We start from the raw sequence: 53,681 nt of genomic DNA, 5'->3' as shown, positions 1-53,681 counted from the left end.
ACGGTGGGAACGGTCCGATGCTGACCTTCCACCCCACCGAATGGAGGGCGTTCACCGCCCGAGCGAGGGCAGGCGGGTTCGACCTGGCCTGACCGAATGACCCCGACCTGAGGGAAGGGTGCCGACCAGGCGCGTGGTCGGCACCGCTTCGTTTTCCGGGACGGCCCGACGTTCGGAGGCCGGTGGCCTCGCGGCCGGGAGATCAGAACGGGCCGTGGTGCCAGGGGCCCCAGATCGCGAAGGTCATCCCGGCCTTCGACTGGATGTTGACGAAGAGGGTCCTGCCGTCCGGGGCGAACGTGGAGCCGGCGAACTCGGCGCCCGGGTCCGCCGCGACGGGCTCCAGGCGTCCGAAGTCGAAGAGGTTTCCGCGTAGCGTGAGGCCGCGCAGGAGGTTGTCGCCGTCGCCGTCCTCGCAGAGGACGAGGGTGCCGCGCCTGCTGTGGGTGATGTTGTCGGGCAGGTCGAGCCAGGTGGCGCCGGGCGACTCCACGACGAGGCGGAGCCTGCCGCTGCGCGTGTCGTACGCCCAGATCTGGCCACGGCCGTCACCGAAGCCGTCCGGCGGCGGCTGCGTGACCGGCGCGCCGCCCTGGGTGGAGACGAAGTAGACGACGCCGTGGTCATAGACGGCGCCCTCCAGCCGGGAGAAGAGCGCGCCGCCGCCGGCGCGGCCCTGCTTGCCGACCGCCTGGATCGCCTCGTCGTTGCCCGGCTTGCCGGTGAACGTCGGGTCCGGGTCGTCGATGTCGACCCACGTCGTCTCGTACACCGCGTTCCTTGGCTGGCCCAGCGACAGGTCGGCGCCGGGGCGGCCCTTCACCGCGAGCATCTGGAGGCGTCCGCCGTCGAGGAGCCGGCCGGTGCGGAGGGGGTTCTTCGGCGGCAGGTAGCGGTAGAAGCCCGACGGGAAGTTGAAGTTGTCCTCGGTCAGGTAGATGGCGCCCGTTCGCGGGTCGCAGACGGCCGCCTCGTGCGCGAAGCGGCCCGCGTTGCGGATCGGGCGCGGCGCCACCCGGCCGCCGGTCGGGACCTCGAAGAGGTAGCCGTGCTTCTCCTTGAGCTTGCTGTTGTCGCCGCCGGAGAAGTCGTTGCCCACGTCGGGGCCGTTGACGGTCTCCTCGCAGGTGACCCAGCTGCCCCAGGGCATCGGGCCACCGGAGCAGTTCATCTGGGTGCCGCTCAGGCTGACGCGGGAGTCCAGCAGCTCGCCGTACGGCGTGACGTGCAGCGTGCAGGTGCCGCCGCCGGCGGCGGGGTCGTAGGCCTTGGCGGGGTCGCCGAACGCGCCGACCGGCCCGTTCACCTCGTGGTTGCGGACCAGGATCACCGAGCCGCGGCGGCCCCGGAAGGCCGCCATGCCGTCGTGCTTGCCGGGGGTCACGGTGCCGTCGGCGAGCTTGGAGCCCGCCGGGTTGAACGAGCGGTAACGAAACCCTCGCGGCAGGTGCAGCCGGACTTCGCCGTCACGCACGTCTGGTACCGGGCGGAGCGGTCCATAACCACGACCGCGCGGGGCGGCGCCGCCGTCACCGGTCTGGGCGGCGTGCGCGAGAACGCCTTGGAACGGTCCCGCCGTCAGCGCGGCTCCGGCGGCCACGGTCGCTCCACCGGCCAGGAAATGACGCCGTTCCATCCCGGACTTCCCTTCGTCAGTCAACATTCTCCGGGAATTTACCGATCATTCACCAGCTGAAACAGCCCGCGAACGGCCGCGTCATCCGATTGTGATCACGCCGTGAGGTGCGAGGACACTCTGATCAGACGCCTGCGGCGCCGCCGTCAGGCGACCCGGATGCCTTCCGGAAGGCGCCGCGCGGGGGTGCGCAGCCTCCGCGCGCTCACCCACAGCGCGCCGCCCGCCAACATCAGGTTGAAGCCCAGCCGGTACGGCCAGACCGGCCCCACGGTTTCGTCGTCGCGGTTGATTCCGGCGCGCGCCTCCCGTACCGACCGGCCGATGTCGCCGAGCGGATCGGCGCTCTCGGACCCGTAATCGATCCTGCCGTTGCCGCGTTCGGGCAACCAGCAACGCCCGGACGCGGCGCGGCTTCTCGTCCTTCGGCAGCCGTAGGCGTCGGCGAAGAACGCCAGGTACTCGTCGACCGTGAGCTGGTCGTACACTTCGAACGTGTCGGGCATCCAGCCGAGCGCCGACCGCGCTCGTCCGGGATGCGTGCCGAGGTCGTGGCCCGCCACGCTGATGCGGCCCGCGTCCGGGGCCAGCAGCGTCGCCAGGATGAGCACCAGCGTGGTCTTGCCCGCTCCATTGGCCCCAACGAGCGCGGTCACCTGCCCGTACGGAACGGTCAGATCGAGCCCGCGCAGGGCCGGCACGGCCCCGAAGGCGCGGAACACGCCGCGCGCCTCGATCCCGTGCTCTCCTCCAGCCGAATCTCTCGGCTCGACCCATGCCGCGGCGGTCAGGTGCTGCCGCGGCACGGGGCGGTTTCGGCCGTTATTCGACCGTGACGGACTTGGCCAGGTTGCGGGGCTGGTCGACGTCGTGGCCCTTGGCGGTGGCGAGCTCGCAGGCGAAGACCTGGAGCGGGACGGTCGTCACCAGGGGCTGGAGCAGGGTCGGCACGGCGGGCACGCTGATCAGGGTGTCGGCGTACTGGTCCACCGAGTGATCGCCCTCCTCGGCGATCACGATGGTCCGGGCACCGCGGGCACGGATCTCCTGGATATTGGAGACGATCTTGTCGTGCAGCACGTCCCGGGCGCGCGGCGGCACCACCACGATCACCGGCAGGCCCTCCTCGATCAGCGCGATCGGGCCGTGCTTGAGCTCGCCCGCGGCGAACCCCTCGGCGTGCATGTAGGCCAGTTCCTTGAGCTTCAGCGCGCCCTCCAGCGCGACCGGGAAGCCCACGTGGCGGCCCAGGAACAGCACGCTCCGCTCGCCGGCCAGCGACCGGGCCAGCGCGCGCACCGGCTCCATGGTCTCCAGGACCTTCTCCACCTTCTCCGGCATCCGCTCCAGAAGCTGGATCATGGCGAAGACCTCGTCGCCCCACTTGGTGCCGCGCACCTGCGCGAGATACAGCGCGATCAGGTAGACGGCCACGAGCTGGGTCAGGAACGCCTTGGTGGAGGCGACCGCGATCTCGGGACCGGCGTGCGTGTAGAGGACACCGTCGCACTCGCGCGGCAGCGTCGAGCCGTTCACGTTGCAGATGCCCAGCAGCTTGGCGCGCTGCTCGCGGGCGTGCCGGACGGCCATGAGCGCGTCCATCGTCTCGCCGGACTGCGAGATCGCGATGACCAGCGTGGTCCGGCTGAGGATCGGGTCCCGGTAGCGGAACTCGCTGGCGAGCTCCACCTCGCAGGGCAGCCCGGCCCAGTGCTCGATGGCGTACTTGGCGATCAGGCCGGCGTGGTACGAGGTACCGCAGGCCACGATGATGATCTTGTCGACCTCGCGCAGCTCCTGGTCGGTGATGCGCATCTCGTCGAGGGAGAGCCGGCCGTCGGCGCCGATGCGGCCGAGCAGGGTGTCGGCGACCGCGCGGGGCTGCTCGGCGATCTCCTTGAGCATGAAGTAGTCGTAGCCGCCCTTCTCGGCGGCCGACACGTCCCAGTCGACGTGGTACTCGTTCACCTCGGCGGGCTTGCCGTCGAAGTCGGTGACCGTCACGCCGTCCCGCCGCAGCTCCACGACCTGGTCCTGGCCCAGCTCCATGGCGTCGCGGGTGTGGGCGATGAACGCGGCGACGTCGCTGGCGAGGAAGTTCTCGCCGTCGCCGAGGCCGACGACCAGCGGCGAGTTGCGGCGCGCGCCCACCACCACGTCCGGGTCGGCGGCGTGCACCGCGACCAGCGTGAAGGCGCCCTCCAGGCGGCGGCACACCCGGCGCATCGCCTCGGCGAGGGCGATGCCGTCCTTCAGCTCCTCCTCCAGGAGGTGCGCGACGGTCTCGGTGTCGGTGTCGGAGACGAGCGTGTGGCCGCGTTCCTCCAGCTCACCGCGGAGCTTGGCGAAGTTCTCGATGATCCCGTTGTGGATCACCGCGACCGAGCCCGAGCAGTCGGCGTGCGGATGCGCGTTGCGGTCGTTGGGCGGCCCGTGGGTGGCCCACCGGGTGTGCCCCATCCCGAGCGTGCCCTCCGCTGGAGGCTCCTCCTCCAGCAGGTTGCGCAGGTTGACGAGCTTGCCCGCGCGTTTGGCCGTCGACAGCCTCCCCTCGGAGACCAGAGCGACCCCCGCCGAGTCATAGCCGCGGTACTCCAGCCGCGCCAGTCCCTCGATCACGACCTCGACGGCCTGCTTCGAGCCCACGTACCCCACGATTCCGCACATGGCGGCAAGCCTATTCGGTGTCTGCCCCGCACGCGCGCGCTGGCCACCAGCGGCAACGTCGCGCCGCGCCGCCGGCACGGCTACGCCCACCTGCCCGCACGAGATACGGAGCGGCCCCTATAGCGTGGACGGTCAGCAGAAACCAAACGTCCACCTGATCCCAAGAGACCCGGTGGTTACTGTTCAGTCATGACGAGCGGATGGGACAGCGTGCCGAGCCCCTATGTGGAACTCTCGCGAGAGGCTTGGCGGGGGCTGCGTGAGAACACGCCGCTGCCCCTCACGCCCGGCGAGCTGGACGCCCTGCGGGGGCTGAAGGACCCGATCGACATCACCGAGGTCGAGGAGGTCTACCTGCCGCTCTCGCGGCTTCTCAACCTCTTCTTCCTGTCCGACGGCGGCCTGCGCGACACCGTCAGCGGGTTCCTCGGCGAGCCGGTCCAGCCGACCCCGTTCATCATCGGCGTGGCGGGCAGCGTCGCGGTGGGCAAGTCGACGACCTCACGGCTGTTGCGGACGCTGCTGGCGCGCTGGCCCGAGCACCCGAGCGTGGAGCTCGTCACGACCGACAGCTTCCTGCATCCGAACGCCGTGCTGGCCGAACGCGGGATCATGGACCGCAAGGGCTTCCCCGAGTCCTACGACCGGCGCGCCCTGGTCCGTTTCGTCTCCTCGATCAAGGCGGGCGCCGAGGAGGTGTCGATCCCGATCTACTCCCATCTGGAGTACGACATCGTGCCCGGCGCCCGGCAGACCGTGCGCCGTCCGGACATCCTCATCGTCGAGGGCCTCAACGTGCTGCAGGCCCCGCCCGCCGGATCGCTCGGCGTGTCCGACTTCTTCGACTTCTCGATCTACGTCGACGCGCGGGTCGAGGACATCCGGCAGTGGTACGTGGAGCGCCTGTTCGCCCTGCGCCGCACCGCGTTCACCGATCCCCGCTCCTACTTCCACAAGTACGCGCAGCTGGACGAGGACGAGGCCGCCGCGTTCGCCCAGCGTGTCTGGCGCGACATCAACGAGATCAACCTGGTCTCCAACATCCTGCCGACCAGGGCCCGCGCCACCCTCGTACTCCACAAGGGCCGCGACCACGCCGTGGAACGCATCCGCCTACGCCGCATCTGACGGCCGTAGCACACCAGAGGACCCGTTTCCCCAATAGAAAAGCTGCGCTTCCCGCCATCCCGCAGCCCCCACCCACCACCCTTTCTATGGACAAGCTCCGCTTGCCGCCATCCCGCAGCCCCCACCCACCACCCTTTCTATGGACAAGCTCCGCTTCCCGCTATCTGGGCGTTATCTGCCGCGTTCACAATCAGAGGCAGATTTCGCGCACGCGGGGAGGTGGTCCGGTGCGATCAGCCAACCGTGTGACGATGAGACGCCGCTATGCCGATCTCGTAAGGCTGGCGTACCTGGCACTCGACGACGGCACCGCCCCGCCCGAAACCGTGCTCGCGGCCGCCCGCCGCACCGTACGGCAGGCCGCGCGGGCGGGCGGGGGCTCCGCCTACCCCAACCTGCGCCACCGCCTAGCCCTCGAACTCCTGAAACAGCCGTCCCATCATCGGCGGCCGTGGCTCCGGCGGCTGTTCTTCGAGCCCGCGTCCTCCACGCCCACTCCCCTCCGCAAGACCCTCCAGCGTTCGTCACCCCACGAGCGGCTGGTGTACCTGCTCTCCCGCCTCGAAGGCCTGACCTCTCCCGAAGTGGCCGCCGAGCTGGGCGAACACCTCATGCTGAACGCCTGGGACATCGACCGCACCCGCGCCGACGTCGATGAGCGGACCGACCTCGACCCGGCCGCCCAGCAGGCCGAACTCCAGGCCTTCGACCCCACCCTCGTACGCCTGCGGCCCCCGCCGTCCCTGCCCATGACGGCCCGGATCGCGCTCGTCCTCGCGGCCGTCGTGCTCATCGCCGCCGCGTCCACCTCGTACGAGCGCTGGCGGAACGCCGGCCGTCCGGGCGATCCCCTCATGGTCGGCGATGATCGTTGGAACCGGCACCAGGTGCCCAGCCTGTACGACTGGCCCACCCAGGGAGAGCTGCGCGACGACCGTGCCCTGCTGCGCCGTGCCGCCTCGGCCTGGCGCGACGACCGCCGCGATCCGCCGCTCGGGCGGGTCTCGGTCATGTACGCGGGCACCGTGGACGAGGTGACCATCGTCGTGATGCACGACATGCCGGGCACCCGGGACTCCCCGATGGTGGCCCAGTACTTCGAACGCCAGCTGTCCCGGGGCGTCGAGTCGATCCGCCGGCTGGGCAACGACTCCGGGCAGCTGATCATGCTGGGCACCACCTGGCGCTATCTCGTCCCGCCCTGGCTCAGTGATCTCTCGGTGGCGCTCCCCAAGGCGTCCGCTCCCACCTGGCATCCGCTCGCCGTGCGGAACGGCGTGAGCGATCCGCTGCACTGGCGATGGTTCGATCCCGACTGCCAGTCGTTCGTCGTCTTCCGCATGCGCCACAAGGGCTCTGGCTCGATCACGCAGTTCGCCAGCCACAACCCCGAGTTCGCCACTCCGCTGATCTGGTTTCGCGATGCCGATTCGCGCCGTGACGACACCGGGTTCACCGGCGACAGGGCCCAGTGGACCGCGATCCACGCGCTGTCCTGCGGCGCCGGGATCGCTCTGGCCGACACCGGGGACCTGCGGATCGGCCGCCTGTGGTCGGGTTCCCTGCCCGACAAGGGCGGCCACGCCTCCCTGATCTCGATCGACGCCTCCGTCCCGTGGGGCACGCCGGGCATGACCGCGCTGCTCTCCGACGACGGCCGCCTGATCGCCGGGCGGGGCACCACCAACGGCGACTACTCCGCCTCGACCGACACCATCGCGGGCGCCGTCTGGTGGCGCTCCCGGGAACGCTGGCATCTGCTGGCCACCGGCGCCTCCGGCGTCGCGAGTCTCAAGATGGTCGGCGAGCTGGGCAACCGCGAGGCCCGCCGCAAGGGTCAGAGCACCGTGCTCCTCGTGCCGGGCCCGCCGGCCCGCGGCGGGTATCCGCAGCCCGCTCGTCTCCCGGTGGTCCAGATCGTCGTGTACGAACCGGACGGCGACCACACGGTCATCAGCCCGAGCTGAACGTCCTGAACGGACGGCCGTCGCGGTGAAGCCGCACGCGGCGGGGTCTGAGGGCTATTCGGCGCTGGCCACCGAGAGGGAACGGAGGCGGACGGTCGCCAGGGCCGTGGCCGTGACGGTGATCAGGGCCAGCATGATCACGGCGACCGGGAGGTCGACGGTGGACTTGATCTGTGAGGCCTCGGTGAGCTTGTCGGCGACCGACAGGGACCACTGCTGGATGGAGGCCGACTTGGCGCCCGGGGCGAAGTTGCCGAGCAGGATCTCCCAGATGAGCACGTAGATCAGGCCGATCGTGACGGCGTTGCGGCTGATCACGCCCAGGGCGACGAAGACGGCGGCGTAGGCGATGCTGCCGAGCAGTACGCCGACGGTCAGCGCCGGGGTGACCTGGGCGGTGGTACCGCTCATGATCAAACCGGCCAGCAGGGTGGGGATCACGGCGAAGAGCACGATCAGCACGATCGCCACCATGAGCTTGGTGAAGACGATCACCTGACGCGGGATCGGCTTGGTGAGCACGTACATGATCTGGCCGTCGTCGATCTCCGGCCCGATCACGCCGGTGCCCGCGATCAGCGCCAGCAGCGGCAGCAGCGTGGACAGGCCGAACCGGTGCAGCACGTTCGCCGAGACGTCAAGGTCGGCATAGCCGGTCGCCTTCAGCCCGATCGCCAGCGCCAGCATGATGACCGGCAGCACGAACAGCAGCAGCGCCCGCTTGCGGCCCAGCATGGCCCGGAACGTGATCATCGCGATTGTGGAGTTCATCGGGCCACCAGGTAGGAGAAGACGCTTTCGAGGGACTCGTCGGAGGGCGAGACCTCCCAGAGGCGCACCTTGGCGTCGCGCGCCACCTGCGGGAGCAGCCAGGTGAAACGCTGGAAGTCGGTCGCCTCGACCTGCAGGCCCTTCTCGGTGAGCTGGACGCTGCTCGCCGAGCCGTCCGCGATGATCGCGGCGGCCAGCTTCCGGTCGTCGGTGGAGCGCACGAGGAAGATGTGCGGGCGGTCGGTCATGAGCCGCCGGATGGCCCGGAAGTCACCGGAGGCCGCGTGCCGCCCCGCCACGACGACCTCGATGTGGCTGGCCAGGCGCTCGACCTCTTCGAGGATGTGCGAGCTGAACAGGATCGTGCGGCCCTCGGCGGCCATCGCGCGGATGAGCTCCATCAGCTGGATGCGCTGCCGCGGGTCCATGCCGTTGAACGGCTCGTCGAGGAGCAGCACGGGCGGGTCGTGCACCAGCGCGGAGGCCATCTTGATGCGCTGCTTCATGCCCTTGGAGTAGTTGCCGATCGTGCGGTCCTGCGCGTACTCCATCTCGACCTGCGAGATCGCGCGCCGGGCCGCCGCTTCGGGATCGGCCAGCTTGTGCAGCTTGGCCATCGCGAGGATGAACTGCTTGCCGGTCAGGAAGTCGTAGGCCGTCTCACGTTCGGGCACCAGGCCGATGCTCCGGTAGATCTCCGGGTTGCGCCAGAGCGGAGCGCCGTCCAGCGCGACCGTCCCCGAGGACGGGGGCAGGAAGCCGCCCATCATGTGGATGAGGGTCGACTTGCCGGCGCCGTTGGGGCCGAGCAGCCCGGTGACACCGGGGCCGATGTCCATCGAGATCCCGTTGACCGCGACCACGTTCCCGTACCAGCGGGACACGTTCTCCAACCGCAGGACGCTCACGAGAGACCCGCCTTCCGGAACCGGCGGTACAGGACCGCGATCGAACCGCCCACCAGCGTCAGGCAGACCGCCAGCGCGACCAGGCCGCCCACCACTCCCGACGGAGCGGCGGGCGCGGTCAGCTGCGCGCCGAGCAGCCGCGTCTGAACGATGTCGACCAGGTTGAACGGTGTGAACAACCCCGCCCAGCCCGAGACGGTGAAGTTGTTGGCCTCCGTCTCCGCGATCCCCTGGACGATGACCACGATCGTGCTGCTGAGCATGTAGACCGCGATGACCGCCGCGACCCCGAGCCCGCGCCGGGTGGTGAACGCCGCGATGACCAGCCCGATCGCGGCCAGCACCAGTGCGAAGAGCAGGCATCCGGCCAGCCCGCCGAAGTAGTGCAGGGTGTGGTCGACGAGGCTGTCCGGCTTCTGGGCCTGCTCGGCCAGCATCTCGCCGTCCTCGCCCTCCGCCATCTCGATCACTGGCTGCATCTTGTCGGGCCTGGTGACGAGCGCGCCCACGTACAGGATCGTGACCGGCACCGACAGCATGACGAACAGGGCGGTCACGAACGCGCCGAACTTGGCCAGCACGAAGTCGAGATGACCGACCGGCCGGGAGAAGTAGAGCGGGACGGAATGGAAGCGCAGCTCGCGAGAGGCGATCACCGGCGCCTGCGTGGCCAGGAAGATGGCCACCACCACCTGCATGGTGTAGGCGTAGGCGGAGTAGCGGATGAGGGCGTCCGCTTCCTTGGTGAAGCCCAGGATCGCGACGCTGGCCGCCGCGGGCAGCAGCATGACCGCGCTGAGGAGGAACGGCATCACCTTGGCGCGGGCGGGCCTGCCAAGGCCGAACGCGGCACGCAGGTTGTGCACGTACAGCGAACGCAGCACGTACGCGCGGCCCAGACGGCGGCCCTCGTAGTGCCGGTAGCCGATGTCATGAATGGTGCTCGTCGTCATCGCCGCGCCCCCTGAGATCCCGTCGCCGACGCGTCCTGCGCCCCCGGCGCCCCTGGCGGGCCGTAGGCGGCGTGTTGTGGCTGGCCTGCGTGCGGCGGCATCTGAACGGTCTGGGGCGTGGCGAAGACCTCTTCGATGTGGTGGCGGCGCTGCTCCAGCCGGATGAGGCGGAGCCCCAGTTCGGCGGCACCGTCGCGGATCAGGTCGTACGTCGTCTCCCCGGCGATGTCGACGACCAGGAAGCGGCCCTCGGGCCTGACGGCCACGCCCTGGTCGTACAGGCGCTGTCCCAGCAGGTCACGCCCCTCGTCGACCTCGACGGTGAGCATGCCGCTGGCTGCGGTGTAGGCCTCGACGGCCTGCGAGCGCAGCAGCTTCCCGCCATCGATGATCACGACGTGGTCGCAGACCCGTTCGAGCTCGCCCAGCAGGTGCGAGGTCACCAGCACGCTGATGCCGAACTCGGCGCCGATCCGCCGGATGAGCTCCAGCATCTCGTCGCGGCCCGCCGGATCGAGGCCGTTGGTCGGCTCGTCCAGGAAGACCAGCTTGGGATCGTGCACGAGCGCCTGGGCCAGCTTGACCCGCTGCTTCATGCCCGTCGAGTAGCCCCCGATGGGACGGTAGCGCTCCTCGTACAGCCCGACGTGCCGCAACGTGTCGGCGGCGCGTTCGCGTGCGGCGGTGGCCGGGAGCCCGCACATCCGCGCCATGTGGACGACGAACTCGGTCGCCGAGACGTCCGGCGGCAGGCAGTCGTACTCCGGCATGAACCCGACCTGCTCGCGGATCTGCACGCCGTCGCGGGCGATGTCGAGCCCGAGGACCGAGGCGTGGCCCGCGGTCGGCGGCTGCAGGCCGAGCAGGATCCGGATGAGGGTCGACTTGCCGGCGCCGTTGGCACCGACCAGCCCGACGACCCCGGATTCCACGGCCACCGTGAGGTCGTCCAGGGCGGTCACCCGGGGGAACCTCATCGTCAGCCCTTGGGTGGCGATGATCGGCATGTTCCGAACCTAGTGGTTCGTGCGCCGCGGCACCTCAGCCTCAGGGTGTAGTACCTGCGGTGGTCCTCCCCCTCCTGCGGAGGACCAGCCGCCACACCGCGCGCTGCACCAGCAGCGTCAGCACCCCCGCGATGATCATGCCGAGGAGGTTGACCCCGAGTTGCAGCAGCGAACCGCGGATCTCGTTCCAGTGCCGCAGCGCCATGGCCACGGCGAGGTTGCCCGCCGCCGGCACGGTGGTGACGGAGATGAAGACCCCGACCAGGGCGGACGACTTGGCCGCGGTGAGCGACAGCACCCCGGCGGTTCCCGCCAGCAGGGCCACGATGAACGACCAGCGGTCCGGGCTGTAGATGAACGCTGTCAGCGGTCGCGGCCTGTCCAGCATGCCCGGGTGGATGACGTCGATCGCGGCGCTGACCTCGGCGCAGACGTAGGTGACGAGGATGGCGATCACGAAGCCGACCACGAGGTTGCGCGACGCCCTCCAGACCATCTCCGGCCCCCGGAAGACCAGCCCGTAACAGATCGCGGCCACCGCGGCGAACTCCGGCCCGAGCACCATCGCGCCGATCACCAGCACCGGCGAGTCGATCAGCGCGGCGATCCCGGCGAGCTGCGTGGCCAGCGCCAGGAACACGACGAAGGACCACGTCAGCTGGGACTCGTCCTGGACGTCCTGCCGCAACTGCTCCCACACCACCGCGTCGTCGCCGTACCCGGGCGCCAGCTTCTCGGCCCGGTCCGCCGAATGGGAGAGCATCAGATCGATCTGCTCGATCGTGATCGCGCCTTCCCGCTCGATGCCGAGCCTCTTCAGCGTTTCGATGACCTCGTTGGCGGCCTCGCGGGCGACGTCACCGGTGACCAGATCGCCCTCCGGCGACCGCGCGACCCCGGGGATCACCACCACGTTCGTCACGCCGGGGCTCGCGGCCAGCATGGCGCAGACCTCGTCGGTACGGTCCACCGGGACGATCGCTCTCAGGTGCAGCACGGGGAACATCGTGCCGTACCGACACGCGAAGAGGGAGGTGGCACGTCCTTGTCGGCACAAACCCGTATCCTCGGCTCCGTTTGTTTCCTACCAAGCGGGCAAATGCCACATAGGCGACGGGCGGTGGCGACATGACACGACGGTGGCTCACGGGCATCGGCGTTCTGTCGGCGTCCCTCCTCACGGGGTGCACAGGAGAGCTGAGCGTCTCCGATCCCGGCCCCACGTCCCAAGCCTCTCGCCCGCCCGAACGCAGCGTCACCCAGGCCCGCAAGGACCTCGACGGGCTCCGCGTCGCCGCTGAGTCCGGCGGGAGCGGCTACGAACGCGAACGATTCGGCGTCCGGTGGAGGGACCTCGACCGCAACGGCTGCGACCAGCGCAACGACGTGCTCGCTCGCGACCTGCGCGACGTGCGCAAACGCGGCCGCTGCATCGTGCTGGCCGGAACGCTGAACGATCCGTACAGCGGGAAACGGATCGCCTTCTCCAAGTCGGACGCCGCCGAGGTCCAGATCGACCACCTCTACCCGCTCGCGCTCGCCTGGCGGATGGGCGCGTCACGCTGGACCGAGGACCAGCGGGAGCGGTTCGCCAACGACCACGACAACCTGCTCGCGGTCTGGGGCGTGCCCAACCGCCAGAAGAGCGACTCCGGCCCCGGCGAATGGAAACCGCAGAAGTCCTTCCAGTGCGCGTACGGCGTCCGTTACGTCGCGGTCGCCAAGGAGTACGGCCTACCGGTCTCCCGCTCCGACCACCAGGCACTTGAAGGCTTCTTGGGCCGGTGCTGACCCGCGTGGGCGAATAGGCTGCGGACCATGAGCAGCAGTGACGAGAACGACAAGGCAGCGGCCGACGGTCAGGAGACCGAGCTCCAGCGGGTACGGACCGAACGCGGCGTCGGCGCCCGCGCGACCGGCGCCGAGGTCACGGGCGCCTCGGCCACCGGTCTCACGCTCCGGCTCGGCAACGCCTTCGGGTCGCTGGCCCTGGGCTCGATGGCCCTCGGAGCCCTAGCGATCGGAGCCGTAGCCATCGGCAAGCTGGTCGTGAAGAGGGCCGTCGTCGACCACCTCGAAGCAGGCACCGTAGAGATCAAGCACCTCAAGGTAGGCCGCCTAGAAATCCTCGACGACTAACGGAGACCACAGGCCCCGACACTGCCCGTCCGAGCCGTACCGCCTGCGAATCCTCGATCACCTCACCTAGCGACGCACTTCACCCCAGACACGCCGGCCCGCACGCGAGCGCGACCGGAACGGAAGCAAGCCCGAATCCGCAGACACCTGAGCCCGCGACGCACTTCACCCCCAGACGCCTCAGCCCGCACGCGAGCGCGCGACCGGGACAGAAAGCGAGCCGAAGGCGCAGACACCTGAGCCCGCGACGCACTTCACCCCCAGACACCTCGGCCCGCACGCGAGCGCGCGACCGGGTCGGGAAGCGAGCCGAAGGCGAAGCTTCCCGAGAGATCGCGAAGCGATGTCGCGCTCGCCCCCTCAGCGGTTCGGGGTCCGAGCCGCCAGGCGAGGACCCCGAGGCCGCTGAGGTCAACAAACACTTCGGACGGTTTCGGCGAGGCGTTCGGCGACGGACTGGGCCTGGTCTTCGGCGGCGGCCTCGACCATCACGCGGACCATGGACTCGGTGCCGCTCGGCCGGATCAGCACCCGGCCGGTTTCGCCGAGTTCGGCCTCGGCGGCCGCGACGGCCGCGGCCAGTTCCGGGGCGGTCTTGGCGCGGGCCTTGTCCACGTCCTTCACGTTGATCAGCACCTGCGGCAGCCGGGTCATGATCTTGGCGAGCTCGTCCAGCGCGCGGCCGCGGCGGGCCATCGTGGCCAGCAGGTGCAGGCCGGTCAGCACACCGTCGCCGGTGGTGGCGTGATCGAGCATGATCACGTGCCCGGACTGCTCGCCACCGAAGTTGAAGCCGCGGTCCTTCATCGCTTCGAGCACGTACCGGTCGCCGACCGCGGTCTCGACCACGTCGATGCCCGCCTCGCGCATCGCGATCTTGAAGCCGAGGTTGGACATCACGGTGGCGACCACGGTGTCGTTCGCCAGCCGTCCCGACTCGCGCAGCTCGGTCGCCAGGATCGCCATGATCTGATCGCCGTCGACCACGTCGCCGGTGGCCGTGACAGCCAGGCAGCGATCGGCGTCACCGTCGTTCGCGATGCCCGCGTCGGCGCCGTGCGCGCGGACGGCCTCCTGCAGCGCCGCCAGATGGGTGGAGCCGCAGTCGCTGTTGATGTTGAGCCCGTCCGGCGCCGTGCCGATCGTGATCACTTCGGCGCCGGCCCGCCGCAGCGCCTCGGGCGCGACGTCGGAGGAGGCGCCGTTGGCGCAGTCGACCACCACGCGCAGCCCGTCCAGCGACACCGGCAACGACGACAGCAGGTGCGCCACGTACTGCTCCACGGCGCCATGCGCGTCGCGCACCCGGCCGACGCCCGCGCCCGTCGGCGGGTCCCAGTCCTGGCCCAGGGCGGCTTCGACACGGTCCTCGATCTCGTCGGCCAGCTTGAAGCCGCTGCGGTCGAAGAACTTGATCCCGTTGTCCGGGGCCGGGTTGTGCGAGGCGGAGAGCATCACGCCGAGGTCGGCGTCCAGCGCGTTGGTGAGGTACGCCACGGCGGGGGTCGGCAGCACGCCCAGCGTCAGCACGTCCACGCCCGCACTCGCCAGCCCCGCCACCACCGCCGCCTCCAGGAACTCGCCGGAGGCACGCGGGTCGCGGCCGACCACCGCCACCGGCCGGTGGCCCTTGAACGCCCCCTGTTCCCCCAGGACGCGCGCCGCCGCGATGGACAGATCCATCGCGAGCCGGGCGGTCAGGTCACGGTTGGCGAGCCCGCGTACACCATCGGTTCCGAAGAGACGACCCACAGTTCAACTCCCAGAAAGGAAAAAGACCCCGCGGACGAGGCGAGGATTGCTCGGCTCCTGCCCGCGCGGTCAAATCTAGTAGGGAAAGTCCAGGAAAAGGGTCCCCGCGCGCCGCCGCCTGGCAAGGCGGAATGGGAAGACCCGCGGGGGACCCCAGAAAACACGAACGAGCCGCCGCGCCCGGTTCGATCGGCCATAGGGGATCGACGGGTGCGACGGCTCGTTTCGGCTGAAGTCAGATCAGCGCTTGCTGTACTGCGGCGCCTTGCGGGCCTTCTTGAGACCGGCCTTCTTCCGCTCCGGAACGCGCGCGTCACGGGTGAGGAAGCCGGCCTTCTTCAGCGCCGGGCGGTGCTCGATGTTGGCGAACTGCAGCGCCCGGGAGATGCCGAGGCGCAGCGCACCGGCCTGGCCGGTGGTGCCACCGCCGCCGACGCGGACGATGACGTCGAACTGGCCCTCCAGACCCAGCAGCACGAACGGCTCGTTCACGGTCTGCTGCTGGACCTTGTTGGGGAAGTACTGCTCAAGGGTGCGGCCGTTGATGGTCCACTTGCCGGTGCCCGGGACGATCCGGACGCGGGCGATGGCCTGCTTGCGGCGGCCGGTGCCGGCGGCCGGGCCGGTCGCGACCGGCTGAGCCAGGAACGAGGCGTCGGACGCCTCGGGGCTCTCGGTGGTGTACTCGGACGGCGCGTCCTCGTACGAGTCGATCTCGACGCCCTCGGCGGGCGTCTCGGTGCCGGTGGACTCGTCCACGGTTCTCCTCTTGGGTGTTCTAGCCAGGACGGCTGGCCCGGTCGGTCCTCGGGTGCCCCGGCGGCCGCGCGATGGTGATACGACCGACCCGCTCTCCGGCGCGATGCCGGATCTGCGGTGTGACTACTGCTTGATCTGGGTGATCTCGAACGGAACCGGCTTCTGTGCCTGGTGCGGGTGCTCCGGGCCAGCGTAGACCTTCACCTTGCCGAACATCTGCCGGCCGAGGGTGGTCTTGGGCAGCATGCCCTTGATCGCCTTCTCCACCGCCCGCCGCGGGTTCTTGGCCATCAGGTCGGCGTAGGCCACCGACCGCAGGCCGCCCGGGTAACCGGAGTGGCGGTAGGCGCGCTTCTGCTCCAGCTTGTTGCCGGACAGTGCCACCTTGTCGGCGTTGACGATGATCACAAAGTCACCGGTGTCGAGATGGGGCGCGTAGATCGGCTTGTGCTTACCCCGAAGCAGCTGCGCGACCTGACTGGCGAGCCGACCCAGCACGACATCGGTCGCGTCGATGACGTACCACTGACGCTGGACGTCAGTGGGCTTAGGGGTGTACGTGCGCACGGTCGTAGGCCTTCGTTTCTTGTCGACTTCTCAGCGGAATCCTGCTCGCGCCGATCAGAGAGTGGTCCGACCTGGCGCTCCGGGAGGCCGGGGCCCGCATCGCGCTTGACACGCAGGGCACACCGACACATACAACGAACTGGCAGGATACCCAGCCCCGCGGGCATGGGTCAAAGCGGATCGTTGTGACAGTCTCCCAGCCACTCTCCAGTATGCCCCATGAACCCAGATGCCCGGGACCGGTCCGCCCCACTCAGGGAAAGGGAACGTCCGTTAGGGGCGATCTTCTGATTTACGGGCCTTATAAGGATAAGGTGCGGCCGACCGGATCCGCCGCCGGTGAGTCGCCGGCCAGCCTCCCGGGAGCCCCGCTGCCATCCCCCCGCCGCCCATCAGGCCCCGCCGACCGTCCCGGCCGCGGAGGCCGCCGCCGCGCCTCTCGCGGCCGGACCCGCGGCAAGACCGTGTTCACCGTCACACTCACCGCGGCGGGTGCCGTCCTCGCGATCAGCACGGGTGTGGCCCTTGACCGCCTCGTTCTGCCCGAGCTGCGTTCGGAATCGGCGGCCGCGTCCGGCCCGGCCGGAACCGCGGCCCGGCCCGCCGCCTCCGGCACAGGCGGCGCCGCCAAGCCCACCGAGAAGGGCACGGGAACGCCCCGGACGAACGGCGGCGCGCCCGCCCCGAGCCCCAACGAGAGCACACCGCCCCTCAAGCCCCTGCGAGGCCCCACCCAGGCGCCCAAGGAGAGCACGACCCCATCGCCGTCCCGTCCTCCGCAGGGCGACAACCCTCCGCCCTCCTCCGGCGGGCCGGAGGCCGCGGTCGTGACCCTCACCAACAAGGAGCGGGCCAAGGCCGGCTGCGGCGCGCTGCGTACCGACCGGCGTCTGGTGACCGCCGCCCGGCGGCACTCGGCGGACATGGCCGCCCGCAACTATTTCGACCACACCTCCCGCAACGGCGACAGCCCCTGGAAGCGCATGGAGGACGCCGGTTATCCCAGCCCCGGCGCGGAGAACATCGCCAAGGGCTACGCGACCGCCGCCGCGGTCGTTGAGGGCTGGATGAAGAGTCCCGGCCACCGCGCCAACATCCTCAACTGCAAGCTCCGGGCGATCGGCGTCGGCATGGCCGCCGGCTCCGGCGGCCCCCTGTGGACACAGGATTTCGGCTGGCAGTGACCCCTCCCGGCCGACCTTGCCCAAACCGCCGACGCCCGGTTCGCCCCCATGTCATGGTGGGTGTTCCGAACGTCCAGAGCTCCGGAGAAGGAACGGTAAGGTCCAAGCCATGGGTTATCCGGGCGATCAAGGCAAACCCGACGGCTGGCCTCCCGCGCAGCCGTCGCAAGCCCCGTACGGCTCTGGACCTGAACGACCGTACGGCCAAGACATGGACGAGTCCCCCTTCGCTCCGCGCGGCGACGCGTACGGCCCCTGGGAAGAAGATCCAAGACCCGCCGAGGCCAGCGGTCCCGTACCACCCGAGCGCAGGTACAACCTCCCGTTGATCATCGGCGGCGCGATCGTGGCCGGACTGGTCCTGGTCGGCGGCGGCTTCGGGGTCTCGGCGATGCTCAAGGACGACGAACCGACGAAGCCCGCGGCCGCGGACAAGAGCGCGCCGCCCGCCACGGCGCCCCGCCAGCAGCCCTCCAAGCCCCCGCTGACGCCGGTCAAGCTCAAAAGCCGCGTCACCGACCCCCGGCCGCTGACCCTGAACGAGGCGTTCGGCAAACGCTCCTTCACCTCCACCACCGGCAAGGTCGCGCGCACCGCCTGGAAGGCGCAACGCGGCTGCGCTGGCATCGTGAACGGCGTCGCGCTCGGCAAGGCCCTCAAGAAGGGCGGCTGCTCCCAGGCCCTGCGCGCCACGTTCGCCCGTGGCGACGGCAAGCTCATCGGCACCGTCGGCGTGCTGAACCTCAAGACCGAGGCCGCCGCCAGGGCGGCCGAACGCGCCGCCGCCGCCAAGGACGCCTACCTGCAGCCGCTGGCCGGCACCGGCGTCACCAAGAAGATCGGCAAGGGCGAGGCCCTCGGCACCGCCGAGGTACGCGGCCACTACCTGGTCATGACCTGGGTGCAGCGCCCGGACGGCAAGAAGATCGCCGCCAAGTACCACAGGCTCGTCTCGACCTTCGGCCAGGAACTCATCAGGGGAAGCAACCTGAAGTTCGCCCTGACATACCGGGAAACCGAAGGCAAACCCTTCCGAAACTGATCGGCGCTAATACCCTCTTTGCCTATGTCTGGACCTGAAGAGCCCGCAGAGGAGCCGGCGACACCTGCCGTTCCCGACTCCCCCGCACCCCCGAGCTTCGGCCAGGCCGAGCCTCCGATCGGATTCTCCCCGTTCGGCCTGGAAAAGCCGTGGTGGGCCGCCGAATCCGAGGACACCGACTCGATCAACGTCGCCCGCGTCGAAGAGCCGGAAACCGAACCCCCCGCCCCCTTCGACACGCTGGTAGCCGGAGTAGGCGTCCCAAGCGTCGACACTCGCCGCGCAGTCCCAGCCGAGCCCATCCTCCCCCGCCCCAGCCAGACATTCCCCGACACAGACCCCGACGGCATCCCCATCCTCGGCCAAAACACAACCGAAGCCCCCAACGCCGAACAAGCGCCCAGCACAGACCACACACCCGAAACGCCTAGCGCAAGCCAACCGGCCAGCGCAGACCAGGCGGCCAGCACACTCGGAACGGCCAGTGCAGGGCAGACGGCCAGCACGAGCCAGGCAGGCAGCGCAGGGCAAACGGCCAGCGCAGGCCCAGCGGGTGGCGCGAGCCAAACAGACCGCGCAGAGCAGGCGAGTGACGCGGGCAGCACAACCCAAGCGGTTGGCGTCAACCAACCGGACCGCACAACCGGAAAGGCCAGCGCGAGGCAAGCGGGCGGTGCGAGCCAAGCGCGTGGCGCGGGTCAAGCGGGCAGCACGGCCCAAGCTGCCAGCGCAAACCAGCCGGACAGCACACCCGGAACGGCCAGCGCGGGGCAGACGGCCAGCACGAGCCAGACGGGTAGTGCAGGGCAGACAGGCAGCGCGGGCCAAGCGGGTGGCGCGAGCCAGGCGGGCCGCGCAGGGCAACCGGGCGGCGCGGGCCAAACAGGCAGCGCAAACCAGGCGGATGGCGCAAACCAAACGAGCAGCGCGAGCCAAACGGACAGCGCAGAGCGACCGGCCAGCGTGAGCCAGGCGGCCAGCGCAGGGCAGGCCGGCCACGCAGGGCAGGCGGGCAGGGCGGACCAAGCGGTCGGCGCGAGCCAAACGGATGGCGCAGGGCCGACAGGCAGCGCGGGCCAAGCGGGTGGCGCGAGCCAGGCGGGCCGCGCAGGGCAACCGGGCGGCGCGAGCCAAACAGGCAGCGCAGAGCAGGCGGGTGGCGCAAACCAAACGGCCAGCGCAGACCAGACGGCCAGCGCGACCCAAGCGGGTGGCGCGAACCAAACGAGCAGCGCAGACCAGACGGCCAGCGCGGGCCAAGCGGGTGGCGCGAACCAAACGAGCAGCGCAGGCCAGCCGGATAACGCAGGGCAGACGGGCGGCGCGAACCCAACAGGCAGCGCAAAGCAAGCGGATGGTGCGGGCCAAGCGGGCGGCGCGAACCCAACAGGCCGCGCAGAGCAGGCGGGTGGCGCGGGTCAGGCTGCCAGCGCTAGTCAGGCGGACAGCACAGCCGGAACGGCCAGCACGGGGTTCGCGGGTGGGGATGGGTTTGTGGGGGGGCCGGTTCTGGTTCCGGATGCGATCTTGCGGCCGCCTGGGGGGACTCAGGGTGTGGAGGGGCCGACGATCATTACGCCGGTCTCTCATGCTGAGGGTGGTCTCTCGGTCGAGCAGACCTCTCCGCTTTCGGGCGGGGGCGGTGGTCGGAAGCCGTTGTTGATCGTGGGGGCCATCGCTGGGGCTCTGGTCGTCACGGCTGCGGCGTTCGCTTTTGTCGGCGACGGCGGGGGTGAGAGCGCGGCGGTGCCTAGTGCGAGTCCGGTGCCCGTCAAGCCGACCGTGCCGCCTGTGGATATTTCCAGTGAGAAGACGGATCGTCGGCCGTTGGCGTTGGCTGAGGCCTATCCCTCGGGGGCTCTTGATCTGGGTGGGCGCTCGTACGTGCGGGACAAGTCGTCGGTGAACCACCGGTGTTCGCTCGCTGCGCGTGGGGCCATGGCGCGGGCACTGATGAGGCAGGGATGTCGCAGTGTGGTGCGCGTCACTTATCTTGCCAGGGGTAAAGCGCTTGCCGTTACCACCGGGATCGCGGCGATGCCGACCAAGGACGCGGCGCTCAGGGTCAGCAAGGCCGGGTCACCGAGCCGGTACGAGTGGTTCCGCGGCATGGCCGGGCGGCGGTCGCAGAGCATCGACCAGGCGGGCGGCTACGCGTTGAGCACGGTGCGGGGGCGCTACATCATCTACGCGTACGCGCAGTACGCCGACGGCAAGCGGCCCGATCGGGCGCTCAAGACGGCCGCGCAGCAGTTCGTCGACTACAGCGTCCGGCCGATCGACGCCCGCGCCACCTAGGAGGCGCAGCTCGACGGGTCGGCGGTGGCGTTGAGGGTGCGGACCCGGCGGGTCTCCTGGGCGCGCTGGGCCAGGCCCTCGTCGTCCGGGTAGCTGATCTCTTCGAGGGACAGCCCGTGCGCGGGCGCCACGTTCACCGCCGAGTCGCGGACGCGGGCGGCCAGCACCTCGGACGGCCACTCGATCTCGCGGCGGCCGTCGCCCACCATCAGCAGCGCCCCGACCAGCGCGCGGACCATCGAGTGGCAGAACGCGTCGGCCTGTACGGTCGCCGCCGCGATGTGCCTGCTCTCGCGTTCCCACTCGTACTTCAGCAGGCGCCGGATGGTGGTCGCGCCCTCCCGCTTGCGGCAGTACGCGGCGAAGTCGTGCTCGCCCAGGAGCAACGCGGTCGCCTCGTTCATCCGGTCCAGGTTGAGCGGACGCGGATGCCAGAGCACGTCGTGGCGGCGCAGCGGCTCGACGCCCACCGGATCGTCGCAGACGCGGTAGACGTACCGGCGTGACAGGGCGGAGAAGCGCGCGTCGAAGCCGTCGGGCGCGACCGTCACCCGACGGACCCGCACGTCCTGGGGCAACAGTCCGGCGAGCCGGCGCGGCAGGGTGCCGTTGATCATGGAGTACGCGGCGACGGGCACGACCAGGTGTGCCACCTGCCCGCTCGCGTGCACGCCCGCGTCCGTACGGCCCGCGACGGTGAGGACCGGCGGCGGGTCGAGGCGCAGCAGCCGGGCCAGCGCGTCCTCGATCACGCCCTGGACGGTGCGCTGCCCGGGCTGGCGGGCCCAGCCCGCGAAATCCGACCCGTCGTAGCTGATGTCGAGCCGGAGTCGTACCAATGCGGTCATGTCAGCCTGGGATTCCTTCTCCAACGCCGCTGCCTCTGTGCCTGCGGAGCGCTCGGACGAGCACCCGGGACATGTTGCTCCACGAACCGTCGCCCCCATGGCCTGACCATGGGATCAGTCTGGCAAAGATCAGGCCCGCCGTCTCGTACCGGACGGCGGGCCTGTCGATGTCGCGCCTTGCCTACCCCCTGCGGAGGCGGGGAGAAGGGCTGCGGACTACTCGGACTTCTCGGCCTCGGGGGCCTCGTCGACCGTGTCCTCGGCGGGAGCCTCGGCCTTGGTGGTGTCCACCTTCGGCTCGGCCGGCGTGGCGGAGGCCGTGGAGGCGGTCAGCTGCTCCTGCACCAGCTCGATGACGGCCATGGGGGCGTTGTCGCCCTTGCGCGGTCCGAGCTTGGTGATGCGGGTGTAGCCACCGGGACGGTTCTCGAACTTCGGCGCGATCTCGGTGAAGAGCTCGTGCAGAACGTTCTTGTCGCGGATCGTCCGGGCCACCAGGCGACGGTTGTGCAGGTCGCCCTTCTTGGCCTTGGTGATCAGCTTCTCCGCCAGCGGACGGACCCGCCGGGCCTTGGCCTCGGTCGTGGTGATGCGACCGTGCTCGAACAGCGCCGTGGCCAGGTTGGCCAGGATCAGCTTCTGGTGCGCGGCGCTGCCGCCGAGGCGGGCACCCTTGGTGGGCTGAGGCATGTCGTTTCCTTCCTGCACCGGCCGTACGAGGTACCGGTGTCAGCTCATGTCCGCACCGGCGGTCACCGGTGTCGGCTCTTTCCGCGCCGGCCGTACGAGGTACCGGCGGCGGCCATGCCCGTCGCGGCCGGAGCGCAGGCCCCGGCCACAACGGACCTTGGCGTGTGTCAGTACTGCTCGGTCTCGGCGTAGCTCTGGTCGTCGTCGCCGTAGTTGTCGGCCGCCGCGCTCGGGTCGAACCCGGGCGGGGAGTCCTTCAGCGACAGCCCCATGTCGTTGAGCTTCTGCTTGACCTCTTCGATCGACTTGGCGCCGAAATTCCTTATATCCAAGAGGTCCTGCTCGCTGCGGGCGACCAGCTCGCCCACAGAGTGGATGCCCTCGCGCTTGAGGCAGTTGTACGACCGCACCGTGAGGTTGAGCTCCTCGATCGGCAGGGCCAGGTCCGCGGCGAGCGCGGCGTCCGTGGGGGACGGGCCCATGTCGATGCCCTCGGCCTCGACGTTGAGCTCCCGGGCCAGGCCGAACAGCTCGACCAGGGTCTTGCCGGCGGAGGCCACCGCGTCACGCGGGAGCATCGCCTGCTTGGTCTCGACGTCCAGGATCAGACGGTCGAAGTCGGTGCGCTGCTCGACTCGGGTCGCCTCGACCTTGTAGGTGACCTTGAGCACGGGCGAGTAGATGGAGTCGATCGGAATCCGGCCGATCTCCTGGCCCGGCTGCTTGTTCTGGGCCGCCGAGACGTAGCCGCGGCCGCGCTCGACCGTCAGCTCCATCTCCAGCTTGGCCTTGTTGTTGAGCGTGGCGATGTGGAGGTCGGGGTTGTGGACCTCGACGCCCGCCGGCGGCGCGATGTCGGCCGCGGTCACCTCGCCCGGGCCCTGCTTGCGCAGGTACATCACCACGGGCTCGTCGTGCTCGGAGGAGACGACCAGTTCCTTGAGGTTGAGGATGATGTCCGTGACATCCTCCTTGACCCCGGGAACGGTCGAGAACTCGTGCAGTACGCCCTCGATCCGGATGCTGGTGACGGCCGCACCGGGGATCGAGGAGAGCAGGGTACGACGCAGCGAGTTGCCGATCGTGTAGCCGAAGCCCGGCTCCAGCGGCTCGATGGTGAACCGCGACCGGTACTCGTCGACCTGCTCTTCGGTGAGAGTCGGACGCTGAGCGATGAGCATGGTTGAACCTTCTTTCCGCGGTGCCCGCTATATGACGACCGCAGTGACTATCTTCCGCCCCGTCGCCGTGATCACACCCGGTTTCCCAAGGTGATCACGGCGACGGAAAAGAGCTCCTACTTGGAGTAGAGCTCGACGATCAGCTGCTCCTGGACCGGCGCGTCGATCTGCTGCCGGACCGGGAGGGAGTGCACGAGGATGCGCATGGCGCCCTCGGTGATGATCCCGAGCCACGGCGGGACCGGCACCTCGCCGGCCTCCGCACGGGCGACCACGAACGGGGTCATCTCGAGCGACTTCTGCCGGACCTCGACGATGTCCGCCTCGCTGACCAGGAAGGACGGGATGTCGACCTTCTTGCCGTTGACCTTGAAGTGGCCGTGGCGGATCAGCTGGCGGGCCGCGTCGCGGGACTTGGCGAAGCCGGCGCGGTAGACGACGTTGTCGAGACGGCGCTCGAGCAGGGTGAGGAGGTTCTCACCCGTCTTGCCGCCCTGGCGGTTGGCCTCGACGTAGTAGTTGCTGAACTGGCGCTCGAGCACGCCGTAGATGCGCTTGGCCTTCTGCTTCTCGCGCAGCTGGAGCAGGTACTCGGTCTCCTTGGGACGACCGCGGCCGTGCTCACCCGGCGGGTAGGGCCGGATCTCGATCGGGCACTTGGGGCCCATGCACTTGCTGCCCTTGAGGAACAGCTTCATCTTTTCCCGACGGCACAGCTTGCAGTCGGCACCCGTGTAACGAGCCATTGTTCTGTTTCTCCCCTGCCTCAGACCCGGCGACGCTTCGGCGGGCGGCAGCCGTTGTGCGGAACCGGCGTGACGTCCTGGATCGAGCCCACCTCGAGGCCGGTCGCCTGCAGCGACCGGATGGCGGTCTCGCGGCCCGAGCCCGGGCCCTTCACGAAGACGTCGACCTTCCGCATGCCGTGCTCCATGGCGCGGCGGGCGGCGGCCTCGGCGGCCTGCTGGGCGGCGAACGGGGTGGACTTGCGCGAGCCCTTGAAGCCCACGTGGCCGGAGGAGGCCCAGGAGATCACGTTCCCGTTGGGGTCGGTGATCGAGACGATCGTGTTGTTGAACGTGCTCTTGATGTGGGCGTGCCCGTGAGCGACGTTCTTCTTTTCCTTGCGGCGCACCTTTTTGGCGCCGACACGGCTCTTAGGAGGCATGTGCTCTCTCTACTCTGAGGTCATCGATCCGATCGGACCGAGGTCCGGGCGGACTACTTCTTGCCGGCCTTCTTCTTGCCGGCCACGGTCTTCTTCTTGCCCTTGCGGGTACGTGCGTTGGTCTGCGTGCGCTGACCGTGCACGGGGAGACCGCGGCGGTGCCGGATCCCCTGGTAGCTACCGATCTCGATCTTGCGGCGGATGTCCGCCTGGATCTCACGGCGAAGGTCACCCTCGACCTTGTAGTTCGTTTCGATCCAGTCACGGAGCCTGACCAGCTCGTCGTCGCCGAGCTGGTGCACCCGCAGGTCCGGGTTGACGCCGGTGTTCTTCAGGGTCTCCTGGGCGCGGGTACGACCGACACCGAAGACGTAGGTGAGAGCGATCTCGATGCGCTTGTCACGCGGGAGATCGACGCCGAGGAGGCGTGCCATCGTGGGCAGTTCCCTTCATTCGCGGAGGTATTGGCGCGTCGCGATCCGCTCACACCCTGCCCGGGTGGCGGCCTCGGCCTCCGTCCGAGGGTCTGGCCTTCACACGACCGTGCCGTACGACCTGATCTTGATGAGGCTTTCGCCTCCGAACGAGATCAGATGCGTACGGCGCCGAAGTACGAAGCTTGCGATGCGCTGGATTCATTTGTGCGTCAGGCCGTCAGGCCATGGCCGTCGGCCCTGGTCGTCAGCCCTGGCGCTGCTTGTGCCGCGGGTCGGAGCAGATGACCATGACGCGGCCGTGCCGGCGGATGACGCGGCACTTCTGGCAGATCTTCTTGACGCTCGGCTTGACCTTCACTGGGTCTCCTAGGGATCAGGGTCACCCCCGCGCCGCCACGCACGGGGAAGGCAACCCCAGTGGGATTACTTGTAGCGGTAGACGATCCGACCACGCGTGAGGTCGTAGGGGCTCAGCTCCACGACGACGCGGTCGTCCGGCAGGATCCGGATGTAGTGCATCCGCATCTTGCCGCTGATGTGGGCGAGCACCTTGTGCCCGTTGTCGAGCTCCACCCGGAACATGGCGTTCGGGAGGGACTCGATGACGGTGCCCTCGATCTCGATGGCGCCTTCCTTCTTGGGCATGTCCTCCGCGCTTCACTGATCGGCTCATTGGACTCGGTCCGCGCACACCGGAGGGGATTCCCAAAGGTGAACCGGCCGCACCCATGCGGCACCGGAAGGTGCGAACTGGGGTTCGGGCGGCCGACAACGGACCGACATAGGAGTCTACGTCACCCGGCCACCGAATGTGAAATTAGCGCACGATCCGGCACCGGAGACCACTCCCGACCCAAGCATACAGCGCTCACGCGTTGTACCTTTCCAGGAGAGATACATCAGGGAGGAGGACCAGCATGCCGAGCTATGACTTCGCGCTGGTCCTCAGCCGCCCGCTGTACGAGGAGGAGCTCGATCCTCTGTTCGACCGCACCCACGGCCAGGTGACCGTCTCGATCATCAGCGAGCCGCATCACGCCGACCGTCCGGGCAACGCGACCTGCACCTGGCAGGGTCCCACGCTCGCCACCGCGATCATGGATGTGATCGCGCATGTGGAGGCGAGCGCCCCCGGCCTCCAGGTCGAACGGGTCGAGGCCGACCCCCTCCTCACCATCCGCGACATCGCCGAGCGCGTCGGCCGTACGGCCGACTCGGTGCGGCTGGCCATCACCGGGGCGCGCGGCGCGGGCGGGTTCCCCGCCTCGGAGCTGTCCAGCGCCGGGCACCGCCTCTGGCGCTGGTCCAAGGTCGCCGCCTGGTACGACCTGGACGATCCGCAGCTCCGCGAGGCCTGGCCCACGGCGCGCGCGATCAACGGCTGGCTGGCCCTGCGCGACGTGGTGCCCGACGTCGCCCCGGCCCCTGAGGCGATCACGAACGCCCTCTCGGCCGTCGTCGCCTGACCCACCCGTCGCGGGACCGTCCGAGGCTCATGTCCTGAGCAGGTCTGAGACCCGGTAGGCGGCGGCGAACGAGCCGTGGACGACGAGATGGTCCGGGTGAGCACATCGGGCGTCGTCGATCCGGCCCGCGCAGGCGATCAGGCAGAGCTCCGGGACGGCGCCGCCGTCGGCGCACCCGGCCGGGACGTCGTGCTCGAAGGCCCGCCCGGTCACGGTGACCCGGAACACCGCCACGGTCTCGTTCGCCCGGACGACCCCGACGATGTCGCCCCGGGTGAGTTCGCCGAGGCGGGCGAAGACCGCCGATCCCGTCTCCGCGCGGGCCAGCCCGGCGATCACCGCCGCTCCCGGCTCTCCGGGGCTCGCGCCGCGTTCGCGCCAGCGGGCCAGGTTCGGCTCGTCGAGCGCCGGGGCCTCGATCCGGCCACTCGGCCCCGTTCCGGCGGCGGCCAGCGGCGCGTTCATCCCGATCTTGGGAATCGCGAGGGAGACGGGCTGGAACCGGCCCAGCGGCCCCTGCAGAGGGGTCGGACGCCCGGCGGCGGCAAGCGCGGCTCCCGCGCCGTACCGGGCCGTACGGCCGTTCGGCAGAGCACAGCGACCACGGATGCGGCCGAAGCCGCGGTCATGGCCGTAAGGCTCGTGGCGATGGCAGCGATCAGACATCGGACCCCGTCCGGCGTCGGCGGGCCCGCCACGCGGTGGTTCCGAGACCGGCGACGAGCACCGTCCCGGCGCCGGCGAGGATCATGGCCCCCCAGCCCTCCTGAGGCGCCGTCGAGCGCGCCGGCGAGTGGCCCGTCGAGTGGCCCGCCGATCCACCCGCGCACATCAGCTCCACGGAGCGCGCCCCCGCCCCGCCGAACGGCTTCTGAGCGCCGTGCGCATGAGGGTTCGTGGTCATGATCGTGATCGCCGCGAGATGTCCGCAGGTTCCCGATGCGGCGGCCAGGACCGGCTTCCCCGGCCCGGCCCGGGCGGACGTGACCGCGTTGCCCTCACCGGCGTGCGCCGCGGCCATCAAGGCGGTACCGATCACGGCGGCGGCACAGGCTGTCGATAGTCTGCGGATCATCGGTTCCCCCGGGTCGGCTCCACCGGCGTACGGAGCACGTTGATCTTCTTGTCCCCGCGCCGGGTCGACACCGCGGTCAATCGGCCGCAAAGATCGTTCCAGCACTCCGTCCGGTCTTCCGGGCTCGCGACGCGCCCGGCCGGCCCGGCCGCCCTGTGCGCCGCCCGAGGGTCCGTGATGTGCTTACCAAGGGGGAGGGATCAATGGCGATCATTGCGCAGCTCAGCGACATCCACCTCGCCGCCGGCAAGGACGGTGCGGTGGACGACGACTCCGGCCCCGTACGAGCCCTGCGGGCGGCCGTGTCGAGCCTCCTCGCGCTGCCCGCGCGGCCCGACGCCGTCGTGCTCACCGGCGACCTCGCCGACGGCGGGCGGCCCGCCGAGTACGCCCGGCTGCACGCGCTGCTGTCACCGCTGCCGATGGCGGTCTATCCGCTGCCCGGCAACCACGACGACCGTGACGCGCTGCGCGCCGCGTTCAAGGACCACCCGGCGGTGGCCGGATCGGGCCACGACGGCTCGCCGGTGCAGTACGCGGTGGACGTGAACGGTGCCCGTCTCGTCTGCTGCGACACCACCGTCCCCGGCCGGCCGCACGGCGAGATGGACGACGAACGCCTGGCCTGGCTGGACGAGACGCTCGCCGCCGCGCCGCAGACCCCGACGGTCGTGGCGACCCACCACCCGCCGTATCCCCTCGGAATCCGCTTCATCGACGACATGCGCTTCGCCGACACCGCCGGCTTCGCCAAGGTCGTCGCACGCCATCCGCAGGTGGCACGGGTGATCAGCGGTCACGTGCACCGCGGCTCGGTGGGATCGCTCGGCACGACGGTGTGCACGACCTGCCCCAGCACCTACCGCCAGCTCTACCTGGACCTCACCCGTCCCGGCAGGGCGGCGGTGACCGGAGAGCCCGCCGGCTTCGCCGTCCACCTCGTCACCGCGGGGACCGCGACCACGCACTTCGTCCCGACGGGCAACTACCGCCCCCTCATGGAGGTCGAGTAGACCCGGACAACCGAGACGAGCCCCGGCGAAGACGAGCGCCGGGGCTCAGTCGTTGCGGCGCGGGCCGAAGATCGTACGCACGAGCAGGACGGCGCCCCAGGGCCCCGCGACCCACACGAACCACGGGTAGGCCGCGCCGGTGGTCAGGGCGACGATCAGCCAGACGGTGAACGTGATCGCGCTGACCGTGGCCCAGCCCGCCCACATGGCCGCGGGGCCGGTCAGGGAGAGGTCGCCCGAGCTCCGCTTGGCGGGCAGGTTGGTCGTCGAACGCTGCGAGGCGGGGACCGGGAGCGCGTAAAGATCTTCCTCGGGCAGGTCCGAGGTGACCTCCAGCAGCTCACCGAGGGTCTTGGCCTGGTAGGTGGCCTCAAGCCGCTCGTGCAGCTCGTCCATGGTGATGCGGCCCTCGGCGCAGTGCTCGCGCAACGCCGTGGCCACGCGATCCCGGTCGGCGTCCGAGGCGCGCATCTCAGGATTGGTCATGCCTGCCTCTCCGGGGATCGGGAGGGGTGCTATCCCCCAAGCTTGGCGAACCACTCCCGGCCCTCGTCAAGGGCCGTCAGCACACGGGGGCCGTCCGCCGTCACGGCGAACGTGTGCTCGAAGTGCGCGGAGAACGCGCCGTCCGTGGTGATCACGGTCCAGCCGTCCTCCAGCTCGACCGTCTCCTTGGTGCCGAGGTTGACCATCGGCTCGACCGCGAAGCACATCCCGGTCTCCAGCACGGGCCCGTAGCCGGGGGCGCCGTGGTTGGGGATCAGCGGGTCCATGTGCATCTCGGTCCCGATGCCGTGGCCCCCGTAGCCCTCAACGATGCCGTAAGCGCCCTGAGAGCGGATGTAAGACTCGATCGCGTGCGACATGTCCGTGAGCCTGGCCCCGTCCACTCCGGCCTTCAGACCGTGCCACAGGGACGTCTCGGTGACCTCCAGCAGCTTGGCGAGCTCCGGGCCGACCTCGCCCACCGGAACGGTGATCGCCGAGTCGCCGTGCCAGCCCTCCACGATCGCGCCGCAGTCGATCGAGATGATGTCGCCGTCCTTGAGCACCTTCGTGTCGCGCGGGATGCCGTGGACGATCTCCTCGTTCACCGAGGCGCAGATCGTGCCGGGAAAGCCGTGGTAGCCCTTGAACGAGGGGATTCCGCCGTGATCGCGGATGTTCTGCTCGGCGATGGTGTCCAGGTCGAGCGTCGTGACGCCCGGCTTGACCGCCTCGCGCAGCAGCCGCAGCGTCTCGCCGACCAGCAGGCCCGCCTTGCGCATCAGCTCGATCTGCTCGGCGGTCTTCATCTGGATCACGGGCTTGCGCCGTCTGAACATGTCTCCCCCTGGGTCTCGGTCTGCAGGGGTCATTTCTCCAGAGGGCGCAGCTCGTCCAGCGCGCGCTTGGTGACCTCCTCGACCGGGCCGGTCGCGTCGATACCCTTCAGAATGCCCTCATCCGCGTAGAACTGGACCAACGGGGCGGTCTGTTCCTGGTAGACCTCGAGCCGGTGACGTACGACGTCCTCCTTGTCGTCGTCCCGCTGGAACAGGTGGCCGCCGCAGTCGTCGCAGACGTCGTCCTTCTTGTCGTCGAAGTCGACATGCCAGATGCGCCCGCACCGCTCGCAGGTGCGCCGGCCCGACAACCGCCGGACGACCTCGTCCTCGTCGACGACGAGCTCCAGCACGATGTCGAGCCTGGCGTCGAAGTCGGCGGAGAGGATCTTCTTCAGCGTCTCGGCCTGGGGCACGTTGCGCGGGAAGCCGTCGAGGAGGAAGCCGTCCCGCGCGTCGTCCTCGGCGAGCCGGTCACGGACCATCGCGATGGTGACCTCGTCGGGGACGAGGTCACCGCGGTCCATGTACTGCTTGGCCTGCCGGCCGAGCTCGGTGCCGCCGCTCACGTTGGCGCGGAAGATGTCACCTGTCGAGATCTTCGGGATGGACAGATGCGATGCGATGAACTGGGCCTGTGTCCCCTTGCCCGCTCCCGGGGGGCCCACCAGCACGATACGCACTACCGGAGGAAGCCCTCGTAGTTACGCTGCTGCAGTTGAGATTCGACCTGCTTCACGGTATCCAGTCCGACGCCGACGACGATGAGGATGCTCGTCCCACCGAACGGGAAGTCGTTGGTCGCCTCCAGCATCGCGAAGGCCACCATGGGGATCAGTGCGACGAGCCCCAGGTAGAGCGCACCGGGTGTGGTGATCCGGGTCAGCACGAAGTCGAGGTATTCGGCGGTCGGCCGGCCCGGACGGATACCTGGGATGAATCCACCATACTTCTTCATGTTGTCGGCTACTTCAGTGGGGTTGAACGTGATCGCCACGTAGAAGTAGGTGAAGAAGACGATGAAGGCGAAGAAGATCGCCATGTGCCAGGGGTTGTCCGGGCGCAGGTAGGGCGCGACCGTCTGGTTGAGGAACTTGTTCTCGGGCCACAGCTGGGTCGCGAGCTGTGGCAGGTACAGCAGCGACGAGGCGAAGATGACCGGGATGATGCCGGCCTGGTTGACCTTGAGCGGGATGTAGGTGGAGGTGCCTCCGTACATCCGCCGGCCGACCATGCGCTTGGCGTACTGCACCGGGATGCGGCGCTGGGCCTGCTCGACGAAGACCACGCCCGCCATGATCGCGATACCCACGATGATCACGAGAGCGAACACGAAGGCCGACTTGGCCTGGTAGATGCCCCAGAACTGGGCCGGGAACACCGCGACCACCTGGGTGAAGATCAGGATCGACATGCCGTTGCCGACACCCCGGTCGGTGATCATCTCACCGAACCACATGATCACCGAGGTACCCGCCACCATGACGATGACCATGGTGATGATCGGGAAGACGCTCTCGTCGTAGAGGACGGACTCACCGCTGCCCGCGTTGCCGAACAGGCTCCCGGTGGCCGCCATGGCGACGATGCCGGTCGCCTGGAGGATCGCAAGGGCCACCGTCAGATAACGCGTGTACTGCGTGATCTTCGTGGTGCCGGCCTGGCCCTCCTTCTTGAGGGCTTCAAGTCGAGGGATCACAACGGTGAGCAGCTGCAGGATGATGCTCGCCGTGATGTAGGGCATGATCCCCAGCGCGAACACCGACAACTTCAGCAGCGCTCCACCGCTGAACAGATCGACCAACTGGAGAGTCTGCCCCTGCGAACCCTTCTTCGCCAGGTCAGCGGTCTCTTTCAGCTGCTCCACGTTCACGTTCGGCGTTGGAAGAATCGCACCGATCCGGAAGAGCACGATGATGAAGAGCGTGAACAGTATCTTTTTACGCAGGTCAGGCGTACGGAAAGCCCGAGCGAACGCGGTCAGCACAATTCCTCCTGCATGACCTGCACCATTGCGGCAGAGTCGATCTGGATCCTGTCCCAGGGTGAGCGACACCGACGTCTCGCTCAGGCGCATACCCTATCCTGCCCGACGAGCCCACTCACCCTCGCCGAAGCGAGACGGCTCCGCCCAGGGTAGCGGTTCCACGGGCCACTTCGAACCTTCGAGCCCGCGCGCATCAGAGCGGGCGCCGCGCCTCGTTGACGTCTGGACACCGCCGACCCGACGCGAACGCCCAACGGAGCGTCAAGGCGGATGTTCAGCGCCCTGAACTCGGTGTGAGACACGGCGGAGACGCTACGAAGGCGTCGCGACGACGTCCCGGAGACGAGCCGGAGACGAGCCGCCCTTTCCATGGTGGTGGCCCGAAGAGGGCCGTCCGTTCACATCGACCAGGGAAGGCTGAATGCATCTCAGTCGCAGATTGGGCATCCTCACCATCGTGGGGGCCGCCGCCCTCACACCGCTTGTCGCCGCACCCGCGCACGCACAAGACAAGGCACCGAAGCCGCCCGCCTCGATCAAGGCCGCGACGATCACCTATGTCGGCGGTGGCTGCAAGCTCGAAATGTGGCGTCCGTACAAGAACGGGCGATACCTCCAGCAGGGGACGCGCTGGAACTGCCGCTGGAACGGCCGGGCTCACTACGTGAAGTTCGAGTCCAGGCTCGACCAGTATCGCGGAGCCGGAATCTGGCGCAACAAGGCCAAGAAGAAGAAGACCTACTCCATGGTCAGCTCCGTCTACCTCAACCAGAACCCCTCGTGGAAGTGCTCGGGCGGGAACCAGAAGTACCGCAACCACACCTACGGCCAGCGCAACCACAACGGAAGGCCCTACGCCACGTGGGAGAGCCTGCGCCACCCGAAGAAGAAGCTGCTCGAGGTCCGCACCCGGTGCTAGTCCAGGCGCCGGTCCGCCACCTGTGTTGCTGAACATGCCCCACCTCGGGTCGCCGCCGCCTGGCGGCGGCCCGAGCCGGTTTCGAGGACGAAGCGATGAGACTCACGGTCACCGCGCTGCTGCTCACCCTGTCCCTCGCGGCCACGGCGTGTGCGAACGATCGCCCTGCCGCCGCACCCTCAACGCCCCCGGCGCTCAGTGCCAAGGCCGCCTTCATCCAGCAGGCCGACAAGATATGCCGTGCCGCCGATGACAAGTTCCCGCCCGGAGATACTGACACGCTGGCGAAGGAGGTCGCCGCTCTCAAGCTCTCCAACAGGGGCATGCGGGTCACCATGGCCGAACTGCGCCGCCTCCCACCGCCGCGCGACGACGCCGCGGCCCTGGACAAGAAGTTCTTCGCGCCCTACGAGAACGCCATCCGGGATCTCGAACGGATCCAACGCGACATCGACCGCGCGCTGGCGCGCCATGACGACCGGCAGGTCCGGAGGCTCATCGACCGTTCGTACGCGCTGACCGATGCCGATGAGGTCACCCAGGCCCTGGTCTTCGCGGAGAAGTACGGCCTCAAGTCCTGCGCCGGCGAGCCGGAAGAAGGGCAGCTCCCCTCCTGAGCGGCCCGGCTCGACGCGACGACGGTCATGCGGCATCACGCGGACCGCGACACGACGAAGGGCCCCGCGCTCCCTTGCGGGAGGGCGGGGCCCTTCGTGTGCTCGTTACAGCTCGTCGGTGCTGCCACCGGCGGCGGCGATCTTCTCCTTGGCGGACTTGGAGAAGGCGTTCACCTTCACCTGGACCGCGACGGAGATGTCGCCGGTGCCGAGGACCTTCACCGGACGGTTGGGGCGCACCGCGCCCTTCGCCGCCAGGTCCTCCGCCGTGACCTCGCCACCCTCGGGGTAGAGCTCGGCCAGCTTGTCCAGGTTCACGACCTGGAACTCGACCCGGTTGGGGTTCTTGAAGCCCTTGAGCTTCGGGATGCGGCGGATCAGGGGCATCTGACCGCCCTCGAACCCGACCGGGACCGTGCTGCGGGCCTTCGTGCCCTTGGTACCGCGACCGGAGGTCTTGCCCTTGGACGCCTCGCCACGGCCCTTGCGGACCTTGGCCTTGTTGGAGCCGGGGGCGGGACGCAGGTCGTGCACCTTGAGGGGGGTGCCCTCAGTGGCCGAGGTCTCCTTGTTGAGATCAGCCATGTCAGTCGACCTCCTCGACGGCGACCAGGTGCGCCACCGTCCGGATCATGCCTTGCACCTGCGGGGTGTCCTCGCGAACGGTGCTCTGACCGATCTTCTTGAGGCCCAGGGTGCGCAGCGTGTCACGCTGGTTCTGCTTCTCCGAAATCACGGACTTGATCTGCGTGATCTTGAGCTGGCTCATGAGCTGCCGACCTCCGCCCGCGGCTCGCTGCCGGCGGCGCGCGCCCGCAGCATGGCGGCCGGGGCGACGTCCTCGATCGGCAGACCGCGCTTGGCGGCGATCTCCTCGGGACGCTTGAGCGCCTTCAGCCCGGCGATCGTGGCGTGCACGATGTTGATCGCGTTGTCACTGCCCAGCGACTTGCTCAGCACGTCGTGGATGCCCGCGCACTCCAGCACGGCGCGCACCGGACCACCGGCGATCACACCGGTACCCGGGCTGGCCGGACGCAGCAGGACCTCGCCCGCGGCGTCCCGCTCCTGCACCAGGTGCGGGATGGTGCCCTGGATCCGCGGCACCTTGAAGAAGTGCTTCTTGGCCTCTTCGACGCCCTTGGCGATCGCCGCCGGGACTTCCTTGGCCTTGCCGTAGCCGACGCCGACGGTGCCGTTGCCGTCACCGACGATGACGAGGGCGGTGAAGCTGAAGCGACGACCGCCCTTCACGACCTTGGCGACACGGTTGATCGCCACGACCTTCTCGATGTACGACTGGCCCTTGTCGGCGCCACCGCGGCGGTCGTCGCGGCGGCCGTCGCGACGGTCGCCACCCTGACCGCCACCACGCCTCTGCGCTGCCATCAGTGGTTCCTCTTCTCGTTAAGGGAAATAAGGGCCATCACAGCTGGAGGCCCCCCTCGCGCGCGCCGTCCGCGACAGCGGCGACGCGCCCGTGGTACTTGTTGCCGCCACGGTCGAAGACCACGGCGGAGACACCGGCCTCCTTGGCCCGCGCGGCGACGAGCTCGCCGACCTTGCGGGACTTGGCGGTCTTGTCGCCGGAGTCGCTGCGCAGCTCCGCCTCCATCGTCGACGCGTAGGCCAGCGTGTGGCCCGCGGTGTCGTCGATGACCTGGACGAAGACGTGCTTGGTAGAGCGGGTCACGACCAGGCGAGGACGCACGGCGGTGCCGACGACCTTCTTCCGGACCCGCAGGTGCCGGCGCTTGCGGGACTTGGCCCGCGCCAGCGTGGCCTTTCCGGCCAGGGTCTTGGTGCCTGCCATGACTACTTACCAGCCTTTCCGACCTTGCGACGAATGTGCTCGCCCTCGTAACGCACGCCCTTGCCCTTGTAGGGGTCGGGCTTGCGCAGCTTACGAATGTTGGCGGCCACCTCGCCGACCTTCTGCTTGTCGATGCCCTCGACCTTGATCTGGGTCGGCTTCTCGACGGTGAAGGTGATGCCCTCGGGCGCCTCGACCAGGATCGGGTGGCTGTAGCCCAGGGAGAACTCGATGTTCTTGCCCTTGGGCACGGCGCGGTAACCGACGCCCTGGATCAGGAGGGTCTTGCTGTAACCCTCGGTGACGCCGACGACCATGTTGTTGATGAGCGCGCGGGTGAGACCGTGCAGCGCCCGGACGGTGTTGACGTCGTTCGGGCGGCCGACGGTGACCGTGCCGTCCTCCAGCTGAACCTCGATCGGCTCGGCCACGACGTGGGACAGCGTGCCCTTGGGTCCCTTGACGGTGACCTCCTGGCCGTCGATCTTCACGTCGACGCCACTGGGCACGGTGATGGGAAGTCGTCCAATACGAGACATGGTTAGAGCCCTCCCCTCACCAGACGTAGGCGAGGACTTCCCCGCCCACGCCACGCTTGCCTGCCTGCCGGTCGGTCATCAGGCCGGAGGACGTCGAGATGATCGCGATCCCCAGGCCGCCGAGCACCTTCGGCAGGTTGTCCTTCTTGGCGTACACGCGCAGACCCGGCTTCGAGACGCGCTTGATGCCTGCGATCGAACGCTCACGCGTCGGACCGAACTTGAGCTCGATGTTGAGCTTCTTGCCGACCTCGGCGTCCTCGACGCTCCAGCCGGTGATGTAACCCTCCTGCTGGAGGATCTCGGCGATGTGCGCCTTGATCTTCGAGTACGGCATGGCCACCGAGTCGTGGTATGCCGAGTTGGCGTTCCGCAGACGTGTCAACATGTCTGCGATCGGGTCGGTCATCGTCATGGCCTACTGGCCCTCCCTCGCCACGGTTTCCAGGCTCCGGAACGGATCCGTGGACCTTTGGCGCGGTCGTGGGCACCTTCGTCAGATGCCCGGTGGTTATTACAGGCTGTTGCCGGTGCGGGCCGTTCCCTCAGCGGACGCGGCCCGCGACCGGTCACCAGCTCGACTTGGTGATGCCGGGAAGCTCACCGCGGTGCGCCATCTCACGGAAGCACACACGGCAGAGGCCGAACTTCCGGTAGACGGAGCGCGGACGGCCGCAGCGCGAGCACCGAGTGTAGGCGCGCACGCCGAACTTCGGCTTCCGCGCCGCCTTGGCGATCAGCGACTTCTTCGCCATGCTCAGTTCTCCTTGAAGGGGAAGCCCAGGAGCTTGAGCAGCGCCCGGCCCTCGTCGTCGGTCTTGGCTGTGGTGACCAGCGTGATGTCCATGCCCCGCGAGCGGTCGACCTTGTCCGGGTCGATCTCGTGGAACATGACCTGCTCGGTCAGCCCGAAGGTGTAGTTGCCGTTGCCGTCGAACTGCCTGGGCGACAGGCCGCGGAAGTCACGGATGCGCGGCAGGGCCGTGGACAGCAGCCTGTCCAGGAACTCCCACATGCGGTCGCCGCGCAGCGTGACGTGCGCGCCGATCGGCATGCCCTCGCGCAGCTTGAACTGCGCGATGGACTTGCGGGCCCGGTTGACGGCCGGCTTCTGGCCGGTGATCGCCGAGAGGTCCTTGATGGCACCCTCGATCAGCTTGGCGTCCTTGGCGGCGTCACCCACACCCATGTTGACCACGATCTTGGTCAGGCCGGGGATCTGCATCACGTTGGCGTAGCCGAACTGCTCCTGCATCGCCTTCGCGATTTCCTCGCGGTAGCGGAGCTTGAGGCGCGGCTGCGGAACGGGGCGCTCAGTCACGGTTTCGGTCATGTCAGATCTCCTTGCCGGTGCGGCGCGAGACCCGGACCTTCGTGCCGTCCTCGTCGATGCGGTAGCCGGCGCGAACCGGCTTGCCGTCCTCGACGAGAGCCACGTTGCTGACGTGGAGGGGCGCCTCGACCTGGACGCGCCCGCTCTCCTTGCCGGCCCGCTGGGCGTCGGCCTTGATGTTCTTGGTCATGATGTTGACGCCTTCGACGACAACACGCTCCCGGCCCGGGTCGACGCGCAGGACCTTGCCCGTGGCGCCCTTGTCCTTGCCGGCGATGACGATGACCTCGTCACCCTTTTTGATCTTCATCACAGCACCTCCGGCGCGAGCGAGATGATTCGCATGAACTTCTTCTCGCGCAGCTCGCGGCCCACCGGGCCGAAGATACGGGTGCCGCGGGGGTCGCCACCGTCCTTGATCAGGACGGCCGCGTTCTCGTCGAAGCGGATGTAGGAGCCATCGGGACGACGACGCTCCTTGCGGGTACGCACGACAACTGCCTTGACGACGTCACCCTTCTTAACGCCGGCGCCGGGAAGGGCGTCCTTCACCGTCGCAACGATGACGTCGCCGACTCCCGCGTAGCGCCGACCCGAGCCGCCGAGCACACGGATGCAAAGGATCTCCTTCGCACCCGTGTTGTCGGCGACCTTGAGTCGCGACTCCTGCTGGATCACGTCAACTCCTGTTCGTCACACCGGTTCTGCCCACACGGGGCAGCCTGGTGGAACCATCGGTATCTAATTGCGGACTACGTCCGCGGGCGCAAGCGCCCTACTTGGCCTTCTCAAGGACTTCGACCACGCGCCACCGCTTGGTGGCCGACAGGGGCCGGGTCTCCATGAGACGGACGCGGTCGCCGACGCCACACTCGTTGGCCTCGTCGTGCGCCTTGTACTTGGTCGTACGGCGGATCACCTTGTGGTACTTCGCGTGCTTGACGCGGTCCTCGACGGACACGACCACGGTCTTGTCCATCTTGTCGCTGACCACCAGACCCTCAAGGATCTTGCGGGTGCTCCGCTCGTCGGTCTTCTGCTCAGTCATCGTTCTTGTCCTCCGCGGACTCCTCGGCGACCGTGACGATGCCGAGCTCCCGCTCCCGCATCACGGTGTAGATGCGTGCGATCTCGCGCTTCACGGTGCGCAGGCGACCATGGCTCTCCAGCTGGCCGGTGGCGGCCTGGAAACGAAGGTTGAACAGCTCCTCCTTCGCCTCCTTCAGCTTGGTGACCAGGACGTCCTCAGGCTCGGTCCGCAGATCGTCGGCGGTAAGACCCTTGGCCATCAGGACTCACCCACCTCTCGCTTAACGATCTTGCACTTCATAGGGAGTTTGTGGATCGCGCGGGTGAGCGCCTCCCGAGCGATCTGCTCGTTCGGGTAGGAGATCTCGAACATCACGCGGCCCGGCTTCACGTTGGCCACCCACCACTCGACCGAACCCTTGCCGGAACCCATCCGGGTCTCGGCGGGCTTCTTGGTCAGCGGGCGGTCCGGGAAGATGTTGATCCAGACCTTGCCACCACGCTTGATGTGGCGGGTCATGGCGATACGTGCGGCCTCGATCTGCCGGTTGGTCACGTACGCGCCCTCGACGGCCTGGATGCCGTACTCACCGAAAGTAACCTTCGTACCGCCCTTGGCCATTCCCCGGCGCTTCGGGTGGTGCTGCTTACGGTGCTTGACCTTACGAGGGATCAGCATCGCTTACTCAGCTCCCCTCTCCAGTCGGAGCAGCCTCAGCGGACGGCGCCGGCTGCTCGGAACTCTGCTGCTGGCGCGGCGCGCCGCCGCGCTCGCCGCCACGGCCCTCGCCGCCACGGCCACCGCGGCCGCCACGGGCACCGCCGCCACGGCGGTCACCGCCGCGACGCTCGCGGCCACCGCCGCCACCGCCGCCGGCGGCGCGCTGCTGGGCGGCCTTCTGCTCACGCTCGGCGCGGGTCGCCGCGGCCTCGCCCTTGTAGATCCACACCTTGACGCCGATGCGGCCGAAGGTCGTCCGGGCCTCGTAGAAGCCGTAGTCGATGTCGGCGCGCAGCGTGTGCAGCGGGACCTGGCCCTCGCGGTAGAACTCCGACCGGGACATCTCAGCGCCGCCCAGACGGCCGGAGCACTGGACCTTGATGCCCTTGGCGCCCGACTTCATCGCGGACTGGATGGCCTTGCGCATGGCACGGCGGAACGCGACGCGGCTGGACAGCTGCTCGGCCACGCCCTGCGCGACGAGCTGGGCGTCGATCTCGGGGTTCTTGACCTCGAGGATGTTGAGCCGCACCTGCTTGCCGGTCAGCTTCTCCAGGTCGCCCCGGAGACGCTCGGCCTCGGCACCACGGCGGCCGATGACGATGCCCGGCCGGGCGGTGTGAATGTTGACCTCGACACGGTCCCGCGTACGCTCGATCTCCACCTTGGAGATGCCCGCCCGGTCCATGCCCTTCTGCAGCATGCGCCGGATCTGGACGTCTTCCTTGACGTAGTCCTTGTAGAGCTTGTCGGCGAACCACACGCTCTTGTGGTCGGTGGTGATGCCGAGACGGAACCCGTGCGGGTTGATCTTCTGACCCACTACCGGGCCCTCCTCGTCTTCTTACCGCCGGCCGAAGCGACGACTTCGTCCTTCGGGGCGACGACCACGGTGATGTGGCTCGTGCGCTTGTTGATGCGGTAAGCCCGACCCTGGGCGCGGGGGCGGAAACGCTTCAGCGTCGGCCCCTCGTCGACCCACGCGTGGCTGACCACGAGCGTGTCGGTGTCGAGCTTGAAGTTGTGCTCGGCGTTGGCAATGGCACTGGCCAGCACCTTGCCCACCGGCTCACTGGCGGACTGTGGGGCGAACCGCAGCACCGCCTGCGCCTCCGCGGCAGGCAGGCCGCGGATGAGGTCCACCACGCGGCGGGCCTTCATGGGCGTGACGCGGATGAACCGCGCCTGGGCCCTGGCTTCCATCGCTGTTCCCTCTCTCCTACGTTGCGATCCTCGCCCGCCTCAACGGGCGAGCGCCTCTGCCTGCTCAGCCGCGACGGCTGCGGCGGTCTTCTTTAACGTGGCTGCGGAACGTGCGCGTCGGCGCGAACTCGCCGAGCTTGTGTCCCACCATGGCGTCGGTGATGAACACCGGAACGTGCTTGCGGCCGTCGTGCACGGCGATCGTGTGACCGATCATGTCCGGCACGATCATGGAGCGCCGCGACCACGTCTTGATCACGTTCTTGGTGCCCTTGTCGTTCTGGCCTTCCACCTTCTTGATGAGGTGGTCGTCCACGAACGGGCCCTTCTTCAGGCTACGTGGCATGACGAGCGACTCCTACCGCTTCTTCTTGCTGCGACGACGGACGATCAGCCGGTCGCTGGCCTTGTTGGCCTGGCGGGTGCGGCCTTCCTTCTTACCGTTCGGGTTCACCGGGTGCCGGCCACCAGAGGTCTTGCCCTCACCACCACCGTGCGGGTGGTCGATCGGGTTCATGGCCACACCGCGGACGGTCGGGCGCTTGCCCTTCCAGCGCATACGGCCGGCCTTGCCCCAGTTGATGTTCGACTGCTCGGCGTTGCCGACCTCGCCGACGGTCGCGCGGCAGCGGACGTCCACCATGCGCATCTCGCCGGACGGCATACGCAGCGTGGCGTACTTGCCCTCCTTGGCGAGCAGCTGGACGCCGGCGCCCGCGGAACGGGCGATCTTGGCGCCGCCACCGGGCTTGAGCTCGATGGCGTGGATGACCGTACCCGTCGGGATGTTGCGCAGCGGCAGGCAGTTGCCCGGCTTGATGTCCGAACCCGGCCCGTTCTCGACCCGGTCGCCCTGCTTCAGTCCCTGCGGGGCGAGGATGTAGCGCTTCTCGCCGTCCGCGTAGTGCAGCAGCGCGATGCGCGCGGTGCGGTTGGGGTCGTACTCGATGTGCGCGACCTTGGCCGGAATCCCGTCCTTGTCGTGCCGACGGAAGTCGATCACTCGGTACGCGCGCTTGTGGCCCCCGCCCTGGTGCCTGGTGGTGATGCGGCCGTGGTTGTTGCGGCCGCCCTTCTTGGGGAGCGGACGCAGCAGCGACTTCTCGGGCTCGCGGCGGGTGACCTCGACGAAGTCGGCCACGCTGGAGCCGCGACGACCCGGAGTCGTCGGCTTGTACTTACGGATGCCCATCTTTTTCGTTCATCCCTTAACTAACTCTTCGATCGCCCCGGCCTAGGCCGGGCCGCCGAAGATGTCGATCCGCTCGCCCTCGGCCAGGCTGACGATGGCGCGCTTGGTGTCCTTGCGCTTGCCATAGCCGAACCGGGTGCGCTTGCGCTTGCCCTGGCGGTTGATGGTGTTCACACTCGTCACCTTGACGTTGAACACCTCCTCGACCGCCTGCTTGATCTGCGTCTTGTTGGCGTCCGGGCGGACGAGGAACGTGTACTTGTTCTCGTCCAGCAGCCCGTAGCTCTTCTCCGAGACGACCGGCGCGATGATGACGTCACGGGGGTCGGCGATCCTGCTCACGTGGTCCTCCCCCTCACTTCTTCGTCGCGCGCGAGATGAACTCGTCGTAGGCCGCCTGAGTAAAGACGACGACGTCGTTCACCATCACGTCGTAGGTGTTGAGCTGGTCGGAGACGATGACGTGCACGCTCGGCTCGTTGCGCAGGCTCTTCCACGTCAGCTCGTCCTCACGGTCCAGGACCAGGAGGACGCGCTTGGCGTCGGTGATGCCGCGCAGGTTGGCCACAGCGGTCTTCGTCTTCGGGGTGTCGCCGTCGATGATGGTGTCCACGACGTGCACCAAGCCGTAGCGGGCACGGTCGGACAGGGCGCCGCGCAGGGCGGCGGCCTTCATCTTCTTCGGCGTCCGCTGGCTGTAGTCCCGCGGCTGCGGACCGTGCACGATGCCACCGCCGGCGAACTGGGGCGCGCGGGTCGAGCCCTGACGGGCGCGGCCGGTGCCCTTCTGCCGGTACGGCTTCTTGCCACCGCCACGGACCTCGCCACGGGTCTTGGTGGAGTGCGTGCCCTGGCGCGCGGCGGCCAGCTGGGCCACCACGACCTGGTGGATCAACGGGACGCTGGTCTTGGCGTCGAAGATCTCCGCGGGCAGGTCGATGTCTACCTTCGAGGTCACTTGCCCGTTCCCTTCACTGCGTCGCGGACCAGGACCACGCCGCCGTTCGGGCCGGGAACCGCGCCCTTGATGAGCAGCAGGTTCTTCTCGGTGTCGATGGCGTGGACGGTCAGGTTCTGCACGGTGGTGCGGGCGTTGCCGTGCCGGCCCGCCATGCGCAGGCCCTTGAAGACACGACCGGGGGTCGCGCAGCCGCCGATCGAACCGGGCGAACGGTGCTTGCGCTGGGTGCCGTGAGAGGCGCCGAGGCCCTTGAAGCCGTGGCGCTTCATGACACCCGCGGTGCCCTTGCCCTTGCTGGTGCCGGTGACGTCGATCCGCTGGCCGGCCTCGAAGACCTCAACCGTGATCTCCTGGCCGAGTTCGTACTCGGTGGTGTCGTCGGCGCGCAGTTCGACGAGGTAGCGGCGCGGCGTGACGCCGGCCTTCTCGAAGTGACCCGTGCGCGGCTTGTTCACCTTGCGCGGGTCGATCTGCCCGTACCCGATCTGGACGGCGGTGTAGCCGTCCTTCTCCTGCGAGCGGAGCTGGGTGACGACACACGGCCCGGCCTGGACGACGGTTACCGGAACGATCCGGCCCTCATCGTCGAAGACCTGGGTCATGCCGAGCTTCTCGCCCAGGACGCCCTTCCTCTGCGTACTCATCTCTGGTGCGTCCCTTAGAGCTTGATCTCGATGTCAACGCCGGCCGGAAGGTCGAGCCGCATGAGCGAGTCGACCGTCTTGGGCGTCGGGTCGATGATGTCGATCAGCCGCTTGTGCGTGCGCATCTCGAAGTGCTCACGGCTGTCCTTGTACTTGTGCGGCGAGCGGATGACGCAGTACACGTTCTTCTCGGTCGGCAGCGGCACCGGGCCCGCGACCTTGGCGCCCGTCCGCGTCACCGTCTCAACGATCTTCTTCGCGGAGGTGTCGATGACCTCGTGGTCGTAGGCCTTGAGCCGGATGCGGATCTTTTGTCCCGCCATGGTGGCCTCGGTGTCCTTTACTGGTAGTGCCGCTGGTACTTGCCTGGGTTCGCGCCGCGGCGGCCCCGCCGCGAGGGTCCGAGAAGCGATCTCCCGGACCCGTACAGCGTGTGGCGGCCGGGCCGCCGCGACGACGAAGGGGTGCTACTTGGTGATCTTGGTGACGCGACCGGCGCCGACCGTCCGGCCACCCTCACGGATGGCGAACTTCAGGCCCTCCTCCATGGCGACGGGCTGGATCAGCTCGACGCTCATCTCGGTGTTGTCGCCCGGCATGACCATCTCGGTGCCCTCAGGGAGGCTCACCACGCCGGTGACGTCCGTGGTCCGGAAGTAGAACTGCGGACGGTAGTTGTTGAAGAACGGCGTGTGGCGGCCACCCTCGTCCTTGGACAGGATGTAGACCTGAGCCTCGAAGTTGGTGTGCGGGGTGTTGGTGCCCGGCTTGATGACACACTGACCGCGCTCGACGTCCTCACGCTTGATACCGCGCAGGAGCAGACCGACGTTGTCACCGGCCTGGCCCTGGTCGAGCAGCTTGCGGAACATCTCGACACCGGTGACGGTCGACTTGGTCGAGGTCTCCTTGATGCCGATGATGTCGACTTCCTCGTTGACGTTGACCACGCCACGCTCGATGCGGCCGGTGACGACGGTGCCGCGACCGGTGATCGAGAAGACGTCCTCGATCGGCATCAGGAAGGGCTTCTCGGTGTCACGGACCGGCTCGGGGACGTTCTCGTCGACCGCGGTCATCAGCTCGACGATCGACTCGGCCCACTTCTCGTCGCCCTGCAGGGCCTGGAAGGCGGACACGCGCACGACCGGGAGATCGTCGCCCGGGAACTCGTACTCCGACAGCAGCTCGCGGACCTCGAGCTCGACGAGCTCCAGGATCTCCTCGTCGTCCACCATGTCGCACTTGTTGAGCGCGACCACGATGTAGGGAACGCCGACCTGGCGGGCCAGGAGCACGTGCTCCTTGGTCTGCGGCATCGGGCCGTCGGTGGCGGCCACGACCAGGATCGCGCCGTCCATCTGGGCGGCACCGGTGATCATGTTCTTGATGTAGTCGGCGTGACCCGGGCAGTCGACGTGGGCGTAGTGACGCGCCTCGGTCTGGTACTCGACGTGCGCGATGGAGATGGTGATACCGCGCTCGCGCTCCTCCGGCGCCTTGTCGATGTCCTCGAACGGCGTGAAGGGGTTGATGTCCGGGTACTTGTCATGGAGCACCTTGGTGATCGCCGCGGTAAGCGTGGTCTTACCGTGGTCGATGTGACCGATGGTGCCGATGTTTACGTGCGGCTTGGTCCGCTCGAACTTGGCCTTAGCCACTGCTTCTCCTTGTAGCTGTGCGATCCTCGGCCGCCTAGACGACCGCCTGATGCTTTGGCTTGGTTGGTGATCCTGGGCAGACCGGGGCTACTCGCCCCGCGCCTTGGCGATGATCTCCTGCGCGACGTTCCCCGGAACCTCGGCGTAGGAGTCGAACTGCATGGTGAAAACAGCCCGGCCCTGGGTCTTGCTGCGCAGATCACCCACGTAGCCGAACATCTCCGACAGCGGGACGACGGCCTTGACGACCCGCATGCCCGCGCGCTCGTCCATCGACTGGACCTGACCGCGGCGGCTGTTGATGTCGCCGATCACGTCGCCCATGTTCTCCTCGGGCGTGGTGACCTCGACGGCCATCATGGGCTCCAGGAGCGTGGCACCCGCCTTGCGGGCCGCCTCCTTGAACGCCATCGAGCCGGCGACCTTGAACGCCATCTCCGACGAGTCGACCTCGTGGTAGGCGCCGTCCTGCAGGGTGACCTTGACGCCGACCATGGGGTAGCCGGCGAGGACACCGAACTCGGCGGCCTCCTGGCAGCCCGCGTCCACCGACGGGATGTACTCCCGCGGGATGCGGCCACCGGTGACCTTGTTCTCGAACTCGTAACCGTCGTTCCCCTCGCCCAGCGGCTCGAGGTCGATGATCACGCGACCGAACTGGCCGGAGCCACCCGTCTGCTTCTTGTGGGTGTACTCGACCTTCTGGATCTTGCGGGTGATGGTCTCGCGGTAGGCCACCTGCGGCTTGCCGACGTTGGCCTCGACCTTGAACTCGCGCTTCATCCGGTCGACGAGGATCTCCAGGTGGAGCTCGCCCATGCCGGAGATCACGGTCTGGCCGGTGTCCTCCTCGGTGCGGACCTGGAAGGACGGGTCCTCCTCGGCCAGCCGCTGGATCGCGGTGCCCAGCTTCTGCTGGTCGGCCTTGGTCTTCGGCTCGATCGCCACGTGGATGACCGGCGCCGGGAAGTTCATCGACTCAAGGACGATGGGGCTCTTCTCGTCGCACAGCGTCTCACCGGTGGTGGTCTGCTTGAGACCCATCACCGCGACGATGTCGCCGGCGCCGACGCGCTCGATCTCGGTGCGCTTGTTGGCGTGCATCCGGTAGATCTTGCCGATCCGCTCCTTGCGCTCCTTGTTGGAGTTGAGCACCGAGGTGCCCGACTCCAGGACGCCGGAGTAGACGCGGATGAACGTCAGCTTGCCGAGGTGCGGGTCGCTCGCGATCTTGAACGCCAGGGCGGAGAACGGCTCGTCCTCGCTGGCGTCGCGGTGCAGCTCCTTCTCCTCGTCGCGGACCGCGTGACCGTCAACGCCACCGTCGTCCAGCGGGTTGGGCAGGTAGCGCACGATCGCGTCGAGCAGCGGCTGGACGCCCTTGTTCTTGAACGCGGTGCCGCAGGTCACCGGGGTGAGCTTGGCGGCGATCGTCGCGCGGCGGATGCCGGCGTAGAGCTGCTCCACGGTGGGCTCGTTGCCCTCCAGGTACAGCTCCATGATCTCGTCGTCGTTCTCGGCGAGGGTCTCGACCAGCTTGTCGTGCCACTCACGGGCGGCCTCGGCGTGCGTCTCGGGGATGTCGACGGTGTCGTACATCTCGCCGAGCTTGGCCTCTTCGTTCCAGAGCAGGGCCTTCATCGTGACCAGGTCGATGACGCCCTTGAAGTCGGCCTCGGCGCCGATCGGCAGCTGGAGCACCAGCGGGATCGCGTTGAGCCGGGTCTCGATCATGTCGACGCAGCGGTGGAACTCCGCGCCGACGCGGTCGAGCTTGTTGACGAAGCACATACGCGGCACGCCATAGCGGTCGGCCTGACGCCACACGGTCTCGGACTGCGGCTCCACACCGGCCACACCGTCGAACACCGCGACCGCACCGTCGAGCACCCGCAGGTTGCGCTCCACCTCGACGGTGAAGTCGACGTGGCCGGGGGTGTCGATGATGTTGATCGTGTGCTTGACGTCGTCGACGGGCCATTCACAGGTGGTGGCGGCGGAGGTGATGGTGATCCCCCGCTCCTGCTCCTGCTCCATCCAGTCCATGGTGGCGGCGCCGTCGTGGACCTCGCCGATCTTGTAGCTCATCCCCGTGTAGTAGAGGATGCGCTCGGTCGTCGTGGTCTTGCCCGCGTCGATATGGGCCATGATCCCGATGTTGCGGACCTTGGCCAGGTCTACACCGGTTTTGGTAGCCACTGTCGTCCTCGCGTCGTCTCGTCGTCAGTCGTGATCCGCCGGATCACCAGCGGTAGTGGGCGAAGGCCTTGTTGGACTCCGCCATCTTGTGCGTGTCCTCGCGCTTCTTGACAGACGCGCCGAGGCCGTTGCTCGCGTCGAGCAGCTCGTTCATCAGCCGCTCGGTCATGGTCTTCTCGCGACGCTGGCGGGCGTAGATGACCAGCCAGCGGAGCGCCAGGGTGGTGGAGCGGGCGGGCCGCACCTCCACCGGGACCTGGTAGGTCGCGCCACCGACACGGCGGCTGCGGACCTCCAGGGTCGGCTTCACGTTGTCGAGCGCGCGCTTCAGCGTGACGACCGGGTCGTTGCCGGTCTTCTCGCGAGCGCCCTCGAGGGCGTCGTACACGATGCTCTGCGCGATGGAGCGCTTGCCGTCCAGAAGGATCTTGTTGATCAGCGCGGTGACCAGCGGCGAGTTGTACACCGGGTCGGCGATGAGCTGGCGCTTGCCAGCCGGGCCCTTGCGCGGCATTAGCTCTTCTCCTTCTTCGCGCCGTAGCGGCTGCGCGCCTGCTTGCGGTTCCGCACCCCCTGGGTGTCGAGCGAACCGCGGATGATCTTGTACCGAACGCCCGGGAGGTCCTTCACTCGGCCGCCGCGCACGAGCACGATCGAGTGCTCCTGCAAGTTGTGTCCGACACCGGGGATGTAGGCCGTGACCTCAATCCCGCTGGTCAGCCGGACACGGGCGACCTTGCGAAGCGCGGAGTTCGGCTTCTTGGGCGTCGTCGTGTAGACGCGCGTGCAAACACCCCGCCGCTGCGGGCTCCCCTTCAGCGCGGGCGTCTTGTTCTTGGTCACCTTGTCCTGGCGGCCCTTGCGGACCAGCTGCTGGATCGTGGGCACCGCGTCTCCGTCTTCCTCGTACCGAGCCGGTAAGTCTTAGTTCTGCCTGGGTTCCGCTCTCGCGGGAGTTCCGCTCGCGCGGGACCCGTCATCACTACCCCATGTGAGGCTGTGACCTGCCGGTTTCCCGACCTCTCCGACCCCCGCGGTCGGGCGTGTCGTCCTAGCCCCTGAGCGAACAGGTTCCACAGACCACACAGACCGCCCGGCCCTTCCAAGGGCCGAATCAAGCCGGGGAGTAGTTGCGGCGCGGGCCCCGTCCTCAACGGACCTGGTCGGCGCGCACGCATAGCGGCCCGCAGAGCGGGCACAAGCGAAGAGGTTACCTACCCCCGCGCCAAAGTGCAAAGCGAAGCCCGCATTACAACGCCGAGCCCCTCCGAAGCAACCCTCAAGCCCCAGAGATCGCCACCCAAATGACGCAAATACCCCTCTAGCCGCCGCCTAACCCGTAACGACGACATACCGACGCCTTGTTCCCGGCCGCCCCCTGTGTCATGCCCCTCATCCACCCCCATACGCCCCAACGCCCAAACAAAACACCGGCCCCACCCGACCTGCGGCGGTTTCATGCCGCTTGGAACTCCGAGACGCCCGACCACGCGACGGCACCAGCGCGCTCTTAAGCTCCTGCGAACCCTCGCAGCCATGCAGTGCGACGGGCCCTGGCCCCAGGGCTCACAGGCCCGCGTCGTGTACTACGGCCCTCCTACTCGCGCGGTGCGGCGATGCCCCGGGCTGACAGGCCCGCGAATCTTGCTGGGCGGCGGGGTTATGGACGCTTTGCGACCCAAGACCATCAACTGCCGGACTCAGCGCGGAAAGTGGCGGTGTGGCATTCGCTTCGCGGCGTCGCGTCTGCCCCGGACGCATGCCTCAGGCAGACAACGCCCGCACGACCCGCGTTCAGGCCTCGCCGGGCGGCAGTGCCGTGGTCCTGCGGCCCTCCGTCGTGCACTGGGCGATGGGTGGCGCCCTGGTTTACGACCGCGATCCCTCGTCGCGCGGGGCGATCGCGTGGCGCTTACGGCCTTGCGCCCCCCTCCACAGCAGCGCCACAGCTCTTACGACCTTTAGGTTGCGGCCGGGCGGCAGTGCCATGGCCTAGCCCGCCCCTATGTCGGGCGGCGGGTGTTATGACGCTTATGGCCTTGGTCAGCGTCTGCCGGGCTTGGGGAGCACGGCGGGGCGGGGCGTCCCTTGGCAAGTGCGCTGCACGCGCCTGATGCGCTCGCCACAGGCGTTCGGACTCGTGGCTGCCGCTTCTCCGGGCGGCAGTGCCGTGGAATTGCAGCCTTCCGAAGCGGGCTGCGGACAGGTGACGCCATGGGGTAAGGGCCTGCGGACCCTCGCGCGGCCGGTCTCATGGCGCTTGCGGACTTCCTGCCTTCGCCGCACGGGCTGCGGACCTCCGCCCGCGCGGCGATGCCCATGGCGTTGCTACGCACACCTTCGTCCCACAGCGGTGCCCTGGCACCTACAACTGCCGGGCCGGTGCGATGGTCTGACGGACCGACGAACCCTTGCCGGGCGGCAGCGTTGCGTATGTGGCCGGCTTGGGCGGAACTCGGCGGGCGTGGAATCGCTTGGCTGTCACCTTGGCCAAAACGGCGGAGTGCCGATGGGCGTTCCGCTTTGCGGAAGTCCCATCGGCACTCCGGCCTTGGGTCGATCGGTCCCGGCTGAGTCCTGACCGAGTTTTTAGATGAGGAACGCGATCACGAGGACGATGATGATCACGACGAGGACGGCGCCAGCGATGATCATCAGGTTCTTGTTGCCGCCCTTGCCCTGCTTCTCGCCCGAGTAGCCGCCCTCGCCGCCGGGCTGCGGCATGCTGTACTGCTGCTGCCCGTACTGGCTCTGCTGTCCCGGCTGGCCGTAGGCGGCCTGCTGGCCGTATTGCTGCTGTTGGCCGTACTGCTGTTGGGCGTAGGGCTGGCCCTCCTGCTGCTGGCCGTAGGGCGGCTGCGCCTCCGGCTGCTGGCCGTAAGGCTGTTGCGCCTCAGGCTGCTGCGCGTACGGCTGGCCCCCCTGCTGCTGGGCATAGGGCTGCTGGGCCTCCGGCTGCTGGCCGTAGGACTGTTGCGCCTCCGGCTGTTGCGCGTACGGCTGGCCCTCTTGGTGCTGGGCGTAAGGCTGCTGGCCTTCCGGCTGGCCGTAGGGCTGCTGGGCCTCCGGCTGGCCGTAGGACTGTTGCGCCTCGGGCTGTTGGGTGTAGGGCTGCTGGGCGTACGGCTGCGGCTGGGCGCCGTAGGGCTGCTGGCCCGGTGCGGGAGGCTGGCCGGACGCTCCCCACTGTTGGTACTGGCCCATGTCCATGCGGGTCTGATCGCCGCCTTGCTGCTGCGGCGCGGAGGAGTCGAACGTCTGGGTGGCCTGGGAGTCCTCGGCCTCGCGGGGCTCCTCGCCGGACGAGGCCGCGCCGAAGCCGGGCTCTGGCGGCGGGACCATCAGAGTGCGGTCGGAGTCGACGGCGGGCGCCTGCTGCTCGGGCGGCGTCGACTGTGCCTCGGGAGTCCAGGGCTCGGGGGTGGGAGGCGGCGTCGGCGCCTGCCAGGGTTCGGCAGGGGGCTCTTGGGCGGGCCGGCGTTCCGGCCCGGATGCGACGGGGATGTCCGGCCCTGGCGACCAGGCGGTGGTCGCCTGGTCGTCGATCGCCGCGCGTTCCTGCTCCGGCGGCGTGGTGCTCGGGCCGGGAACGATCATCGTGCGCTCGGAGAGCCCGCTCTCGCCTGCGGGCGCCTCGGGCTCGGCCGGCGGCGTGAACGGCTCGCCCATGGGCGCGTGCGGCTCGGCCGGTGAGGCGAACGGCTCCTGCGGAGCGCCGTACGGAGCCTGGCCGTACGGCTGCGGTTCGGGGGCCTGCCCGTAACTCGGCATGGGCGGCTGCTGCTGGCCGTACGGCTGCTGCTGCGGCTCCTGCGGATAGCCGCCCTGCGGGGGCTGTCCGTATTGGCCCGGAGGCGGCCCGTACTGCTGGGGCTCAGGTGGGTAACCGCCGGGCGGCTGACCGTAGGGCGGCTGCTCACTGCCCGGGACTGGCATCGGCTCCACCATGGTCGGCGGCGGAGGCGGTGGGCTCTCCGGCGGCGTCTGTGGCGCGGGTGGAGGCGGCGGCTGGGCCGTACCACCGAGCTGGGGCGCTCCGAAGACCACCGTGCGGTCACCCATGGGCCGCGCGGGCGGCTCGTCCTTCTCGGGCTGCCCCTCGGCGGGATCCGCCTTGGGCGTCTCCCTGTCGTCAGGCAACGGCCACTGCGGACCCTGCGTGCCGTCGTTCTCGGTCATCGTCGGGCTCCTTCAGCGCCGTAGTCCTGGGGATCCCCAGGCCCGTGCCTGCCGGCTCGGAAACGCGCGGCGCGTAACGCGGCCTCCGAGTCTTGGTCTCGGTCCCAGGGGCGGCGTCAAGGCCGCCCAGGGGCTCTCCTACGCCCTCAGCCTGCCCCGACCGCCTGTGGAATCGCAAATCACCACCCCATATAGACGCTGAAAGCCTGCCTCGCGTTCCCCTGACAAGGGAAGAGGCCGCCCCCAACAAGGGAGCGGCCTCCGCCGAATCCAGGTTTATTCGTGGCCGAGAACGGGGTGCGGCCGATAAGGCGCTTCGAGCCGTTCGAGCTCCTTGTCGTCCAGCCGCAGCGCGGCGGCCGCGCCGGCGTCCTCGACGTGCTTCAGCTTGGTCGCCCCGATGATCGGCGCGGTCACGCCCTTCTTGTGGAGCAGCCATGCCAGTGCCACCTGCGCGGGCGGCACGCCTCGTTCGCCCGCCACGGCCTTGACGGCGTCGACCACGTCGAAGTCGGTCTCCTCGTACAGGGCGTCGACGTACGTGTCGCTTTCCGAGCGGACTGTACGGCGCTCGCCGCCGCGTTCCCGGTTGCCCGCCAGCAACCCGCGGGCCAGCGGGCTCCAAGGGATGACCCCAACTCCCTGGTCAACGCAGAGCGGAATCATCTCCCGCTCCTCCTCCCGGTAGACCAGGTTGTAGTGGTTCTGCATGGAGACGAACTTGGTCCAGCCGCCTACTTCCGCCGCGCGCTGCGCCTTGGCGAACTGCCACGCGTACATGCTGGAGGCCCCGATGTACCTGGCCTTGCCCGCCCTCACCACGTCGTGGAGCGCCTCCATGGTCTCCTCGATCGGGGTGTCGTAGTCCCACCGGTGGATCTGGTAGAGGTCCACGTGGTCGGTCCCCAGCCGCCGCAGCGACGCGTCGATCGAGGCCATGATGTGCTTGCGCGACAAGCCCCGGTCGTTCGGGCGATCGCTCATCGGGAAGTAGACCTTGGTGGCCAGCACATAGTCGTCACGGCTCTGGAAGAGCTTCGGCAACAACCGCCCGGTGATCTCCTCCGACCGCCCCAGGGAGTACATGTCCGCGGTGTCGAAGAAGGTGATCCCCTCCTCCACCGCCTGGCGGACGATCGGTTCGGCCTCCACCTCGCCCAGGAACCACTTGCGCTGCTCGGGGTCGCCGTAGCTCATCATTCCGAGGCAGATGCGGGAGACCTTCAGCCCCGTGCCACCGAGTCGTGTCTGTTCCACGTGTTCTCCTTCAGCCGTTCTGTCCGTCCACTGTGCAATGCCACACCAAAGATCACAAAAGCCACTCCCAGTGCCTCCGCGGCCGTGGGCACCTGCCGCAGGACGATCACGCCGATGAGCATCGCGGTCGCCGGCAACAGGGCCACCATCAGGGCGTACGTCTCCCGCGCCAGCCGCGCCATGGCGAGTTGATCACAAATGTAGGGGATCACCGACGAACAGATCCCCACCCCGGCTCCCGCCGCGAGCAGCCGCGGATCGGTCGCCGCGGGCGCCGCCATGACCAGGCCCGGCGCGGTCAGGAGCGCCGCCACGGCCATCGCCGCACCCAGTCCTGCGATGGCGCTGGACCGCTGGGCCGAACTGTGCGCGAGGACGATGTAGAAGGCGAACAACGCCGCGTTCAAGAACGCCAGGACGAAGCCGAACGGATCGCCCTCCACCCGTACGTCCACCAGCGCGTAGACCCCGCCCACTACCGCCACCAGCGCGACCAGGTTGCGCGGCGTTCGCGCTCCTAGGGCAGCCAAGCCAACGACTGGCAGAAACTCGATCGCCGCTACGGTGCCCAATGGCAGCCGCGCGATCGCCAGGTAGAACGACACGTTCATGCCCGCCAGGACGATGCCCCAGAGCACAACGGTCCGGTCCCATCGAAACCGCCGCCACAACGCGAACACCAGGGCGGCGCTCCAGATCCGCAATGCGGCGACCCCGATCGGTTCGACTCTTGCGAACAACAACACCGCGAACGCCGGTCCCAGATAGTGGAAGACAGCGCTCACGACGAAAAACCGCATGGCCGTATCCTCGGCCGATCCGTAGGTTGGCGGAATGGCGAACCGTACGAGCAGGCCAGGCCGCGCCTACGAAACCAAGCCGTTCGACGCGATCGACCTTAGAATCCTCACCGAACTCCAGCTGAACGCCCGGATCTCGCTCGCCGAGCTCGGGCGCCGCGTCACCCTCTCGTCCCCGGCCGTGGCCGAACGGGTCCAGCGGCTGGAGGACGCCGGTGCGATCACCGGCTACCACGCCACCGTGGACCCCCGCGTCCTCGGCTTTCCGATCAGCGTTCTGGTCCGGGTCCGTCCCGCCCTGCGCGAGCTGAGCCGCATACCCAAGATCGCCGAGGAGATCCCCGAGATCGTCGAGTGCCACCGGATCACCGGTGACGACTGCTTCTACTTCGTCGCCCACCTGCGCGCGATCGCCGACCTCGAACCCATCCTCGACCGCTTCACCCCGTACGCCCGCACCACGACCTCGATCCTGCAGTCCTCGCCCGTCTCCCGGCGTCCGCTCCCCCTATAGAAAAAGGGTGCGGTTCTTCTCGAAGGACCTGGGTGAGTTCGGAGCTTGAGCGTTCGGTCGCTGTGGGTGGGGTCGTCTTCTACCGTTCGAGGTGGAGGCGACCACGATGGGCTCGTTGTTTGAGGAGCTGGC

Annotated in this window: 66 protein-coding genes (1 of these 66 running past the window's edge); 13 read left to right on the top strand and 53 right to left on the bottom strand. The window is 68.6% G+C overall.

All coding sequences use genetic code 11. The features are described from left to right. A protein-coding gene (locus ABD333_RS42205; protein ID WP_344548273.1) for a DUF397 domain-containing protein crosses the window boundary here: on the top strand, positions 1-92 show its 3' portion. Its footprint begins 130 nt before the window's first position; only the last 92 of its 222 coding nucleotides appear in the window; its start codon lies beyond the left edge, outside the window; its stop codon occupies positions 90-92. A 110-nt stretch (positions 93-202) separates the two neighbouring features. Here the strand turns inward: ABD333_RS42205 and ABD333_RS42200 are convergent, their stop codons facing one another. From ABD333_RS42200 to glmS, 3 genes are all read right to left on the bottom strand, one after another. Continuing rightward, on the bottom strand, positions 203-1,663 hold the full coding sequence (locus ABD333_RS42200; protein ID WP_344548272.1) for an alkaline phosphatase PhoX: 1,461 nt from the start codon (positions 1,661-1,663) through the stop codon (positions 203-205). 119 nt (positions 1,664-1,782) lie between these two features. Further along, complete coding sequence (locus ABD333_RS42195) at positions 1,783-2,442, bottom strand: ATP-binding cassette domain-containing protein (protein ID WP_344548271.1); 660 nt, start codon at positions 2,440-2,442, stop codon at positions 1,783-1,785. Between the two features lie 16 nt (positions 2,443-2,458). After that, positions 2,459-4,303, bottom strand: coding sequence for a glutamine--fructose-6-phosphate transaminase (isomerizing) (gene glmS / locus ABD333_RS42190; RefSeq protein ID WP_344548269.1), 1,845 nt, complete (start codon positions 4,301-4,303; stop codon positions 2,459-2,461). Positions 4,304-4,492: 189 nt separating this feature from the next. Between glmS and coaA the strand changes: the two genes are divergently transcribed. Together coaA and ABD333_RS42180 are read left to right on the top strand one after the other, a co-directional pair. Next, complete coding sequence (gene coaA / locus ABD333_RS42185; protein ID WP_344548268.1) at positions 4,493-5,431, top strand: type I pantothenate kinase; 939 nt, start codon at positions 4,493-4,495, stop codon at positions 5,429-5,431. 251 nt (positions 5,432-5,682) lie between these two features. Continuing rightward, positions 5,683-7,398, top strand: a complete 1,716-nt coding sequence (locus ABD333_RS42180; RefSeq protein ID WP_344548267.1) for an RNA polymerase sigma factor sigma-70 region 4 domain-containing protein — start codon at positions 5,683-5,685, stop codon at positions 7,396-7,398. 54 nt (positions 7,399-7,452) lie between these two features. Here the strand turns inward: ABD333_RS42180 and ABD333_RS42175 are convergent, their stop codons facing one another. The 5 genes from ABD333_RS42175 to ABD333_RS42155 are packed head-to-tail and all read right to left on the bottom strand — an operon-like array spanning position 7,453 to position 12,034. Further along, positions 7,453-8,169, bottom strand: coding sequence for an ABC transporter permease (locus tag ABD333_RS42175; protein WP_344548266.1), 717 nt, complete (start codon positions 8,167-8,169; stop codon positions 7,453-7,455). Beyond that, a complete protein-coding gene (locus tag ABD333_RS42170; RefSeq protein ID WP_344548265.1) occupies positions 8,166-9,077 on the bottom strand; it encodes an ABC transporter ATP-binding protein in 912 nt (303 codons plus the stop codon). Before ABD333_RS42170 ends, ABD333_RS42175 begins: the two co-directional genes overlap by 4 nt. Then, positions 9,074-10,030 (bottom strand): ABC transporter permease, encoded by a 957-nt coding sequence (locus ABD333_RS42165; RefSeq protein ID WP_344548264.1) that lies wholly within the window; start codon positions 10,028-10,030, stop codon positions 9,074-9,076. Before ABD333_RS42165 ends, ABD333_RS42170 begins: the two co-directional genes overlap by 4 nt. Continuing rightward, positions 10,027-11,037: an ABC transporter ATP-binding protein gene (locus ABD333_RS42160; protein ID WP_344548263.1), complete on the bottom strand. Its 1,011-nt coding sequence runs from the start codon at positions 11,035-11,037 to the stop codon at positions 10,027-10,029. The genes ABD333_RS42165 and ABD333_RS42160 overlap by 4 nt, the downstream gene beginning before the upstream one ends. 40 nt (positions 11,038-11,077) lie before the next feature. Then, the gene (locus ABD333_RS42155) at positions 11,078-12,034 is read right to left on the bottom strand and encodes a DUF389 domain-containing protein (protein ID WP_344548262.1); all 957 of its coding nucleotides are present in this window, start codon (positions 12,032-12,034) and stop codon (positions 11,078-11,080) included. Positions 12,035-12,165: 131 nt separating this feature from the next. On the opposite strand from ABD333_RS42155, the gene ABD333_RS42150 reads away from it, so the two are divergent. Both ABD333_RS42150 and ABD333_RS42145 read left to right on the top strand, forming a co-directional pair. Further along, positions 12,166-12,828 (top strand): HNH endonuclease family protein, encoded by a 663-nt coding sequence (locus ABD333_RS42150; protein WP_344548261.1) that lies wholly within the window; start codon positions 12,166-12,168, stop codon positions 12,826-12,828. A 27-nt stretch (positions 12,829-12,855) separates the two neighbouring features. Further along, positions 12,856-13,176, top strand: a complete 321-nt coding sequence (locus tag ABD333_RS42145; RefSeq protein WP_344548260.1) for a hypothetical protein — start codon at positions 12,856-12,858, stop codon at positions 13,174-13,176. Between the two features lie 411 nt (positions 13,177-13,587). Here ABD333_RS42145 and glmM read toward each other — a convergent pair whose 3' ends face one another. From glmM to rplM, 3 genes are all read right to left on the bottom strand, one after another. Further along, a complete protein-coding gene (glmM, locus tag ABD333_RS42140; protein WP_344548259.1) occupies positions 13,588-14,928 on the bottom strand; it encodes a phosphoglucosamine mutase in 1,341 nt (446 codons plus the stop codon). A 240-nt stretch (positions 14,929-15,168) separates the two neighbouring features. Continuing rightward, a complete protein-coding gene (rpsI, locus tag ABD333_RS42135; RefSeq protein ID WP_344548258.1) occupies positions 15,169-15,687 on the bottom strand; it encodes a 30S ribosomal protein S9 in 519 nt (172 codons plus the stop codon). 123 nt (positions 15,688-15,810) lie between these two features. Next, positions 15,811-16,254 carry a 50S ribosomal protein L13 gene (gene rplM, locus ABD333_RS42130; RefSeq protein ID WP_344548257.1) on the bottom strand — a complete coding sequence of 148 codons (444 nt, stop codon included), beginning with the start codon at positions 16,252-16,254 and terminating at the stop codon, positions 15,811-15,813. Positions 16,255-16,568: 314 nt separating this feature from the next. Here rplM and ABD333_RS42125 point away from each other — a divergent pair, with 314 nt between their 5' ends. From ABD333_RS42125 to ABD333_RS42115, 3 genes are all read left to right on the top strand, one after another. Then, positions 16,569-17,438, top strand: a complete 870-nt coding sequence (locus ABD333_RS42125) for a CAP domain-containing protein (protein WP_344548256.1) — start codon at positions 16,569-16,571, stop codon at positions 17,436-17,438. A gap of 211 nt (positions 17,439-17,649) precedes the next feature. Next, on the top strand, positions 17,650-18,480 hold the full coding sequence (locus tag ABD333_RS42120) for a hypothetical protein (protein WP_344548255.1): 831 nt from the start codon (positions 17,650-17,652) through the stop codon (positions 18,478-18,480). A gap of 2,037 nt (positions 18,481-20,517) precedes the next feature. Next, positions 20,518-20,778, top strand: a complete 261-nt coding sequence (locus ABD333_RS42115; protein WP_344548253.1) for a hypothetical protein — start codon at positions 20,518-20,520, stop codon at positions 20,776-20,778. Here ABD333_RS42115 and truA read toward each other — a convergent pair. The 8 genes from truA to infA form a co-directional block, all read right to left on the bottom strand. Beyond that, a complete protein-coding gene (truA, locus tag ABD333_RS42110; protein ID WP_344548252.1) occupies positions 20,775-21,626 on the bottom strand; it encodes a tRNA pseudouridine(38-40) synthase TruA in 852 nt (283 codons plus the stop codon). The genes ABD333_RS42115 and truA overlap by 4 nt on opposite strands. A gap of 216 nt (positions 21,627-21,842) precedes the next feature. Continuing rightward, positions 21,843-22,316 (bottom strand): 50S ribosomal protein L17, encoded by a 474-nt coding sequence (gene rplQ / locus ABD333_RS42105; protein ID WP_344548251.1) that lies wholly within the window; start codon positions 22,314-22,316, stop codon positions 21,843-21,845. A gap of 167 nt (positions 22,317-22,483) precedes the next feature. Then, entirely contained in the window at positions 22,484-23,497 is a 1,014-nt protein-coding gene (locus ABD333_RS42100; protein ID WP_131741171.1) for a DNA-directed RNA polymerase subunit alpha, read from the bottom strand. A 116-nt stretch (positions 23,498-23,613) separates the two neighbouring features. Beyond that, positions 23,614-24,243 (bottom strand): 30S ribosomal protein S4, encoded by a 630-nt coding sequence (rpsD, locus tag ABD333_RS42095; protein ID WP_344548250.1) that lies wholly within the window; start codon positions 24,241-24,243, stop codon positions 23,614-23,616. 20 nt (positions 24,244-24,263) lie between these two features. Continuing rightward, positions 24,264-24,665: a 30S ribosomal protein S11 gene (gene rpsK, locus ABD333_RS42090; protein WP_021596710.1), complete on the bottom strand. Its 402-nt coding sequence runs from the start codon at positions 24,663-24,665 to the stop codon at positions 24,264-24,266. A gap of 53 nt (positions 24,666-24,718) precedes the next feature. Continuing rightward, positions 24,719-25,099 carry a 30S ribosomal protein S13 gene (gene rpsM / locus ABD333_RS42085; RefSeq protein WP_344548249.1) on the bottom strand — a complete coding sequence of 127 codons (381 nt, stop codon included), beginning with the start codon at positions 25,097-25,099 and terminating at the stop codon, positions 24,719-24,721. Positions 25,100-25,346: 247 nt separating this feature from the next. Beyond that, positions 25,347-25,460, bottom strand: a complete 114-nt coding sequence (rpmJ, locus tag ABD333_RS42080; protein WP_018657566.1) for a 50S ribosomal protein L36 — start codon at positions 25,458-25,460, stop codon at positions 25,347-25,349. Positions 25,461-25,525: 65 nt separating this feature from the next. Continuing rightward, entirely contained in the window at positions 25,526-25,747 is a 222-nt protein-coding gene (gene infA, locus ABD333_RS42075; RefSeq protein ID WP_018657567.1) for a translation initiation factor IF-1, read from the bottom strand. 272 nt (positions 25,748-26,019) lie between these two features. Between infA and ABD333_RS42070 the strand changes: the two genes are divergently transcribed. Then, positions 26,020-26,568, top strand: a complete 549-nt coding sequence (locus tag ABD333_RS42070; RefSeq protein WP_344548248.1) for a hypothetical protein — start codon at positions 26,020-26,022, stop codon at positions 26,566-26,568. A 27-nt stretch (positions 26,569-26,595) separates the two neighbouring features. Here the strand turns inward: ABD333_RS42070 and ABD333_RS42065 are convergent, their stop codons facing one another. Then, complete coding sequence (locus ABD333_RS42065; RefSeq protein ID WP_344548247.1) at positions 26,596-27,234, bottom strand: class F sortase; 639 nt, start codon at positions 27,232-27,234, stop codon at positions 26,596-26,598. Beyond that, complete coding sequence (locus ABD333_RS42060) at positions 27,227-27,643, bottom strand: hypothetical protein (protein ID WP_344548246.1); 417 nt, start codon at positions 27,641-27,643, stop codon at positions 27,227-27,229. The genes ABD333_RS42065 and ABD333_RS42060 overlap by 8 nt, the downstream gene beginning before the upstream one ends. A 203-nt stretch (positions 27,644-27,846) precedes the next feature. Here ABD333_RS42060 and ABD333_RS42055 point away from each other — a divergent pair, with 203 nt between their 5' ends. After that, complete coding sequence (locus tag ABD333_RS42055; RefSeq protein WP_344548245.1) at positions 27,847-28,656, top strand: phosphodiesterase; 810 nt, start codon at positions 27,847-27,849, stop codon at positions 28,654-28,656. Between the two features lie 45 nt (positions 28,657-28,701). On the opposite strand, the gene ABD333_RS42050 is transcribed toward ABD333_RS42055, so the two are convergent. Genes ABD333_RS42050 through secY form a run of 4 tightly spaced genes read right to left on the bottom strand, consistent with a single transcriptional unit; the run spans position 28,702 to position 31,968 of the window. Continuing rightward, positions 28,702-29,142: a DUF1707 SHOCT-like domain-containing protein gene (locus ABD333_RS42050; protein ID WP_344548244.1), complete on the bottom strand. Its 441-nt coding sequence runs from the start codon at positions 29,140-29,142 to the stop codon at positions 28,702-28,704. Between the two features lie 29 nt (positions 29,143-29,171). Further along, entirely contained in the window at positions 29,172-29,981 is an 810-nt protein-coding gene (map, locus tag ABD333_RS42045; protein WP_344548243.1) for a type I methionyl aminopeptidase, read from the bottom strand. 29 nt (positions 29,982-30,010) lie between these two features. Then, positions 30,011-30,664: an adenylate kinase gene (locus ABD333_RS42040; RefSeq protein ID WP_344548242.1), complete on the bottom strand. Its 654-nt coding sequence runs from the start codon at positions 30,662-30,664 to the stop codon at positions 30,011-30,013. Continuing rightward, positions 30,664-31,968: a preprotein translocase subunit SecY gene (gene secY / locus ABD333_RS42035; RefSeq protein ID WP_344548389.1), complete on the bottom strand. Its 1,305-nt coding sequence runs from the start codon at positions 31,966-31,968 to the stop codon at positions 30,664-30,666. Before secY ends, ABD333_RS42040 begins: the two co-directional genes overlap by 1 nt. A gap of 421 nt (positions 31,969-32,389) precedes the next feature. On the opposite strand from secY, the gene ABD333_RS42030 reads away from it, so the two are divergent. Together ABD333_RS42030 and ABD333_RS42025 are read left to right on the top strand one after the other, a co-directional pair. After that, positions 32,390-32,887: a hypothetical protein gene (locus tag ABD333_RS42030; RefSeq protein WP_344548241.1), complete on the top strand. Its 498-nt coding sequence runs from the start codon at positions 32,390-32,392 to the stop codon at positions 32,885-32,887. Positions 32,888-32,982: 95 nt separating this feature from the next. After that, positions 32,983-33,504: a hypothetical protein gene (locus tag ABD333_RS42025; RefSeq protein WP_344548240.1), complete on the top strand. Its 522-nt coding sequence runs from the start codon at positions 32,983-32,985 to the stop codon at positions 33,502-33,504. A gap of 105 nt (positions 33,505-33,609) precedes the next feature. Here the strand turns inward: ABD333_RS42025 and rplO are convergent, their stop codons facing one another. The 28 genes from rplO to ABD333_RS41885 form a co-directional block, all read right to left on the bottom strand. Continuing rightward, positions 33,610-34,089: a 50S ribosomal protein L15 gene (gene rplO / locus ABD333_RS42020; RefSeq protein WP_344548239.1), complete on the bottom strand. Its 480-nt coding sequence runs from the start codon at positions 34,087-34,089 to the stop codon at positions 33,610-33,612. A gap of 1 nt (position 34,090) precedes the next feature. Then, complete coding sequence (gene rpmD, locus ABD333_RS42015) at positions 34,091-34,273, bottom strand: 50S ribosomal protein L30 (RefSeq protein ID WP_344548237.1); 183 nt, start codon at positions 34,271-34,273, stop codon at positions 34,091-34,093. Next, complete coding sequence (rpsE, locus tag ABD333_RS42010) at positions 34,270-34,893, bottom strand: 30S ribosomal protein S5 (protein ID WP_425546963.1); 624 nt, start codon at positions 34,891-34,893, stop codon at positions 34,270-34,272. Before rpsE ends, rpmD begins: the two co-directional genes overlap by 4 nt. A 37-nt stretch (positions 34,894-34,930) precedes the next feature. Beyond that, entirely contained in the window at positions 34,931-35,317 is a 387-nt protein-coding gene (rplR, locus tag ABD333_RS42005; RefSeq protein WP_344548236.1) for a 50S ribosomal protein L18, read from the bottom strand. A gap of 2 nt (positions 35,318-35,319) precedes the next feature. Beyond that, entirely contained in the window at positions 35,320-35,856 is a 537-nt protein-coding gene (rplF, locus tag ABD333_RS42000) for a 50S ribosomal protein L6 (RefSeq protein WP_344548235.1), read from the bottom strand. Positions 35,857-35,872: 16 nt separating this feature from the next. Further along, the gene (gene rpsH, locus ABD333_RS41995; RefSeq protein ID WP_151558944.1) at positions 35,873-36,271 is read right to left on the bottom strand and encodes a 30S ribosomal protein S8; all 399 of its coding nucleotides are present in this window, start codon (positions 36,269-36,271) and stop codon (positions 35,873-35,875) included. A gap of 154 nt (positions 36,272-36,425) precedes the next feature. After that, positions 36,426-36,611: a type Z 30S ribosomal protein S14 gene (locus ABD333_RS41990; RefSeq protein ID WP_018657585.1), complete on the bottom strand. Its 186-nt coding sequence runs from the start codon at positions 36,609-36,611 to the stop codon at positions 36,426-36,428. A 2-nt stretch (positions 36,612-36,613) separates the two neighbouring features. After that, positions 36,614-37,189 (bottom strand): 50S ribosomal protein L5, encoded by a 576-nt coding sequence (gene rplE / locus ABD333_RS41985; RefSeq protein ID WP_344548234.1) that lies wholly within the window; start codon positions 37,187-37,189, stop codon positions 36,614-36,616. Between the two features lies 1 nt (position 37,190). Next, entirely contained in the window at positions 37,191-37,499 is a 309-nt protein-coding gene (rplX, locus tag ABD333_RS41980; protein ID WP_344548233.1) for a 50S ribosomal protein L24, read from the bottom strand. Continuing rightward, a complete protein-coding gene (rplN, locus tag ABD333_RS41975; protein WP_026414311.1) occupies positions 37,499-37,867 on the bottom strand; it encodes a 50S ribosomal protein L14 in 369 nt (122 codons plus the stop codon). Before rplN ends, rplX begins: the two co-directional genes overlap by 1 nt. 97 nt (positions 37,868-37,964) lie before the next feature. Continuing rightward, positions 37,965-38,237 carry a 30S ribosomal protein S17 gene (gene rpsQ, locus ABD333_RS41970; RefSeq protein WP_344548232.1) on the bottom strand — a complete coding sequence of 91 codons (273 nt, stop codon included), beginning with the start codon at positions 38,235-38,237 and terminating at the stop codon, positions 37,965-37,967. Next, on the bottom strand, positions 38,230-38,478 hold the full coding sequence (gene rpmC / locus ABD333_RS41965; RefSeq protein ID WP_344548231.1) for a 50S ribosomal protein L29: 249 nt from the start codon (positions 38,476-38,478) through the stop codon (positions 38,230-38,232). The genes rpsQ and rpmC overlap by 8 nt, the downstream gene beginning before the upstream one ends. Beyond that, positions 38,478-38,897, bottom strand: a complete 420-nt coding sequence (gene rplP / locus ABD333_RS41960; protein WP_151558954.1) for a 50S ribosomal protein L16 — start codon at positions 38,895-38,897, stop codon at positions 38,478-38,480. Before rplP ends, rpmC begins: the two co-directional genes overlap by 1 nt. 7 nt (positions 38,898-38,904) lie before the next feature. Then, positions 38,905-39,762, bottom strand: a complete 858-nt coding sequence (gene rpsC, locus ABD333_RS41955; protein WP_344548230.1) for a 30S ribosomal protein S3 — start codon at positions 39,760-39,762, stop codon at positions 38,905-38,907. Next, on the bottom strand, positions 39,762-40,142 hold the full coding sequence (gene rplV / locus ABD333_RS41950; protein WP_344548228.1) for a 50S ribosomal protein L22: 381 nt from the start codon (positions 40,140-40,142) through the stop codon (positions 39,762-39,764). Before rplV ends, rpsC begins: the two co-directional genes overlap by 1 nt. Before the next feature lie 64 nt (positions 40,143-40,206). Then, on the bottom strand, positions 40,207-40,488 hold the full coding sequence (gene rpsS, locus ABD333_RS41945) for a 30S ribosomal protein S19 (RefSeq protein WP_344548227.1): 282 nt from the start codon (positions 40,486-40,488) through the stop codon (positions 40,207-40,209). A 12-nt stretch (positions 40,489-40,500) separates the two neighbouring features. After that, positions 40,501-41,334 (bottom strand): 50S ribosomal protein L2, encoded by an 834-nt coding sequence (gene rplB, locus ABD333_RS41940; protein ID WP_344548226.1) that lies wholly within the window; start codon positions 41,332-41,334, stop codon positions 40,501-40,503. Positions 41,335-41,376: 42 nt separating this feature from the next. Then, positions 41,377-41,676, bottom strand: coding sequence for a 50S ribosomal protein L23 (gene rplW / locus ABD333_RS41935; RefSeq protein ID WP_344548225.1), 300 nt, complete (start codon positions 41,674-41,676; stop codon positions 41,377-41,379). Between the two features lie 13 nt (positions 41,677-41,689). Then, positions 41,690-42,292 (bottom strand): 50S ribosomal protein L4, encoded by a 603-nt coding sequence (rplD, locus tag ABD333_RS41930; RefSeq protein ID WP_344548224.1) that lies wholly within the window; start codon positions 42,290-42,292, stop codon positions 41,690-41,692. After that, positions 42,289-42,939 carry a 50S ribosomal protein L3 gene (gene rplC / locus ABD333_RS41925; protein WP_344548223.1) on the bottom strand — a complete coding sequence of 217 codons (651 nt, stop codon included), beginning with the start codon at positions 42,937-42,939 and terminating at the stop codon, positions 42,289-42,291. Before rplC ends, rplD begins: the two co-directional genes overlap by 4 nt. A 14-nt stretch (positions 42,940-42,953) precedes the next feature. Beyond that, positions 42,954-43,262 (bottom strand): 30S ribosomal protein S10, encoded by a 309-nt coding sequence (gene rpsJ / locus ABD333_RS41920; RefSeq protein ID WP_018657599.1) that lies wholly within the window; start codon positions 43,260-43,262, stop codon positions 42,954-42,956. 144 nt (positions 43,263-43,406) lie between these two features. Then, positions 43,407-44,600 (bottom strand): elongation factor Tu, encoded by a 1,194-nt coding sequence (gene tuf, locus ABD333_RS41915; RefSeq protein WP_344548221.1) that lies wholly within the window; start codon positions 44,598-44,600, stop codon positions 43,407-43,409. 87 nt (positions 44,601-44,687) lie between these two features. Further along, complete coding sequence (fusA, locus tag ABD333_RS41910; RefSeq protein WP_344548220.1) at positions 44,688-46,799, bottom strand: elongation factor G; 2,112 nt, start codon at positions 46,797-46,799, stop codon at positions 44,688-44,690. A gap of 43 nt (positions 46,800-46,842) precedes the next feature. Continuing rightward, the gene (gene rpsG, locus ABD333_RS41905; RefSeq protein WP_151558974.1) at positions 46,843-47,313 is read right to left on the bottom strand and encodes a 30S ribosomal protein S7; all 471 of its coding nucleotides are present in this window, start codon (positions 47,311-47,313) and stop codon (positions 46,843-46,845) included. Then, a complete protein-coding gene (rpsL, locus tag ABD333_RS41900; RefSeq protein ID WP_019632621.1) occupies positions 47,313-47,687 on the bottom strand; it encodes a 30S ribosomal protein S12 in 375 nt (124 codons plus the stop codon). Before rpsL ends, rpsG begins: the two co-directional genes overlap by 1 nt. A 1,701-nt stretch (positions 47,688-49,388) precedes the next feature. Next, the gene (locus ABD333_RS41895) at positions 49,389-50,978 is read right to left on the bottom strand and encodes a hypothetical protein (protein WP_344548219.1); all 1,590 of its coding nucleotides are present in this window, start codon (positions 50,976-50,978) and stop codon (positions 49,389-49,391) included. A 276-nt stretch (positions 50,979-51,254) separates the two neighbouring features. Further along, positions 51,255-52,235, bottom strand: a complete 981-nt coding sequence (locus ABD333_RS41890; RefSeq protein WP_344548218.1) for an aldo/keto reductase — start codon at positions 52,233-52,235, stop codon at positions 51,255-51,257. Further along, entirely contained in the window at positions 52,202-53,035 is an 834-nt protein-coding gene (locus ABD333_RS41885; RefSeq protein ID WP_344548217.1) for an EamA family transporter, read from the bottom strand. The genes ABD333_RS41890 and ABD333_RS41885 overlap by 34 nt, the downstream gene beginning before the upstream one ends. Before the next feature lie 34 nt (positions 53,036-53,069). Here ABD333_RS41885 and ABD333_RS41880 point away from each other — a divergent pair, with 34 nt between their 5' ends. Continuing rightward, entirely contained in the window at positions 53,070-53,549 is a 480-nt protein-coding gene (locus ABD333_RS41880) for an Lrp/AsnC family transcriptional regulator (protein WP_344548216.1), read from the top strand. Positions 53,550-53,681 lie beyond the last annotated feature (132 nt).

This window comes from Actinomadura fulvescens, assembly GCF_039533225.1.
GTDB lineage: Bacteria > Actinomycetota > Actinomycetes > Streptosporangiales > Streptosporangiaceae > Spirillospora > Spirillospora fulvescens.
Note: the sequence above shows the minus strand (reverse complement) of the source record. Positions and strands in the feature narration are given on the sequence as shown.

What these genes read in the sequence shown, in the direction of transcription:
- rplE (WP_344548234.1), bottom strand. Translation starts at nt 37,189, where the DNA reads ATGACCGAAACCGTGACTGAGCGCCCCGTTCCGCAGCCGCGCCTCAAG.
- ABD333_RS42030 (WP_344548241.1), top strand. Translation starts at nt 32,390, where the DNA reads ATGCATCTCAGTCGCAGATTGGGCATCCTCACCATCGTGGGGGCCGCC.
- rpsQ (WP_344548232.1), bottom strand. Translation starts at nt 38,237, where the DNA reads ATGACTGAGCAGAAGACCGACGAGCGGAGCACCCGCAAGATCCTTGAG.
- rplP (WP_151558954.1), bottom strand. Translation starts at nt 38,897, where the DNA reads ATGCTGATCCCTCGTAAGGTCAAGCACCGTAAGCAGCACCACCCGAAG.
- rplC (WP_344548223.1), bottom strand. Translation starts at nt 42,939, where the DNA reads ATGAGTACGCAGAGGAAGGGCGTCCTGGGCGAGAAGCTCGGCATGACC.
- rpsS (WP_344548227.1), bottom strand. Translation starts at nt 40,488, where the DNA reads ATGCCACGTAGCCTGAAGAAGGGCCCGTTCGTGGACGACCACCTCATC.
- rpsE (WP_425546963.1), bottom strand. Translation starts at nt 34,893, where the DNA reads ATGGCAGCGCAGAGGCGTGGTGGCGGTCAGGGTGGCGACCGTCGCGAC.
- rpmD (WP_344548237.1), bottom strand. Translation starts at nt 34,273, where the DNA reads ATGAGCCAGCTCAAGATCACGCAGATCAAGTCCGTGATTTCGGAGAAG.
- rpmC (WP_344548231.1), bottom strand. Translation starts at nt 38,478, where the DNA reads ATGGCCAAGGGTCTTACCGCCGACGATCTGCGGACCGAGCCTGAGGAC.
- rpsK (WP_021596710.1), bottom strand. Translation starts at nt 24,665, where the DNA reads ATGCCTCCTAAGAGCCGTGTCGGCGCCAAAAAGGTGCGCCGCAAGGAA.
- ABD333_RS42150 (WP_344548261.1), top strand. Translation starts at nt 12,166, where the DNA reads ATGACACGACGGTGGCTCACGGGCATCGGCGTTCTGTCGGCGTCCCTC.
- ABD333_RS42145 (WP_344548260.1), top strand. Translation starts at nt 12,856, where the DNA reads ATGAGCAGCAGTGACGAGAACGACAAGGCAGCGGCCGACGGTCAGGAG.
- ABD333_RS41990 (WP_018657585.1), bottom strand. Translation starts at nt 36,611, where the DNA reads ATGGCGAAGAAGTCGCTGATCGCCAAGGCGGCGCGGAAGCCGAAGTTC.
- ABD333_RS42065 (WP_344548247.1), bottom strand. Translation starts at nt 27,234, where the DNA reads ATGTCTGATCGCTGCCATCGCCACGAGCCTTACGGCCATGACCGCGGC.
- ABD333_RS42025 (WP_344548240.1), top strand. Translation starts at nt 32,983, where the DNA reads ATGAGACTCACGGTCACCGCGCTGCTGCTCACCCTGTCCCTCGCGGCC.
- ABD333_RS41885 (WP_344548217.1), bottom strand. Translation starts at nt 53,035, where the DNA reads ATGCGGTTTTTCGTCGTGAGCGCTGTCTTCCACTATCTGGGACCGGCG.
- ABD333_RS42160 (WP_344548263.1), bottom strand. Translation starts at nt 11,037, where the DNA reads ATGCCGATCATCGCCACCCAAGGGCTGACGATGAGGTTCCCCCGGGTG.
- rpsH (WP_151558944.1), bottom strand. Translation starts at nt 36,271, where the DNA reads ATGACGATGACCGACCCGATCGCAGACATGTTGACACGTCTGCGGAAC.
- rplQ (WP_344548251.1), bottom strand. Translation starts at nt 22,316, where the DNA reads ATGCCTCAGCCCACCAAGGGTGCCCGCCTCGGCGGCAGCGCCGCGCAC.
- ABD333_RS42055 (WP_344548245.1), top strand. Translation starts at nt 27,847, where the DNA reads ATGGCGATCATTGCGCAGCTCAGCGACATCCACCTCGCCGCCGGCAAG.
- truA (WP_344548252.1), bottom strand. Translation starts at nt 21,626, where the DNA reads ATGACCGCATTGGTACGACTCCGGCTCGACATCAGCTACGACGGGTCG.
- rplR (WP_344548236.1), bottom strand. Translation starts at nt 35,317, where the DNA reads ATGGCAGGCACCAAGACCCTGGCCGGAAAGGCCACGCTGGCGCGGGCC.
- glmS (WP_344548269.1), bottom strand. Translation starts at nt 4,303, where the DNA reads ATGTGCGGAATCGTGGGGTACGTGGGCTCGAAGCAGGCCGTCGAGGTC.
- map (WP_344548243.1), bottom strand. Translation starts at nt 29,981, where the DNA reads ATGTTCAGACGGCGCAAGCCCGTGATCCAGATGAAGACCGCCGAGCAG.
- ABD333_RS42200 (WP_344548272.1), bottom strand. Translation starts at nt 1,663, where the DNA reads ATGTTGACTGACGAAGGGAAGTCCGGGATGGAACGGCGTCATTTCCTG.
- ABD333_RS42115 (WP_344548253.1), top strand. Translation starts at nt 20,518, where the DNA reads ATGCCGACCAAGGACGCGGCGCTCAGGGTCAGCAAGGCCGGGTCACCG.
- ABD333_RS42120 (WP_344548255.1), top strand. Translation starts at nt 17,650, where the DNA reads ATGGACGAGTCCCCCTTCGCTCCGCGCGGCGACGCGTACGGCCCCTGG.
- ABD333_RS42175 (WP_344548266.1), bottom strand. Translation starts at nt 8,169, where the DNA reads ATGAACTCCACAATCGCGATGATCACGTTCCGGGCCATGCTGGGCCGC.
- ABD333_RS42100 (WP_131741171.1), bottom strand. Translation starts at nt 23,497, where the DNA reads ATGCTCATCGCTCAGCGTCCGACTCTCACCGAAGAGCAGGTCGACGAG.
- ABD333_RS42070 (WP_344548248.1), top strand. Translation starts at nt 26,020, where the DNA reads ATGCCGAGCTATGACTTCGCGCTGGTCCTCAGCCGCCCGCTGTACGAG.
- rpsG (WP_151558974.1), bottom strand. Translation starts at nt 47,313, where the DNA reads ATGCCGCGCAAGGGCCCGGCTGGCAAGCGCCAGCTCATCGCCGACCCG.
- ABD333_RS42060 (WP_344548246.1), bottom strand. Translation starts at nt 27,643, where the DNA reads ATGATCCGCAGACTATCGACAGCCTGTGCCGCCGCCGTGATCGGTACC.
- rplV (WP_344548228.1), bottom strand. Translation starts at nt 40,142, where the DNA reads ATGGAAGCCAGGGCCCAGGCGCGGTTCATCCGCGTCACGCCCATGAAG.
- ABD333_RS41880 (WP_344548216.1), top strand. Translation starts at nt 53,070, where the DNA reads ATGGCGAACCGTACGAGCAGGCCAGGCCGCGCCTACGAAACCAAGCCG.
- rpsM (WP_344548249.1), bottom strand. Translation starts at nt 25,099, where the DNA reads ATGGCACGCCTCCTCGGCGTCGATCTCCCGCGTGACAAGCGCATCGAG.
- ABD333_RS42180 (WP_344548267.1), top strand. Translation starts at nt 5,683, where the DNA reads ATGAGACGCCGCTATGCCGATCTCGTAAGGCTGGCGTACCTGGCACTC.
- ABD333_RS42165 (WP_344548264.1), bottom strand. Translation starts at nt 10,030, where the DNA reads ATGACGACGAGCACCATTCATGACATCGGCTACCGGCACTACGAGGGC.
- rplB (WP_344548226.1), bottom strand. Translation starts at nt 41,334, where the DNA reads ATGGGCATCCGTAAGTACAAGCCGACGACTCCGGGTCGTCGCGGCTCC.
- rpsD (WP_344548250.1), bottom strand. Translation starts at nt 24,243, where the DNA reads ATGGCTCGTTACACGGGTGCCGACTGCAAGCTGTGCCGTCGGGAAAAG.
- rpsJ (WP_018657599.1), bottom strand. Translation starts at nt 43,262, where the DNA reads ATGGCGGGACAAAAGATCCGCATCCGGCTCAAGGCCTACGACCACGAG.
- rplF (WP_344548235.1), bottom strand. Translation starts at nt 35,856, where the DNA reads ATGTCTCGTATTGGACGACTTCCCATCACCGTGCCCAGTGGCGTCGAC.
- coaA (WP_344548268.1), top strand. Translation starts at nt 4,493, where the DNA reads ATGACGAGCGGATGGGACAGCGTGCCGAGCCCCTATGTGGAACTCTCG.
- infA (WP_018657567.1), bottom strand. Translation starts at nt 25,747, where the DNA reads ATGCCCAAGAAGGAAGGCGCCATCGAGATCGAGGGCACCGTCATCGAG.
- ABD333_RS42050 (WP_344548244.1), bottom strand. Translation starts at nt 29,142, where the DNA reads ATGACCAATCCTGAGATGCGCGCCTCGGACGCCGACCGGGATCGCGTG.
- rplO (WP_344548239.1), bottom strand. Translation starts at nt 34,089, where the DNA reads ATGGCTGATCTCAACAAGGAGACCTCGGCCACTGAGGGCACCCCCCTC.
- ABD333_RS41895 (WP_344548219.1), bottom strand. Translation starts at nt 50,978, where the DNA reads ATGACCGAGAACGACGGCACGCAGGGTCCGCAGTGGCCGTTGCCTGAC.
- rplX (WP_344548233.1), bottom strand. Translation starts at nt 37,499, where the DNA reads ATGAAGATCAAAAAGGGTGACGAGGTCATCGTCATCGCCGGCAAGGAC.